This window comes from Staphylococcus coagulans (assembly GCF_002901995.1).
Lineage (GTDB): Bacteria > Bacillota > Bacilli > Staphylococcales > Staphylococcaceae > Staphylococcus > Staphylococcus coagulans.
In genome coordinates this window covers 1-57,671 of the sequence record NZ_PPQN01000016.1, presented here as the reverse complement: position 1 = coordinate 57,671, position 57,671 = coordinate 1, and the positions used below count along the sequence as shown (strand labels likewise).

Sequence of the window (57,671 nt, the reverse complement as noted above, 5' to 3'; positions counted from 1 at the left end):
GGTTCATCTTACGGACATCTTGATCCCCAATTAAAATTTTGCCACTTGTGGCCTCAATCATACGATTAATCATTCGCAATGCTGTCGTTTTTCCGCTCCCACTTGTCCCTATAAACGCTACAAATGAGCCTTCTTCAATATCAAGACTCAAATTATCCACGGCTTTCTTTCCACCTGGATAGATTTTAGTTAAATTCTGAATACGCAACATATACTTCTCTCCTCTAGATTCGATGCTTCGATGGCATACTGTAATAGGTGTCTCATTAACAGCCACATGCTGAATGATAACGATATTCCCTGTTTAACTGTTTTTACGATTTTTTCAAATTCAACTCTATTACTATTTTAACATAATTAATGAACTATTAATTGAAAAAGCATGAATAATTACACTTAGTCAATTTACGATATAAACTTATCCACTTTCTGAACTAAATAAAGTAAAATCCCTAATGTTCATTTTTTCACAAAGACTTTAAACTAGACTTATAAGATTTAAACAGAAAGGATGAATGATGATGATACAAACACAAGAAAAGGTCGCAGATATTGTAACGCAATACCCTAAAACAGCAGATGTTTTCCGTAAATATGGCATCGATTTTTGCTGTGGTGGACAAGTTTCAATCTTGGAAGCAGTTGAACAACATCCACGTATCGATGTAAACGTATTACTCAGTGAGTTAGAGCAAGCAAGTCAAATTCAAGGTGAAGGTATAGATACACGTTATTTAGATGTGCCCTCGCTGATTCAATACATCCAATCACGTTATCACGACACTTTAAGAGCAGAATTCAAACAACTCTCTCCTTATGTAACAAAGCTGGCAAAGGTACATGGTCCTCAAAACCCTCATTTAATTCAATTAAAGTCGGTCTATGATACTTTTAAAGGCGAGATGTTAGCGCATATTGAGGAAGAAGAACAAATTGCTTTTCCAAAATTAGTTGCCGCGTATCAAGGAGAACAAATTGAAGACCTCGAGGCAACAATAGATTCGCTGACAAGTGAACATCTGAATGCAGGACAATTATTACAAGAGATGCGTCAACTAACAGATGACTTTGAAATTCCAAGTTCAGCCTGTGGGACTTGGCGCTTAGTTTATCAACGTATTGAAGACTTAGAAAAAGAAACACATGCACATGTCCACTTAGAAAATCATGTGCTATTTCCTAAAGTAGAACAATTACTTTAATTTTAGGTCACCACTTCTATTTAACAATAAGATAATGAGAGGGCAGTTTGCATCAATTGATTGTCAACTGCCCTCTCATTGGTTTAATTCCATTTTATAATTGAGATATTTACACAGACCCATCCGTTTGATGTCAATCTGTTTAACTCGATGAAATATCATCTAACCATAGGGATTATTGATGATGGATCATAGAGAACTTAGCCATATTACGGGCCCATTCGGTCAAATCATCAGGCCCCCTTTTTAAAGCAGTTTCTACTGACCTCGGACCTGTCGACAAACTAAATACAGCATCGATACCATGCATTTCAACCGCTTCATATCCTTCCCCTAATACACCGGCTACCGCAATAACAGGTTTATGATATTTTTTCGCAGCTTTTGCGACGCCAATCGGTGTTTTACCATATATTGTTTGCCCATCAATAGCACCTTCTCCAGTAATGACTAAATCAGTATTTAAAGCATAATGATAAAAATGTGTCGCATCTAAAACGATATCAATCCCTCGGCGTAATTCCACATTTAAGAAAGCACATAGCCCAGCACCTAAACCACCGGCTGCACCGGCACCAGGTATGTTTTTGACCCTTTTATTGAGCATCTTTTCAATGACAGTGTTCCATTGTGTCAAAGCAGATTCTAGAATAACCTGATCTTCTGCGGTTGCCCCTTTTTGTTGGCTATATATCGCCGTTGCACCACGATAACCTAATAGTGGATTATCTACATCACATGCCACTTCAAAAAGAATATTATCAAAACGTGGATCTTGTCCTTCTCTGTCAATACGAGCAAGATGTTGCAACGCTTCACCACCAAACGGCAAATCATTTCCTTGTGCATCATATAAACGAACACCTAGTGCTTGTAACAAACCCGCACCGCCATCGTTTGTTGCACTTCCACCTATACCTAATATAATATGAGAGACACCTTGATCTAATGCATGACGTAAAAGCTCACCTGTCCCATAGGTTGTCGAGATTAAAGGATTACGCTGTGCTTTTGGAACCAGATCTAAACCAGACGCAGCTGCCATTTCTATCACTGCAGTTCGTCCTTCATCGGCAATACTATAAGTCGCTTCCACTGGACTGCCTAATGGCCCAGTGACTGTAGTTGTCACAAACTTTCCACCTAACGCATCGTGTAAGGATTGTGTTGTACCCTCGCCACCATCTGCCATTGGAATTTTTTTAAACGTGTCACGTTCTCCAGTCACTGACCGCCACCCTTTTTCTATGGCATGCGCTGCTTCCATTGCAGTCATGCTTTCTTTAAATGAATCCGGTGCAATTAAAATACGCATTTTTATCCTCTCCCGTTCACCCTCATTTGTTAGATTCATTTTACACCGTCCAAGCTTTAAAACAAAATGATGTATAACTAAAAAAGCGACCTAAATCTCTGAACATCTCTGTTAGAAATCTAAGCCACTTTTTCATCTCGTACATTTATTCATTTAAAACAGCTTGCGATGATTAAGCTACTTGTTCTGCAACATATATTTTACGCGTTAACCATTGACCTGTATTTTCATCATAATCATCACAAGTAATTAACGTCAATTGATCTTTTTTCTTTTTCATTTCGTCTAAAACTTCGACTTGCTCTGGTTTGACATCTTTAATTGAAGTGATTTTATAGCGACGCGTTTCATCTCCAATCTTAAAAGTCACTTTTGCGCCTTTTTTAGCCTTATGCAAGTTTGTGAATTGATAATTCAACGTATAATCCGTATGACCTGCAATGGAAATATTTTGCTGATCTAATGACTCATCGCCTTCTGCAAAACTTACACCTCGGTTGAGTTGCTCAGGTGTTGCTGGTCCCGGGTAAACAGGTTCTTTAATGTCTACTGATGGAATTTCAAGAACACCAACAATTTTTGATGGGTCTTTCGGAACTTGAGGTGTTTTCTTCTTTTCAGAAGCTGGTGCTTTTTTTTGCTCTGCCTGATACTGCTCAATCTTCTTTTCATTATCTTGCTTCGTAAAATAGGCATCGATTTTCGGCTTAAATACAAGATAAATACCACCGATAATCAGCGCAATACCTATCAGCGGAAATAACCATCGTGTCAATTTTTGCATCATTTAACCTCTTTTACAAATAATTTATGTCATTTTATTATATACTGTTACGCTCAAATTGAAAACAAAACAGAACAGATAAAAGAAGCGCCATAATGCTGAACATACCCTGTCACACCTATTCTTATTTAGGTTTGAGTCCATTGAATCTTAATGACAGTCTTTGCATTATCCATCCACTTGATCTTTAATTAATGGTTCATCAGGTTTCACAAAAAACCAAAGGACAATAGCAATGATTACAAGTAAGGTCATCGAACGTAATATCGTTACCCAGCCTAAATAGTCCGCTAAAAATCCTGCTAATAACGGCCCTAACATCGCGCCGATGTTGCCCCATAAGTTCATCCAACCAGAAACTGTACCAGAAAAGTTACGCCCTAAATCCGTAGCTGAAACCCAGCTCATTACCATCGATAAGCCGACCCCACTTAGACAAAGTGACATCCAAAAGATATTGCCCACAAGCGTCACAGATGAAATTGCAAAATTTAAAGAAACACCGAACACAATAAAGCCAAATATAGCAATTAAAGCACGTGCTGTAAAACGCGACTTGCCTGCGCTCAAAATTTTGTCAGAAATCGTACCACCTAGCATAATTAAAATAAACATACAGAACCAAGGAATACCTGCAATCTTACTCATCGTCATTGCGTCAATTTTAAACTGCTCAATTAAATATGTCGGTAACCAAATTAAAAATAAAGTAATGACAAATTGAACAATAAAATATTGTGCAGCAATAGCATAAAAACTAAAACGAGAAAAGAACATTCCCCATGGTGCAGATGATTTTTCCGTTTTCATAATATCGCGATTTTGTAGAATGTATTGCTTTTCTGCTTCATTTACCATTTGATGATGTTCTGGTAAATCTTTTGCGATAATGCCCCATAAAATAGCAATCACGAAGCCAATTGCGCCAAAGATGTAAAAAACAGCTTGCCAACCAAACGCATTATAGATGGTTACAGTTATAAAGGGTGCTAATACAGGTCCAAAGTATGACCCTGCTAACAACGCACTAGACGCACGCCCTTTTTCATTTTTACCAAACCAAAACGTATTGAAGACAGCGTTAGATGGAAACATTGGTGCTTCACCTACACCAAATAAAAATCGAATAAAAAATAAAAAACCATGTTGTTTGACAATGCCCGTAAAAATTGTGAAAGCACTCCACCATACAAGTGCAATCGTTAACATTTTTTTCGGCCCATATTTTTCAGCCAAAAATCCCGCTGGCACTTGCATTAACGCATAGCCAAGTGAGAAAAATGATGCAAGTAATGCAAACTGCCCTTTCGTTAAATCTAAGTCTTTCATCATAGGACCTGCAATATAAGAAATATTAGATCTGTCCATATAGGCAATGACACCGACTAGAAAGAAAATCCCTGCAAACATCCAACGTATATTTGTTTTCTTTTGACTCATAACTTTTGCCCCGCTTTCATAAAGATGCACGTCTGTCGTTTAAAATAGGTTGATATGCATCCTTCGACAAAGATGAACAGTCTTCAAAAGTAAGCACGCATCCCACTCATTCTTCCCGACATCTTTTGTCATAATATAATTGATCTATGAATGGAATGACGCTCATCGCAGATATTAATCCTTTCATATTACTATCTGAATATAGCATGTTAAGAAATCGGTTACAACATATTTTTCAGATTTTTCGATTTATTCAGAATATTATTTGTAATAAAAAAGCGCAAGTGCTCGTTGTCATAGATGTAAGACTTCAAACACTTGCTTTTTCGAAATTTAGTTTTCTTCTATTTTACGATGACGATGTCTTTGTCCATGTAAAATACTATATAATAAAATACATATCAACATTAATATACCGGTGCCTAAATACATCGTACGGTAACCGATAGATGGCACAATGATACCGATTAATGCCGGGCCAAAGCCAATACCGATATCCAATCCGATATAGAAAGTTGATGTCGCTAAGCCAACTTTATCTGGATCTGACATTTTCACTGCGACTACGTTACCTACAGCTGTCATACTTCCATATCCGATACCGACTAAAGCGCCAGAAACTAACAAACCCCATCCCGCATGCGCTGAAGCTAAAAGCAAGAGTCCTAAGCCAAAAAGTAACAAAGCAGGATACGCAATCCAGTTTTCATGATATTCATCTAAAATGTGGCCGACGATAGGTCGCGTCAAAATAGAAGTGATGGCATAACAAATAAAGTAATAACTTGCGACTTCAGTCAAATGGATTTGCTCTGCATATAATTGTAAAAATGATAAAACAGAGGCATAGCCTAAACCACAAATCAGTACAACAAATGCAATAGGAAGCGCGGGTAACGAGATGAACTGAGAAATATGGATTTTATGATGGACTTCATGTTTAGGCTCAATTTCAACTTTGACTTTCAAGAATAACGCGATGACAAATGCAGCTATCGCAATCACAAGACAAAATGTAAAAAGAACAAATGTTGGATAGAAATGCGCTAAATAGAGTCCTAAAAAGGGTCCTACTGCTGCACCTATCACTAGACTGAGACTAAACAAACTAATAGCTACACCGCGACGTTCCGGTGGTGAAATGAGCGGAACAATTGTCCCCGTTGCTGTCGTGGCAACCGCAAGCGCAAGACCATTTAAAAATCGAGTGATTAATAAAAGGGTCAAGCTCCCTTCAATAAAATAAAGACCTTGTGTCAAAATGAAAGAAATGAGACCCACGATTAATATTTTTTGTGGACCAATCTCATGAATATAGCGTCCTACGACAAACCGTCCAATGAGTGCACCTACAATGAATATCCCTGACACAAGTCCTGCCATACCTGCAGTCACATGGTATTGTTTGATCGAATACTGTGCGATTACCACAATGAGTAAATACATTGTTAAATAAACAAGAAAATTGACTACAAAATTTAATATATAATTTTTAAGAAATTGACTCCCCTTATCCGCAATCATTCAAAATCCCCCTTCTAAAATGGTAAGCTAGGCTAACTAATAACTTGACTATTATATCGTTTTCGATGAGTTAAATCAACCTCTTGAAATGACTAAAAGCCCTATCAAAGTACAAACTCAATCAATTTGTGTGCTTTCTACGACTTGTTTAATTCCTTCTCAAAAATAATAAGGCATTTAGTTTAAACACTTTTTCTTACATTCAGTTCATACATGAAGTATAGTCCTCACCTTCAAACAAGTCCGTTTAACTTCACAAAAGAATATGGTTTAATAGAATTGAAAACGCTTAAAATAAAATAATTGTGTCATTCATTAAGGATTGGGGCGATTGGACTAGGAAGCATTGATCCGGTCATGTTTTAAAAGCGATGATAAAGGACGCTTCACCTCGTCATTTTTAATCCAATGGCTTCATCCCCATGTATACATACGATGAATATTAAAGGAGTCAATACTATGTTATCTGATACAGAAAAAGAGCTAAAAAAGCAATATCTCGATTTGCTTGCTGAGAAATATGATTCTGAAGAAAAAGTAGCCACCGAGATTATCAGTCTCGAATCTATTTTAGAGCTTCCAAAAGGCACTGAGCATTTTGTCAGTGATTTACACGGTGAATTTCACGCCTTTCAACACGTATTACGAAACGGGTCTGGTAACGTACAAGCGAAGGTTCACGATATTTTTGACAATCGACTTGATCAAAAAACGATGAACGAATTGATTGCACTTGTTTATTATCCAGAAGAAAAGATAAAGCGAATTAGAGGCCAGTTTAACAGTAAAGCAGAACGTTATGAATGGTATGAAAAAACAATTCAACGCTTATTAGAAGTCATAACTTATACATCTTCAAAGTATACACGCTCTAAATTACGAAAAGCTTTGTCACCAGAGTATGTTTTTATTATTGAAGAGCTTTTATATAAAAGTAATAAATACAATAACAAAAAAGATTATTACGAAACGATTATTCGCCAAATCATTAAGTTAAACCAAGCCGAAAAGCTTATTATGAGTTTGGCCAATACCATTCAACGACTCGTGGTGGACCATTTACATGTAGTTGGTGATATTTATGACCGGGGACCTCATCCAGATAAAATCATTGATACGTTAATCGATTATCATTCCGTTGATATTCAATGGGGAAATCATGATGTTTTGTGGATGGGCGCCTATTCGGGGTCAAAAGTATGTTTAGCAAACCTTTTACGAATTTGTGCCCGTTATGATAATTTGGACATCATTGAAGATGCATATGGCATTAACTTGAGACCTTTATTGACGTTAGCTGAAAAATATTATGATGATAATCCCGCATTTCGTCCTAAAAAGCACCCTGAAAAGACACCGTCAGAATCTGAAAGACTACAAATCACTAAAATTCATCAAGCTATTACTATGATTCAATTTAAATTAGAGGCTCCAATTATTAAACGCCGTCCAGAATTCGAAATGGAGTCAAGATTACTGTTGGATCGTGTTAATTATCAAGATAGAACAGTTGAAATAGAAGGTGTCGTATACCCTGTTGAAAATACATGTTTTAGAACCGTCGATCCAAGACAACCAAGTGCACTTCTTGAGGAAGAAAAAGAAGTGATTGATAAACTGTTAATCTCTTTCCAAGAATCTGAAAAATTGCGTCGTCATATTGACTTTCTAATGAAAAAAGGTAACCTTTATTTGCGTTATAATGGCAATCTTTTAATTCACGGTTGTATTCCTATTGACGAACAAGGTGAAATGGAAGGTATGGTCATTAATGGGCAATATGAATCAGGTCGCGCATTAGTGGATGAATTTGAAAAGCATGTTCATTATGCATATGAACAAAAAGACGAACACGATGACCTTTCTACCGATTTAGTTTGGTATTTATGGACAGGTAAATATTCTTCACTTTTTGGAAAGCGTGCAATGACAACATTTGAACGTTATTTCATTCAAGATAAAAAAACGCATAAAGAAAAGAAAAACCCATATTATCATTTGCGTGAAGATGAAGCTGTCGTCAAAAAAATGTTAAAAGAGTTTGATTTAGATCCAGAGCAAGGCCGAATTATTAATGGCCATACACCTGTAAAAGAACGTGATGGTGAGACACCTATCAAGGCCAATGGTAAAATGCTCGTCATCGATGGTGGCTTTTCAAAAGCCTATCAATCAACAACAGGAATTGCTGGTTATACTTTACTCTACAATTCATTTGGCATGCAGTTGGTGGCGCATCAGCAATTCAACTCAAAAGAAAATATGTTGGAAACTGGTGAAGATGAGTTATCAATACGACGTGTCGTGGATGAAGAGTTAGAACGTAAGCTTATTCGCGATACCAACAAAGGTGTAGAATTGCAGAAAGAAATCGACATGTTGAAAGCGCTCATGAACTATCGTTACATGAAAAAATCAACACATCGTTAATTAAATATATCGACTACGCATGGCATAGACATTGATAATACAATCTTGATTTGAAATGTCTTTGATTGGTTTTCATTGTCGGCAATTTTATCAGTTATCATACAAGTATGTGGGGCGAGACATCATTATGTCTTGCCCCACTTTTATTGCAAATAAAAGTGGTAATGTTCAAAAGAAAGGTGTAAAATTTGAGAGTGCGCATTGAAGTGGTTCAAAATGAAGTATGAAAACATGATGGATATCATATCAATTACAACCTTATTACGTAGGCAAGTTCGAAGTGGGTGTCGGTCGATTGTCAGCCCAAAGTGTCTGCTACAGCATTTTTGTATAAAGACAGGATCCAGTTCTTTCCTCATTATCAAATGACTTTGACTAAACAACCAAAATGTTTCATTACTTCAAAGTGCTGTCTATATAAAACTAAAAATAATAACTATTTAATCACAGAAATTTTTCATATGATAGATTGGAAATTCAAATCATATGACTAGAGCAAAATCGAACTTTTACACTATTTTACTTTTTAAATCGTGATGTATTATAATGTTGAAAGCGTTTACTTATGAAATGCGAATTATTGGAGGGAGAAATTTTGATTGATATTCTACAAAAACTCAATGCAATATTGTGGGGGGCACCGAGTTTAATTTTATTAACAGGAACAGGGTTATTTTTAACCCTCTTACTTAAAGGGATGCAATTTACAAAATTATTGCATGCATTTAAACTGGCATTCGTTCCAAATGAAAGTGATAAAGACAATGAAGGCGATATCAGTAACTTTAAAGCTTTAATGACATCACTCGCTGGAATGATAGGGAATGGGAATATCGCCGGTGTAGCAACTGCCGTCACTTTAGGTGGTCCCGGTGCCGTATTTTGGATGTGGGTTGTGGGCTTGCTGGGCATGACAACAAAATATGCGGAAGCTTTACTCGCAATGAAATACCGCGTTCAAAATGATAAAGGGGAATTTTCAAGTGGTCCGATGTATTACATAGAAAAGGGGCTTGGTCATCGCTTTAAATTTTTAGCGGTCGCTTTCGCTATATTCGGTGCGTTTGCAGCACTGGGTATTGGTAATAGCGTGCAATCAAATACGATTGCCGACGTCATGAAAAATAGCTTTAACGTGAGTGGCTTTGTGACCGGCATTGTTTTAGTGATACTCATCTCATTAATTATTTTTGGTGGTTTAAAGCGCATTAGCAATGTGGCAGGCTTTTTTGTTCCAATGATGGCCATTTTTTATATTGGCGCAGCCATCATCATTTTAATTCTCAATTACAATCAAATATTGCCATCATTTGGTTTAATTTTTCAATATGCATTTACACCCGTCTCCGCTGCAGGTGGCTTTTCAGGTATTTTAGTCATGCAAGCCGTTCAAAATGGGGTTTCTAAAGGGATTTTCTCCAACGAAGCAGGTTTGGGTACAGTCGCTTTAATCTCAGGAAATGCTAAAGCTGAAAAACCAGCCATTCAAGCGCTAGTCGCAATGACAGGAACTTTTATTGTAACGATTGTCGTTTGTACAATGACAGCACTCGTCCTTCTCGTTACAGGATTTTGGGATCCAACAGGTGGTTTACTTTCTGGTGTGCATCATGATGCAAGTTTAGAAGCCGGTGCACTTACAAGTAAAGCTTTTGGCTCAAGTTTAGGTTCGATGGGTGAATACGTTGTATCGCTATCGGTCATCTTTTTCGGCTTTTCAACGATTATTGCTTGGTTCGTCTATGGGGCAAAATGTTTTGAATATCTGTTCGGCGTAAAATATGTCATGTTTTATGGCATCATTTATGTCATCGCAACATTCATCGGTACAGTAGCTAACTTAAGAACTGTTTGGATGTTTGCAGATACAGCGAATGCTTTAATGATGATTCCAAACTTAATTGGTATTTTATTCTTATACAAAGTGATTAAAGAAGAAACAGATCTTTACTTTAAGCCGTCTGTACGTCAATATTCATAAAATAAAACAAGAGGCTAGTATAGAAGTTCCACAATAAATAGCGCTAAGATGATTTTTTATAGAAAATTGTCTCAGCGCTATCTTTTTATGATAAAAACTTCGTATTGTATGACCTTGCTTTCCAAGGGGGCATCCTCTATACAAGCACATTCATAAAGTTAAGGTTATCAAAAATTTATGTCTCGAACTCTTCTTTTTATAGGTATATTTGCAATTGGAAATGTGTCCCTTCCATACTTTCGTTTGATCCTACTTGAGAAGGGTATGGGTACATTGAGGTGAAAAATCAATGAAACAAAAAGTTATTAATCAAATGAAACAAGTATTTGAAAAATCTCGTATCGGAGTTCTTTCTACTGCAGTTAACAATCAACCTAATAGTCGTTATATGATTTTTTATAATGACGACTTAGATTTATATACAAAAACAAGCCGTTCTTCTCAAAAAATTGAAGAATTAAAACAAAATCCAAAAGCACACGTATTACTCGGTTATGAAGAAGGATCTGGTCATCCTTATGTCGAAATCGATGGTACAATTGATATTATTACGAATTCAAAAGAAATAGATTGGTTATGGCAAGAACAAGATAAAACATTTTTTGATTCAAAAAATGATCCGGATTTAGTCGTTATCCGTGTCATCCCATCACATATCAAGTTACTAAACAGTGAGGATTTAGATACACCTTTCGAAATTGATGTCAGTGCCCTTTAATTCATTCGTGCAAATTAATGAGAGTGTGCTGATGAATCTGTCAGTTTTTGAATCATTAACCTATTCGGGAGCGGTTGAGGAAATGCTTTTATTTTCCGATTGTTCCCATTGTTATGCTTTTGTTTATATAAAATGTCTTACCCTTATATAAAGTTGTATTCCACACAAAAGGCAGTATACAGAACTGCATGGCATCACATGCTTCTGTATACTGCCTTTGTACATTACGCGCCGTTAAGCTGTAATTGATACATCTTGTAATAAATGCCTTCTTGCGCAATTAAGGATTCATGTGTTCCTCTTTCTACAATTTCCCCTTTATTTAACACTAAAATTTGATCGGCATCTTGAATCGTCGATAAACGGTGCGCGATGGCAATCGTTGTTCGTCCAGTCCGCATACGATTGAGTGACTGTTGAATCGCTTCTTCCGTTTCCGAGTCAATATTCGCCGTCGCTTCATCAAGAATAAGCACTTTAGGTTGGATAGCCATCGTTCTTGCGAAAGCAATCAATTGACGTTGACCGCTTGAGAAAGCACTCCCCTTCTCAATCACTTCGTGGGCGTACCCATTTTTCAATTGACGAATAAATTCATCTGCGTGTACAAATTGAGCTGCTGCTTCTATTTCTTCTTGTGTCATCGTCGGATGATATAACTTAATATTAGAAGCGACCGTTCCATAAAACATAAATGGATCTTGCAACACAAGTCCGATATTACGTTTTAATTGTGCCGGCGGAAAATCCTTAATAGATTGCCCGTCAATTAAAATTTCACCACGGTTAAATTCATAAAAGCGCATAAATAAATTAATGATAGAACTTTTACCGGAACCTGTATGCCCTACTAGAGCTACTGTTTGGCCAGGCTCCACTGTGAATGAAATATTTTTAAGTACATCATGTTGACCATCATAACTAAATGAAACATCTTTAAATTCAATTTTTCCTGCTTTAATTTCACCTTGACTTTGCACATTTTGTAACGGCGCTAAAGTGGGATCGTCCATCATTTTGAAAACACGACTAGCTGAAACAATGGCTTGTTGGAAAATATTTAAATTTTGACTCACTTGGTTGACAGGTTCAAAGAAACGTTGCATATATTGAATAAATGCATACACTACCCCTGCTGTGACAGTTGTTGAAAAACTTAAAATACCGAAATACGCTAATATCACAACGATTGCAAATGTTGATAACATCGTAATCGCAGGTCGTAATAATAGACCGTCTAAACGTATTGTCTTAATTGAATATTGATAATGTGATGCATTAATAGCTTCGAATTCATTTCGTAAACGTCGCTCTTGATTAAACACTTGGATGATTTTCATACCTTCTATAGATTCACCTAGTTTGGCATTTAAATCAGATAAGCGCTGACGTGTTTCATAGAAATAAATGGATGCATATTTCCGATATATTGCGAGCACAACGATTACAATCGGAATAAACAACATCGCAAAAAACGCCATTCGAATATCTAAAACAAACATCATGACAAAACTTGCGATAATCATGAAAAATGCAATTAAAAAGGAAGAGAGCACACCTGTGAACATTTCGACAATTGCCTCAGTATCATTTGTTAAACGCGAAACAATGCTCCCACTCGGCGTTTCATCAAAAAATTTCATTCCTAATTGACTGATATTATGAAAAGCATCAATACGCAGTTGTTGGATAACTTTAAATGCTAAGTATTGTAAGTAATAAATACTTAAATACGTAGTGACTGCCCCTATTAATTCGACTGCAACAAAAACGACTAACAAAATCGTAATTTCATTTCTTGGGAAATGTTGCGGTGTTAAATACTGGTCAATGAACATTTTGACAAGATAAGGAACAGACATACTTGCCATCGTTGAAAAAGTGAGCATTGCTAAAGTTAGGAAGATTAACTTTTTAAATGGAAATGTATAACGAATGAGTCGCATTAAAGTCTGAGTTTGTTCTTTCGTTGTCAATTGAGATTTGACGTCTTGCTGCATCATTTTCGCTCACCTCCATCAACTTCACTTTCTAAATCACGGGTAAGACGACTTTGCATCGCTTGTGAACGGTACGTCTCCGCATACCAACCCTCTTTTGCCATAAGCTGTTCATGTGTCCCGCGTTCAATGATAGTGCCATGTCTCATTACAATGATCATATCTGCATGCATAACCGCACTCATACGGTGCGCCGTAATAATATTCGTTTTATCTTGACGTTCTTGTTTCAAATTGTTCAGGATGGCTGTTTCAGTTTCTGCATCTACAGCGGATAAGGCATCATCTAAAATTAAAATTTGCGGATTCATCATTAATGCCCTTGCAATGGATATCCGTTGCTTTTGTCCGCCTGATAATGAAACGCCTCGCTCTCCGACAACGGTGTCATAACCTTCAGGCAAACTTAAGATGTCTTGATGAATATGACTCATCGCACTTGCATGAAAGACCCTTTCATCCGCAACATCCGGTTGACTAAATGCGATGTTACCACGAATGGTTGATGAAAATAGAAAATGTTCTTGTGGCACGTAGCCGAACTGACCTCTAAGTTTGTTAATTTCATAATCACGGATAGGTCGTCCGCCATACTGAATATCTTCGGGCTGTTTGGTATCAAACTCACGCAGTAAAAGACGTAATAATAAACTTTTACCTGAACCTGTATGTCCAACAATCCCTAACGTCATTCCTTGTTTAATTTGGAAATGAACATCTTTTAAGTCTGGTTCTGTTTCACCTTTAAATTCGAACGTATCAATATTGAAATCAATATCACCTTCAGGAACTGACGATGTTTGAGATGTCGTCACAATATCACTTTGTACACTTTCTATTTTGCGTATCCGGTCATAAGATGCTGATCCTCTTTGAACGATATTAAAGAAAAATCCAAGCGCTAATAACGGCCAAACAAGCATGCCTAAATAAGTCGTGAATGTAATGAGTTGACCAATCGTGATCGACTCATGAATCACCATCAATGCTCCAAAGACCACACTTAAAAGGTAGCTTGCACCAATTACCAATTCAATTGTAGGATCGAAAAGCGCATCAATTTTGGATACAACTAAGTTTTTAGCCACGACACGGTCACTCAATTGTCGAAAATCCGTTTCGTCCGCTTGTTCATAACCAAAAGATTTTGTCACTTTGACCCCTGCGATACTTTCTTGCGTTTTATCATTTAATTGACTAAAAGCCCCTTGTGCTTCTTTAAAACCCTTATGCAACAAGTGGCCGTAATAACTCGTCAATATCACCAATAATGGTAAAGGAATCATCATAATGAGTGTCAGTTTAGGACTAATGGTCACACACATCATTATTAAAGTGATGCCACCCGTTATGACTGCTTCAGATATCGTAAACACACCGATACCCGCAGTGTTTTGCACCGCTCGAATATCATTTGTCGCATGCGCCATTAAATCACCTGTACGGTAATTTTGGTAAAATGATGGACTCATATTCGTATATTTTTCATAAAGTTGATTTCTCAAAATTCTTCCTAGTTTTGCACTTGCGCCAAAAAATCGCGTACGCAAAAAATAACGTAACGCATAAACTGCTAAACCGACGATAAAGATAATCACAAGATACATTGTTAAATTTTGAGGTGTCAACGTGTGCTGTGCGATATGATCTATCACAAAACCTATAATTTGCGGTGGAATCAAGCTACATAAAGCTGTAATAACTAAAGCAATCAAGGCACTTATATAGCGCCATTTTTCTTGCTTGAAAAACCACCCGAGTTGCTTAAAAACTTTCATGTTGCCACCTACTCTTTCTAAGCACAGACTGTACTTTCATATTTATTTGTATAAGAACAATAGCATCGACACGTTTTTACTGTATTCTATTCAAACGATGCACGCCTCATCGTTAAAACAACATTAAATTCATTTTTCGAAACACGCACGTCTCTTCTGTTCCTTATTCTGGGGCGCGTGAGTAAGAGCTACATCAACCTGTATACAAGTGTCGCATATATAATCTGGATAGCTACTATTCTATTGTTTGTCTAAAGTTAATAGATTAAGGAATCTCTATCCCAATCTATAACGTGAATGATCAAAGCGATGGTTACGCGCTTTTAAACTATTATTGACACAAGCGCTCGACGCAATCCGCTTTAATTCTTATCTACATCCTACATGTTTTCGCCCCCTTCTAAAGCTATGCTTCGTGTTGTGATAAGTCCTTCACTCGCCGCTCAAATAAATTAGACACACTTTATTTATGCTTTTATACTTTATTGAAAAGCTCTACATTTAAAAGTGACGTCGTATCCCTTAATTTTTCTTACTTTTCTAACTTTCATATTTTTACTAAGTCCTCTTATTATAGCACGCTGCCTTTTTACACTTTCCATTTTCTGCTCATCATTCATCCTGCCTCCCCCTCCCACTACGTTTAAATGTCAAAATATTTCGATAATATTTTAAACTATTTTATCATACTTTATCTCACCCAACATAACGGCCTCGTATTTATTGCTTTATTTTTAGAAAACACAATTTGTACTGATTATTATGAATCATCCATAGGCTAGAATTTTAGTCGGGAAATAATGAGATATTTACCATTGAGACGCATAAAAGTTATCACTTTCTTTAAAAACGAATGATAAACAAAGCAAAGATAAGTTGGTTGAAAAATTGGTAACATAGCACCAAAACAGAATGGGCTACACAGCTTTATAGTTCATATGTTAAGCTAATAAAAAAAAGAGGAAATGAGGTAACAACATGACAAAATTCGATCATGTGCGTCCACCGCAACATTTTGCACGTCATCACAAAACACTCATTGTCATTAAGCGTTATGCTTTCACGTGTGATAATCGTGTTTATTTTTCTGATACACGCTATGTAGATTTAGAACAACATACATATCAACTAGAGGTTGAACTATGGTCAAAAACAGATAATCAAGGGATGGCTGTGGACTTTAAAGAAATCGATGCTGTCTATAATCACTATCTAGCGCCTAAACTTGAAGGACAGTTGATTAACGATACATTACCTGAAATGAACACCACTGTAGAAAATATTGCCCATTGGATTTGGCAACAATTCCATGCGCACCTACCAGAAGGCGTCTCATTGAATACAATTACATTATTTGAAACACCTGATCAAGGCACAAAATTAACACGAAATATTATGGCACAATAAATAGACTGAATCACGCGCGAATCTCGCCACTATCTATAAAGTATTTAAATGCAACAACACCCCCATCTTCTCATCATTTTGAAAAGCTGGGGGTGTTGACGTTCTGTATCGTTAGTTAATGTTCTATTTCGAACATTGTTTTAATGGTTTCGAATAATTCTTCTTCGGTCATCACAATATGGTCAGGGTTGTATTGTTGATGCGTCATAGGACGATTTCGACGATTAAACCAAATACTATGCCAACCTGCATCAATGGCACCGATGACATCATTGTCAAAATGGTCTCCGATATAATAAATTTCATGTGGATCAACCTCTAACTCCTGCTCGACAACTTTAAAAATCCCCAGTTCCGGTTTCGATAGACCGAATTCTGCAGAAATAAATTGATGTGACTCAGGAATAAAAGCATCTAGGTTTAATGCTTCTATTTTACGACGTTGACGATCAGATTCACCATTTGTCAAAATACCTAATTCAACTTGTTGAGACGTTAAAAAGTTGAGGATTTGTGCCATCGTCTCTGATAAGTTGATATGTTGTTGTGCGGCTTCATAATCCTGTTGAAACGCAATAGCCATGTGCTCTGGTAAATCAATATCAAAATCATGTACTGCTTGTGTGATGCGCGCAATATGCATCGCTTTCAGTGATAATTCACCGAGTTGCGTCGCTTCAAATAATGCATCACTATAAATTCTAAAGTGGCGATACAATGTCTCTGCACCAATATCGCTATCTGCAAAATGACGATGATATGCAAATTCAAAAGCTTCCAATTGATTGTACAGCGTGTCATCTAAATCAAATAATATGACCTTCATCATCCAATACACCCCCTATAATCGTAGCAATTCAATCAGTATATCTTTGTGAGATTATTATATAATTTCCACATCGTCATGAACAGTTTTTCAAACCGTTTAACCCTTTTATTTGTTCAATAAAATGATTAAACAACAGGATTATGTTTCTTACGAATCAAGAGCCGCTTTAATTGTTTTTAAATACACTTTTGTCTTGTCGATTCCCTCTTCTTTAAAGCGTCTCACAATTTCACTACCGATAATAACACCATCTGCCACTTCTATAATTTCACGCACGTGTTCAGGTGTTCGTATTCCAAAACCGGCAAACACAGGAACTTTACTCTGTGCTTTAACATCTAAAATATTGTTTTTGAGTTCAGGATGAAAATGACCATTTTGCCCTGTCACTTGATTCATTGTAATTGTATAGATAAATCCTTCCGCAGACGCTGCGATCCGTTTACGTCGTGAAGCTGCGGCTGTCATCGCAATTAAGGAAATGAATTGTAACTGACGCTCTGGATGACGCGCTTTGAGTTGTTCTACATATTCAAAAGGCAAATCTGGAATAATAAGACCTTTCACACCTGCTGCTTCGGCATCTTTTATAAAAGCCGCTTCACCATACGTTTCGATGGTGTGATAATATGTCATTAAAATGGTGCGTGTCTGTAATTCATGCTGTACCGCTTTTAATTGGCTTAAAATTTTCTGTGCTGTCATACCCGCTTTAATAGCAGCTTGGCCTGCTTCCATAATGACAGGACCATCAGCGACAGGATCAGAAAATGGAATACCTATTTCAACATAATCAGCGCCTATTTCATCTAAAGCTTTAAGTTCGTCAATAAACTGAGGGCCACCCATGATATAAGCGACAAATTGCTTCGTAGTCATTATTAACGCTCCCTTTCTTCAAGATAATTTTTGATTGTTTCCATATCTTTGTCACCTCGACCTGAAATTGTAACTACAAGGACTTCTTCTTTATCCATTTTAGGGGCAAGTTTTTCTACATAGCTTAATGCATGTGCACTTTCAATTGCTGGAATAATCCCTTCAGCTTGCGTGAAACGAACTAATGCGTCCATAGCTTCTCTGTCATCTGCCGTCACATAGTCAACACGACCGATATCGTGATAATAACTGTGCTCAGGTCCGACACCAGGATAATCTAACCCCGCTGAGATCGAGTGCGCTAATTTAATTTGATGTTGTTCATCTTGAATAAGATACATTTTTGTGCCATGCAACACACCTTTACTTCCTTTATTGATGGCTAGCGCATGACGATCTGTATCCACGCCTTCTCCAGCAGCCTCTACACCATACAGCTTAACCGCTTCATCATTAATGAAAGGATAGAAAGTCCCTATCGCATTAGAACCGCCACCGACACAAGCTACAATCGCATCAGGTAATCGTTGTTCTTTTTCATGAAGTTGCGCTTTAATTTCATCACCAATCACACGTTGAAAATCTCGTACCATTGTTGGAAATGGGTCTGGACCAAGCGCCGAACCTAATAGATAATGTGTATCCTCAACATGCGCCACCCAATATTGTAATGCTTTATTGACAGCATCCGATAACGTCCCTTGCCCATCTGTCACAGGCACAACTTTAGCCCCTAATAATTCCATACGAAATACATTTAACTGTTGTCGACGGATATCCTCTTCTCCCATAAAAACAACCAGTTCCATATCAAATAATGCTGCAACGGTTGCACTGGCTACACCATGTTGTCCTGCACCTGTCTCAGCTACTAATTTCTTTTTGCCCATTCTTTTCGCTATAAGCGCTTGTCCAAGTGCGTTATTAATTTTATGTGCGCCCGTATGATTTAAATCTTCACGCTTAAGATAAATTTTAGCGCCACCGAGTTGTTCAGTATAAGATGCCGCAAAAGTTAATGGCGATTCACGCCCTACATAATGTTTTAAATAGTCATGATACATGGCTTGAAATGCGTCATCTTGCTTCGCCTCTAAGTAGGCTTTCTTGAGTTCATCTATTGCTGGCATCAGTGTTTCTGGTACGTACTTGCCACCATATTCTCCAAAGAATCCATTTTCATCTACTTCTAATTGAATATGTTTCATCTTATTGCTCCTTTCATAATTGCACACATCTGTTTCATTTTGATTGGATCTTTAATGCCTTTGTCTCTTTCGATACCACTCGCAATATCGATTCCGTGAATGTGTTTATGTGTTTTTAATAATTGTGCTAAATTTTGTGTATTCAATCCTCCAGCAATCATGTACTTTGTTTCGGGCAAGTCATTTAAATATGACCAATCAAACACTTCCCCTGTTCCACCAAAATGTTGTGATGGCGTATCAATCAAAATTTTGTCAACAGCATCACGATACGACATTATATGAGAACGCAATATGTCGTCAGCAGGAAGCGCTTTGAACACTTGTATATGTGGATAGTACGCTTTAAATATACGTAAAGTCTCCACAGATTCATCTCCATGAAATTGAAGGGTGTTAATATTCGTCTGTTCAACGATATTTTGCAAAGTTTGCATTGAAGCATTTACAGTAACAGCCACGCGGTCAATGTCATCGGGCACTTGCTTTGAAAGGCTGTGCAATGTTTCTAGATTAACGTACCGTGCACTTTTAGGATAAGTAATAAAACCGATTGCAGATACATCACATTGAATCGCAGCTTCAATATCTTGTTGTCTCGTAAAACCACAATATTTTAAATACATATTAGACACCCTTTGTTAATTTAAAAGCTTGAATTTGTTTTTGAGGTGCTTTGGCTTTCATTAATGATTCCCCCACTAAAATGCCTGCAATACCTGTGGAAGTTAGTTGAGCGATATCTGCAGGGGTCTTAATACCACTTTCCGAAATATAATGCACACCCGGTTGCTTACACGTGAGTATTTGAGACGTGTGTGCAACGTCAGTCTTAAAGTGGCGCAAATCTCTGTTGTTAACACCTATCAGTTCTGGATTGAGGTGATGTGCACGTTCAAGCTCTTTATGGTCGTGTACTTCGACTAATACTTCTAAGCCTAATTCAGTAGCGTAATTGTATAATTGTTGGAGTCGTACATCTGTTAAAACATGGACAATTAATAAAATAATCGAGGACCCTGCTTTATGTGCAAGGTCTATTTGGCGTTCATCGACGATAAAATCTTTACAAAGTACAGGTAAGTTTGTTTGCTGGGTTAAATCTATCAACCGCTCGTAACTGCCGCCAAAATACCTGTCATCTGTTAAAACAGAAATGGCTGAAGCCCCTCCTTCTGTATAAAGTTGCAATTGTTCTGTTAAATCACGTTCAGGAATGTCTGACACTGTCGGACTTTTTGACTTAATTTCTGCAATGACACCTATTTTTGAATCACCCGCTAGCAATTGCGTAAGACGAGGCTTGTGCGCCACATTGATGGCATCTATCTGAGCTATTTTCTGTTCATAATACCCCTCTGCTAGTAATGCTTTTTTATATGTGGTGATTTCGTCTAAGATACTCATACGATGACACCTCTCGCTTGTTCGTATTGTTGATAGGCTGCACCTGAATCAATACATTCAGCCGCATAGATAATGCCGTCTTGAATAGATGCTGTTTTTTCAGCAGTATAGAAAGCGATACCCGCGTTCAATAACACCACATCTCTCCGACAAGAGCGATCTTTCCCTTTTAAAATATCTAAACTGATTTGCTTATTTTGTTCAGGCGTTCCTCCTTTTAAAGCATCATCAGGCGCGTATTGTAATCCGTAATCCGCGGCATTAACGGTATAGACTTCAATCCCTGTATTTTGGTTCATTTCTACAATTTGATTATCTCCAGATAACGTTGCCTCATCCATGCCATTTGCGCCATGCATCACAATCGCTCTCTTACGTCCTAATTTTTGAAGCACCTCTGCAATTTTCACCATTCTTGATGGATCAAATACCCCCATTGCTTGGTAATCTAAGGCATAAGGATTAATGATAGGGCCTATCAAATTCAGAATCGTCGGCCGCCCTAATTTTTTACGCACAGGTTGCATATTCTTCATTAATGGATAAGCTTCTGTCGCATTGACAAATGCTAAACGAGATGCCGCCAATTGTTGTGAAACTTGTTGAACTGGCGTTGTTGGGATTCCCATTGCTTGTAAAATATCCATGCCACCAGACTGCGAAGTCACGCTTTTATTTCCGTGTTTGACGACATGAATGTCGCCACTTGCAGCAACAAATGAAACAGTCGTAGAAATATTAAAACTATTCGATCCATCTCCCCCTGTTCCACAGACACACATACTTCCTGCATATTGAGGTTGTTCTTCATACATGGTCTGAATCAAACGTGCACATAATGCATATAGCTCGTCTGTTGTTTCACCTTTCATCGTATATGCAACAAGCAATCCTACCTTATCTTCTATCGGTGTTGTTTCAGAGATTAAAGTATTGACGAATAATGCCATATCATCTGCATCTAACGTTTCAAAATTCATTATTTTATTGAGCAATGCCATGTGACTTCACACCTTTCTTTACGATGAATAAAAAATTCTCAACCACTTTCGCCACATCTTTACTTGCAAAAGACTCTGGATGATATTGAAGACCAAAGTGTGGCCGACATCGGTGTTCAAATGATTGAATACTATCTCGCGTATGTCCTGTAATCAATAACGAAGCGGGTAATGTGGCTTCTTCACAAATCAGTGAATGGTAGCGCATAATGTCAGAATGTTCTGAAATCCCGTTGTATAAAGCGCTCGGTGCATCAAAAGATAACTGATCAATTTTACCGTGCATAACTTTCTGTGCGACGTTCACATCCCCACCGTAATAACAGTAAAGTGCTTGCGCTCCAAGGCAAATCCCTAAGATAGGTATATGTTCGAACGATTGAATAATCCGATGCAAATCATCGCTATCGTTTGGATGGCCTGGCCCAGGTGAGATGACGACTGCATCTGGATTCAAATCAAAGAGTGATGCATCATCAGGATAAAGGACGCGCACATCATCAAATGGACGCAACATATCCACTAGGTTGTACGTGAAGGAATCATAATTATCGATGACTAATATCATAGTGTGACCTCCAATAAACTTTTCACTTTGAGTTTCGTTTCTTCTAATTCTTTCTCAGGCACAGAGTCATAGACAACACCGCAACCCGCTTCGACATGGACATCGTTATCATCAATGACCATCGTTCGAATGGCTAGGGCTAAATCCAACGTATGGTCACAATTGATATAGCCTACACCCCCGCTGTAAACGCCTCTTTTATAGGGGTGATTCTCATAAATACGTTGAATCGCACGTAATTTCGGCGCACCCGAAACTGTTCCTGTAGGTAAAAGACTCGCGATCATATCAAGAGGAGAGCGCTTGGCATCAATTTCACCTACGACCTCTGTCACAATATGCATGACATGTTCATAGCGTTCTATCGTCATTAACTTCGGTATCTCTAATGAGTTAGGTTTGGCAATTCGCAAAATATCATTACGTCCCAAGTCAACCAACATACGATGCTCGCTTAATTCTTTTTCATCTTCCAACAAAATTTGCGCAAGTTTAAAATCTTCTTCCTCTGTCGCACCTCTTTTAATTGTGCCCGCGATTGGGTTTGTCATGACTTTGCCATCTTTCACTTTAACGAAGCTTTCTGGCGAACTCCCGATTAAAATGGGTCCCCCCATATTTAAGTAAAACAGATAAGGACTTGGATTTTTGCGCTTTAATTTTTGATAAAGCCGATACGTTAATTGATGTAAATGATGACCAAAGCCATGAGCATATTTGTAAACTCGAGAAGGAACGACTTGAAACATATCCCCTTCTTGAATTAATTTTTTAAACTGCGTAATTTGATTGATAAAAGTCGCTTCATCAATATTGGTTTCAATTTTCCGTTGTGGCAAGTTGTATTCTATTTCCTCTTCAAACAGTTGAATGTGGCTAAATACATCAATCATCGCATCCAAGCGTTGTGCCATCTCTTGTTCAGAGGCGCCTGAAAAAAGATTCGTCACAATCACATAAATCTGCTCTTTATAATGATCAAAGACATAGACCGATTCAATCATGTAAAAATGGACGTCTTCTGTTTCTCCCTGAACCGGATATTGTTGAAGTATGGGAAATGCATGTCGCACTAAATCAAAACTGCAGTAACCCATGAACCCTGAAATAAAAGGAAGTTGTTGTAATGCTTCGTACTTAATATCTGATTGGTGTGCGCCTATAAAAGCTTTTAATTTTTCAAACGGAGCGTCCGTTTCATATTTTGAATATTGAGGCGTCGAAATATTTAAACCCGCTTCAGTCAATGTCACTTCACCATACGTATCAAACGCAACAACTGAATAACGTCCTTTGGTTTGAGATGTTGTGGCACTTTCTAATACAATTTTGTGTTCTTTATGTCGTGCTAGTGTTTCTGGATTTATTGGTGCATCTAAAATGCGATAACGGATTTTCATCGGTCTCCCCCTTAATTTTTAAAATAAAAAAACGCGTGTGTCTCCTTAAAAAAGGACGCTCACACGCGGTACCACCTTTGTTAACAGATATACTTCTGTTCACTCAAAATCTTATAAAATTAGCTGCTTCCAGTAAAACCCAATTCATTTGAAGTCGGTATAGACTTTCATCAACCGTCTATTTTCTGATGCTACCGATGATTCAAACTACTACATCTTACCTCACTATTTAACTATATCTCACTAAAAAATAAAAAACACCACGGTTTCCCATCCTCTATAAGGACGCGTTACCGTGGTGCCACCTTAGTTAATATGACTGTTGTGCCATATTCGCTTTTAAAATCATGATTCAATTATTACGTTAATGCGTGATTGCCCAATTCATTTTTACGCCGTGCTAACTTTCATCAACCGTTAGCTTTCTGCATGCTACAAACGATAAAAACTACTTTCAATCTAACGTATATTAAGTTAAGGCTTACTATAACACCATTCAGAATTCCATGTCAATAACTGACTTTGAAAATCATCAGGATATTGCTATTTTTAGTATTGGTTTTGCCTATTTATTTTGATTTGCAAAGGCTTTTGAAATGATGTTCAATTTTTCTGGCGCGTCCATCACATCCATGTGGACCTCTACAAAATGCATTGTATTTGGGTTTTGTTCAATCGCATCCATTGTTTCTTTTAAGGATTTTGTTGACTTCACATCATAGGTTGGAATATCTTGGCCTCCAAATACGGCTGGTAACATTTTGTAATCCCACATTTGAATATCATTATAATGTGCTTTTTCACCATGAATTTTTCTTTCAACAGTATAACCATCGTTATTGATGACAAAAATAATCGGATTCATTTTTTCTCGAATCATTGTTGAAATTTCTTGTACTGTTAATTGTAAAGAACCATCGCCAATAAGTAAGATGTTACGACGTTCTGGTGCAGCTAAAGTCGTTCCTAAAGTGGATGGCAATGTGTAACCAATTGAACCCCATAAAGGTTGACCAATAAACGTTGTTGAACCTTCAATACCTAGACTATATGAACCAAAGAATGATGTACCTTGTTCAGCTAAAACAACGTCACCTTTTTTAAGAAAATCTTGCATTAATTTAAAGTAATTTTCTTGTGTCAACGGCTCTTCATTTAAGTCCACATTTTCAGCTTGTGGCCATACAAATTGTGGGAACTGACCTTCATAGTGATAATCGATTTGTCCAAGTGCTTCCACAATCTCAGGAAGTGCTGGCGAAGTCGATTCAAATTCTCCAATACGAACTTGACGATGATTTAAAATCATCACAATGTCATCTTTAAATTCTTGAGAAAAGCCTGCAGTAGCTGAGTCTGTTAATTTTGCCCCTAAAGTAATGACAACATCGCTACCATTTACATAATCACGAATCGCTTCATCTGCAATACTGCCATCAAAGATCCCCATATATTGTGGGCTTTCTTCGTTAAAAGCGCCTTTTCCAAGTGATAACTGTGCAACAGGTAAGTTTAAACGTTCAGCTAATTGTTGAACTTGAGCTTGTAAGCCAAAGCTATTGATTTGATGTCCTACAATTAAAGTCGGTTGTTTCGCATTTTGAAGTGCTTCAGTTACTTTTTCGATGATACTTGATAAGTCCTCTGACGCTTTTACTTCTGGATATTCAATTTGATCTGGTACTTCAATTTCTTTCATCGCTGTATCAATAGGTAAATGAACATGTACAGGGCGTTTTTCTTCTATTGCGACTTGGATGATTCGAGGCACTTCTGTTAGAGCATTATCTGTTGTTAAATAAGTTTGTGCTTCAGTGATATGTGCAAACATTTTACGATATGCATCAAAGATACCTGTTCCTAATGAATGATGGACATATTTTTTAGCTTTCTCAACGACTGTTGTAGGGCCACCTGTAATTGCAATCACCGGTACATTTTCAGCGTAAGATCCTGCAATACCATTCGTTGCACTTAATTCTCCTACTCCAAATGTTGTCACCATTGCCGCTAATCCATTGATACGTGCATAGCCATCTGCTGCATAACTCGCGTTTAATTCATTTGTATTCCCTACCCATTGTAAGGTTTCATGTGACTCAATATCGTCTAAAAAGGCAAGGTTAAAATCTCCAGGTACACCAAAGATTTTATCAACACCGTGTTTTGCAATTTCGTCAAATAAAAATTGTCCTACTCTTTTTTTCATTTTCATCCCGTCCTTGATTTATATTTTTCTTTACAATTAGAATTCTACATGGCACTTTTAAATAAGTCAATGATATTGACCTAATAATACTGAATCTTCTATTGAAATAATATAAAGGCCGTTCTATACTTGATTCAAAGTTATTTGATTGCGCTCTTTAGTACATTATTGAGTTCAAATTGTTTTCAATTCATAATAATTGGGCTAAAAAATAGGCACGTATTTATCACCCATTGATTGTGTTTTCGTGCATTAATGTATGACTCAACAGTTTGAGAAAGGAAGGTCTATTGTGTCTAAAATTAAAGGTCTCTTGCTTACATTGAGTATTGCGATAGTTGCAACATTGCTCGGTCATTTCTTTCCTATTATAGGAAGTGCCATATTCGCAATGCTTATCGGTATGGTCCTAAATAACTGTATCCAATTACCACAAACGTTAAAACCAGGTATTCAATTCAGCAGTAAAAAAATATTACATTACAGCATTATCGTACTCGGTTTCACACTTAGCTTTCAGTCGATTGGTTCCATTGGACTTAAATCTTTGCCTATCCTTATCGTGACACTTCTCGTCGCACTCGTAATTGTTACTGTATGCGTCAAACTATTAAAAATTGATACCCATACAGGCATACTCATAGGTGTCGGCACATCTATTTGTGGTGGTTCTGCAATCGCAGCAACGAGTCCAATCATTAAAGCCAAAGATGAAATCATTGCTTTTAGTTTATCAACTGTGTTCTTGTTCAACTTAGTTGCAGTGATTATCTTCCCACCAATCGGTCATTTTTTACATATGAGACAAGAGGCTTTTGGCTTTTTCAGTGGTACAGCGATTAACGATACGTCTAGTGTTGTCGCTGCGAGTGCCCTTTACGGATCAAAAGCGCTTGAAGTTGCGACGATTGTTAAACTGACACGAACACTCTTTATTATTCCAATTACAATTATTCTTGCCCTATGGGTTACACAACGACAAGAAGCTCAAAAACAAGGGGAACGTCCTACCATTATTCGTGCCGTCCCAGGATTTATTATTTGGTTTATTGTAGCCTCACTCATCAGTACGCTGTTTAACTTTTCACATGAGGTCATTCAAATTTTTAAAACGATTGCACTCTTTCTTATCACTATAGCTTTAGCGGGCGTCGGATTATCTGTGAAATTCAGTCAATTTAAAAAGGCAGGACTGAGACCTATATTGCTCGGTCTATTAACTTGGGCTGCTTTAATTGTGACAAGCCTTATTGTCTTGGGCTTAATAGGAATGCTATAAAAATGAACAAGCAAGGGGAACAGAAATCAATCGGATTTCGCTTTTTAAGTCTGCCCTTTGCTTGTTTTTTCATGTCTTTATCCTCTATTCGTTTTTTCTGTTGACTATTGTTAAGATGAAGATTAAATCACAATTTGTCAGTTTCAATTCACAGTACAAAACCTTGTACAAATGTAAAATCAATAGTATTTATAAATTCAAAAAGATATTCAATATAATTTGCATAAGAAGATAAATGTGCTTTATGATATAAGAATAGGTAAAATGTACAATCAAGGAAACTTATTCACACTCAAATATGGACTCATACTTTTATGTTTTGAATATTAATCTAAACTTTAAATTATTTAACAATTTTAACAAAATTATGTTTTAAGCATAGACGTAACGGAAATGTAATAATATGAAACGCGAACGAAACATTGTTTTAAATAAAAATCTTTATAAATAGAATCAAGTTGTTTTCTAGTGTGTCACCACAACAAATGCTATGATAGTTTCATTGATGGGTTTTGATTGTTGATGAAAACAATTTGTTTCAAACAATGGTGTATCGATTCATATATTGAAAATGAATTAGGGATGATGAGAAAAATTTTTAAACAAGAGCGGTTACGTTAAATCGTGTTATTCTCTTCCCTATCATAAAATTTCGAGCATAGTCATGCTAAAAATACACTCCGTTGACATAAAGTCTGCTGTATTTTTATCTCTTTTATAAAGGAGGATGCTTTCACATCCTACTGGCGAAATACATAACAATAGGAGCTGGAATTAATGATTAAACAACATTGGGCTCAAAAAGTCGTAAAAAAAGCATCATCAATTATTAAGTCAGATGTACTAATCCTGAATAGAAGCGGTTACGTTATCGCAACATCAAATTCAGATAAAATAGGCGTTTTTTACCCTGCTGCCCGCCATTCTATTCAACGAAATCTCCCTATCGATATTGAAAAAGAGGATATGAAATTTTGGAAGGTTAAACAGACTGGTGTCATTATTCCGATTACACATAGTGGGAAAACGTACGGCGCACTTTTTGTAGTAGGAGAGCCAGATGAAATTAGAATTTATTCACATTTATTAAAATTAAATGCAGAGTTCATCGTCGAACAAGAATTCGAACGTTCCACGCGCTTTGAAGAAACATTATCTCGAACACAGATGCTTGCACATATATTATTTAATCCACAGCGGCAAATCCAAGCCTATAACCGTAAAAATGTCATTGAAAAGTTAGGTTTAAACGAAGACTTTACCGTCGCACTCATCTCGATTAATAGTACAAGTAAAACCAAAATCACGACTTTACGCCGCGCTTTAGAAGACTGGAAATTACCAAGCGACGATATTATTGAAGTTTCTCCTTCTGAATATGTGTTCATACTCAAGTCCAATGACAATCGTGGTCAAACACAATCTGAAATAAAAGCCTCCATTGAGAGTGATATGCGAGATGACATCTTTTCCCGCACATTAATTACACTTGGCTCCATTACTAATGGGTTACAAGGACTCATACAATCTTATAATGAGGCGACGTCACTTAAAGTGCTGATGCACGATTTAAAAATTCAAGAAGGCTTGCATACGTATAAAAGCCATGAACTAGCGACAATTTGTAATAACATTAAAAAATTCACGCCATCGAATGAAATGTCACTTGTATCTAACTACAAAAAGTTATTAGATTTTGGAGAAGATAAATATCTCAATGAAACGATTGAGGCCTACTTTAGAAATCACGGTAAACTCGTCAAAACGGCAAATGACTTGTTTATTCACCGCAATACACTGAACTATCGCATTAAAAAAATCCATGAAATTACAGGATGGGACCCCAATACGATAGACGGGATTGTATTGTTACGAATCGCACAAATCTTATATGAGAGTGCACAATGCTAATACAAATTTTAAAAAAATAAATCATGAGGCCGAATCCAACTTCCAAATAGGGTTTCGACCTCATAATTTTTTTATTTCATATACGCTATTCAAAGTGCCTCCAGACTATGCATGTCGTCATTTATTAGATATAATGCGAGTGTTAGGAGCGATTTTAATGAATAAAATTAAGCAATGGATTAATTCTTTTTTTGAAATGGTCGGCCCAAAGGTGATGAAAATTATTTTTGTCACAGTTTTTATCCTTGCCATTCTTTTTATTGGTATGGCAACAGTCATACCTGAACTAAACCATAAAACTTATCAAGGCATCGTCGTTGAAAAATATAAAGAAAACCATGGTCTAACGACTGGTACAAGTCGTTTTATCGTTTTAAAACATGGCAAAGAGACGATTAAAATTCAAAATGATGATATATTGTTGCATGGTAAATTTAACAGCCAAAGCATTCAAGAAGATATTATAGAAGGTAAAAAAGCTGAAATTAAAACAATAGGCTTTAATTTCCCTCGTATTGGTTTTTATCCTAATCTATACCAAATCAAGCAATAAAAAATAAAACAGCTTATCGTCATCTCCAACATATTGGAAAATAGCGATAAGCTGTTTTTTTAACGTTCGTAAGTATCAATCCATTGCTGAACAGCCGGTGCAATCCGGTCTAAGTCGTCTATATGCACCCAATCAATGTCTGTAATTTCTGCATTGATTGCAACGCGAGACCAATCAATAGCATGATTCACTTTAAATCCATTCAATTCAGTTTGCTCATCATGTTGCGGATAAGCTTGTCCTACAACGGTTCCGATATAGATGATATTTTCAGGTTTAATCTCTAACTGTAATTCCTCTTTCACTTCTCTAATTAATGCCGTTTCCATCGTTTCACCCGGTTCAATTTTGCCACCTGGGAAGTACATTTTATCTCTATGTCTCACTTGAACCAAGCGTAAGTGATCTGCCTTTCTATCTACTAAACAAACACACCTAATCATGCTTGCCACTTCCCTTTTCCAATCGTTTTTAAAGAATAGGACATCTTTGCACACATATTCTCATCTTATAACGAATGGCATCATGACGCAATTTGAACATCCATTAGAAACGATGTGTGAGCGTTAACTTACTGCTTGTTGATACGTTGCGATGCGGTTTGAATAAACCTTGCCAATTCTTAATGCAGCTTGACGGCCTCCCATTATATTTCGCGCAAAGGGACCTAATTGTAAATCTGCTAACATTCCTGAGACATATAAATGGGGCAACCATTCTAGCTCATCTGAAATACGAGGATAACCCGACACTAATTGCGCTTCTGGTAAAGCCAATATGTCTCGAAGTAAAGGCTGTGTCATTAAATCTGGCACAAAACCTGTCGCTAAATAAATGCCATCATAACGCATTTTTAAGTCGCCCGCGATAATCATATGATCTTGGACGTAATCAATGGCTGTATGATGAACAATCAATCGGCCTTGTTTTTCATATTTTTTTAAAGTCATGCACATATCTTTAGGCATCGAACCTTTATGACGTTCTTGGCGATTAACAAGCGCACGTTCAGAAAGTGGTTCTTCTTGAAAATGTTTCATATTTTTCGGACCTAACCAACCCGGATCTGCATCAAAATCATGGATTTCATAATCTTTCTTCATCCACAAATGAATTGTCTTATCTTGATTTTCTTTAATCAATTTGATGGCTAAATGCCCAGCTGATATCCCACTACCGACCACATGTGAAACTTCAGCGATGGGCTCTAATTGTTCACTATGAATATGTTGAACATCAGGTTGATGTTGAAATATTTGAGGTATGAATGGCGTATGATGTGTTCCCATCGCTAAAATTAATTGCTGCGCTTTAATTTTTTGTCCATTCTCTAATTCAATTTCCCATGACGTATCACATTGACAAAGGTGTCGCGCCTTTTGACATATGTGACATGTTTCTAATTCATATGCATCTATCCAATAACGCGTATGATCAAAAAACATATCCAAACGTGGCCGTTGGTATTGTCCAATCATCGCCTGAACATAGCCTTCTTTTTTTGCAAATTTTTTCAAATCAAACGGCTCGGGATGACAATGATGCACTAATGGCGATCTTAAATAAGGCATTCCTATCCGCCCTGTTTGCATTTCAAATTGTCCTAACAATCGCTCATGCGGATCAATCATTTTCAATTGTTCTTTCGGTAGCCCCATGCTTCTTAATTGTAACGCAATCGTTGTCGCTTGTACGCCACCCCCGATAATAACCCATTCGTATGTCATCTTTTTCACCTATCTTAAATAGTAATAATTACGATTTATGATAAATGAAATTCGTTCTCAAATCAACTATTTATTCATGCGAATAGCACTTTTAATTCATTTTTTAGAACATCTAACAATGGGTACCTCACAAACTGCAAAGGAAATCCAGCACAAAAAACCAGAAATCGAAATAAGCTCGACTTCTGGCTTTTATATAGAAAGATGTGTGTACGTGTAAACCGATTAATTGATCGGCGCGCCTCCAGTTACACCATAAACTTGTCCTGTAATATAGCTTGCATTGTCTGAAGCAAGTAACACATAAACATCTGCTAGTTCAACAGGTTGACCTGCACGTTGGAGTGGTTGATTTTGACCAAATTTTGGAAGACTCTCTTGTGGTTGGCCTCCGCTTACTTGAAGTGGTGTCCAAATAGGGCCTGGGGCAACCGCATTAACTCGAATACCTTTAGGTCCTAATTGTGCGGCTAAACTTTTCGTCATTGAAATGTTAGAAGCTTTTGTCATCGCATAATCCACTAAATGTGCGCTCGGTTTTACGCCTTGGATAGATGCAGTTACGATGATGCTCGCACCAGGTTCAAAATATTGTAATGCTTCTTGAATTGAATAAATATTTGAGAAAACATTGACTTCAAATGTATCTGTTAATTGATCTGCAGCTAAGTTTTCAATTTCATATTCATATTGTTGCATACCTGCATTTAATACAAGGATATCGAGTCCATTTAATTGACTGTGAGCATCCTTAACCATTTGTTTTGCATATTTAGCATCGCGTAAATCACCAGGCAGCAATACCGCTTTTTGACCTGCTTTTTCAATCACTGCTTTGACTTCTTCAGCATCGTCTTGTTCATCTGGATGATAAGCAATCGCAACATCCGCACCTTCTTTGGCATATGCAATCGCAGCAGCACGACCAATACCTGAGTCGCCACCTGTTACTAATGCTTTTTTACCTTTTAATTTATTGGCACCTTCATATGTTTCTTCTCCACAGTCTGGGACAGGCGTCATTTGTTTTTGAATCCCAGGATATTTTTGAGGTTGTTCTTCAAAATCACCATTAAAAAATTGTTTCAACGGATTATTATTAGACATGATAAAACCCCTTTCAATAGTATATGAATTCTATTCCCTTTTTATGTGTTTAAAAACATACCTATCTACATTTTTGCATTATCATCTATATATAGTTTCATTTATTAAATAGTTAACAAATAAACACAAGTCTTAAAAACAAAATTTCATTGTCGAATAAATATCTTATTTTTTAGAAAATTTTAACATCTACGAACTATTTATCTACACTTAGGCAAAATTTGTATTTTAAACTTATAATTTTATTAAACTTTTGTTGTATTAAAAATTAATGGAGTTGATAAAATGTATAAAATTTCAAAATTAGTATTATCTAGTTCTTTATGCTTAAGTCTTTTACCTATCTCTGACACTGCTCACGCTGAATCGAAAGCTGACATCCCTCTTAAACATAACTTTAAACAACCTGTTCATAGTCAATCTGAAGCACACGAAGTGCTTAAAGAATTACCTAGCGACATTAAAAAGAACTATGAAGATTACGAAGTCGTTAAAACAGAAAAAGACAAACTTGGTTTTACACATTACACGTTACAACCCGTTGTTGATGGTGCATTTGCGACAGATAAAGAGGTCAAAGTACACGTGAATAAAGATAATAAAGTTGTCCTTGTCAATGGTGAAGTCAAAGCTAAAAAAGTTAAACCGACAAATGAAGTTGGAATTTCAAAGGATAAAGCCATCAACCGTGCGTTTCAAAGTATTGATGTCAGGTCATCAGAAGCTAAAAATATTGATGATCACGTCGTTAAAGAAAACAAAGTAGAAATCGATGGTGAAAAGAATAAATTCGTTTATAACATTGAATTAGTTATGACAAAACCAGATGTTGCCCATTGGGATATTAAAGTCGATGCAGAAACTGGAGAAATTATTGAAAAAACGAATTTAATTAAGCATGCCGCTGCAAAAGGAACTGGCCGTGGGGTACTAGGTGATACTAAAGAAATCAATATTAACAGTATTGGAAATGGTTATAGTTTAGAAGACGTCACAACACCCGCTGTTATGTCTGCTTATACAGTTAATGAAGCAACAGGCTCCGCTCAATTAATTACAGATAGAGATACAAACTTTACAGATAAATATCAAAGCGCAGGTGTAGATGCAAACTACTATGCGAAACAAGTTTACGATTATTACAAAACTAAATTTGGTCGTTCTTCGTATGACGATAAAGATAGTCCAATTGTATCTATTACACATGTCAACCGTTTTAATGGACAAGACAACCGTAACAATGCCGCTTGGATTGGCGATAAAATGATTTATGGTGATGGCGATGGTGTAACTTTCACAAACTTATCTGCTGCGAATGATATCGTTGCACACGAAATTACGCACGGTGTGACACAAAGTACAGCAAACCTTGTATACCGCAACCAACCAGGTGCACTTAATGAAAGTTTCTCTGACGTATTCGCTTATTTTGTAGATTCAGAAGATTTCTTAATTGGGGAAGATGCATACACGCCAGGACGTGATGGCGATGCTTTACGTAGTATGTCTTCACCAGAACAATATGGACAACCTTCTCATATGAGTCAATATGTCCATACTTCAAGTGATAATGGTGGCGTTCACACAAATTCAGGTATTCCGAACAAAGCAGCTTACAATACGATTCAACGTATCGGTAAAGACCGTTCAGAACAAATTTATTACAGAGCCTTATCTCAATATTTAACTTCAACTTCTAATTTCAATGATGCAAAAGCGTCTCTATATCAATCTGCTTTAGATTTATATGGACAAAATGTAGCGAGTCAAGTCGCTCAAGCTTGGGAAGATGTTGGCGTATAAAAAAGATTTCATCTCCTTGTAATTGCATTGCCATAACATATAAAAACGCTTATTTTTCAAAATATAGATAAAAATTGATGTTGTTCAATAAACCCCTCAATACATTGAACTGAATCAGCAATAAAGGAGCGGAACAGTCGTTATTTTGCCCCTGTTCCGCTCCTTATTTGAAATTAAGGACGCAAATACCTTTTGTTATCTTCCTATTTGAATCACATCTTTTCTTGTGTTTGCGATCCAATCTTTCACATATAAAAAATTCTGCCAATCCGCTTCACTATAGAATAAAATTTCATTCTTTTCTAATACCTTTTGTACCGCTTCTCTAAATGACCGACTCATATAATAAAACGCACCTGGATAAAAGCGGTCATAAAAATTGAAATCACATTGTGCAACTAACGCTTCTGCCGAAACTGGAATATCCCGTACTAATTTTTCAGCTTTTTCACGACCTCCATGCTTTAAAATATAGAGTGCGATAAAATCTAAACGCGCATCTGATCCCCACACGATTTGCGTCGGTTGAAGATCTCGCGAATGTATTCTCAAACCCAGATGATTGCGCTCATTTTCAATTTCTACTAATAATCTCTGTAATGAACTGACATGTGGTTCTGACAGTTTAACCGAGCTAATCGCACTTTCTAATATATTAGACCAATGACGACAAGCTATTTTTGTATGACCGACAACAGTTAAACCTAGAGAATGTGGCAAATTAATCATACCCGCTATCGCTTGCTCTGCTTCTATTTTAGTCATATTAAAAGTTAATGGATTAAGTTGTAAACCCGTAATCATATAGGTCGTATTAAAATAATCCTTGTATAAAATACTACCAATCATATAATAATCGGACGTGATTTTTGGAAAATGAGTTGCCATCACATTCGTTTTAACGATTCTACTATTCCAGCGATCAAACATTTCATACATCCGTATTGATTCTTGACCGAAGTCTAACGACACTTTATTCACTTCGCCTGGTGTTAAAGCTAAAGCTGACAAATTAGACAAATCACCATTAAAATTCAAAGTCTTAATATCTTGTCTCATCATCTTGTTAATATTCCAAAATAGCATGCCTACTTTACAAATCAACTGCGCACCGGTACGCGCCTCTATTTGTTTTTTGGTTTTATTCGATACTTTTAATGCCAATTCAATGGTGTCATAATATTGTCCACACAAAGCAGCAAGGGCTTCAGCTACTATATCATCACGCACATCAATTGCATCTGACATTTCAAAACGTATGCAACCTTCATGTAAACCATCATTATAATCAGCTTGTATCCAGCCACTTTGATTTTGTATCGTCTCGAAAGTGATTTTCACCTGAGATACTCCCTTCATTTATCTTTACTTTCATCATACCGTAATGATATTAAAGGAATGTAAAGATGAAAGGAATATGAAAAGTGAACGAAGCTTGTATAGCACATGTCAATCAACATTCCGCTTTCTAGAATTCATTAATATGGTAAGTAGACTATTGTTTGGAATGCGTTTTAAAGCAACGTCGTGTCATTAAGCTCAATCCCACAAAGCCCAATAATAAACCTTTCCACTGTATATTTTCAGATTGACCTGTGGCAGGCAATTGTGATGTAGTGAATAATTTTTTGTTTTCATCACTGACATTCACATGATTGACCAATACTGTGTTACGAGCTAATGTTAAATGCGCCTTTGTCATTTCTAGTGATTTATAACCATGAGGATTATTCTTCTTAGCCTTCATAATTTGGACTTTATCATCGATATTCTGCTTATCATATTGGTTATGGTTATCAATTTCTTCTACCATAGGTCCATCTTGTGATTCAGGCTTTCCTAATGCTTTTAAATGTTCTTCAATTTCCCGATTACCAGATACTCTATCGCTCTCCAATGTTATTTTTGCTTCAGTTTGACTATCGTTTTCTACTGGTGGCGTCTTTTCTAATTCTTCTATATGTCCAATAGCATTTTCCTCTTGTGGTGGATTGATGATTTCTAAGTCTTCTTCCTCTGATGGAGGTGCTGCTTCTATTGAAGTTGATTCCTCTGGTACATTGTCCTCCTCTATGACTACAACATTGTCGTCAGTCTTAGGTCGTTCTTCTACTTCAACTGGTTCCTCTTTCTTCTCTATGGCATTTTCCACTTCTGGAGTTTCCACACTGTCTGAAGCTTCTTCTACTGCTGACGTATCTTCTTCTATAACACTTGGTTCTTCTGGTGTTTCCACTTCTTCTGTTGGTTCTACTTTATCTTCGCCTTTAGGTTCTTCTACTATTTCTGGTGCGTCTACAGTACCTGAGGATAATTCTGTTTCCACTGGCACTTCTTTCTCTGGTGTTTCATCTGCTTCAGTTGGCTCAGCGTTACCTTCAGTCTTTGGTGGCTCCACTACTGCTGATGCTTCAGGTGCCTTCTCACTCGTAGATGAATTTTCCTCTTTCGATACATCTACATTTTCTGCAGGTTCTACTACTGCTGGTGTCTCCTCTTCTTTAACAGTTGATTTCTCTGGCGTTTCCACTTCTTCTGTCGGTTCTACTTTATCTTCAGCTTTTGATTCTTCTTCCATTTTAGGTGTTTCCTCTGTTCCTGTAGCCTCGACATTATTTTCAGTCTTTGGTTGTTCCATTACTTCTGCTGTTTCTACAGAGTCAGACGGTGTTTCTGATGTATTTGTATGCGCTAAAGTTTCACTGTCTTTAACAGGTTCTATCGGCTCAGGTGCTTTTGGTATCGGTTGAACTTTAACAAATACGAGCGGTGAAACATTTGCGCTTTCATCGACAGCTTTGACTGAAACGTTGTCATCAGCTTGAATCGTTGCGATGACAGGATCATTAATTTCCCATGTTCCATCTTGAAGGACCTGTGCTTCTAGAGTTGTTTTTTCATTAATCGTTACAATGATTTTACTTTTCGGCTCTGCTTTCCCTGTCAATACCAATGTTCCTTGTTGTAATAAATCGACTGTAGGTGTTTGAGGTGGTGTCGTATCTACAACTTGTCCTATGCCCGGTTGAGATCGATTGCCAGAGCGATCTATTTCTATAACTGATACTTTGGATCCTGCACGCAATTCAGTATGAAATGGTACACCGATCATCCAAGTTAAATTTCGTCCCACTTTCGTTTTGATGATTTCATTGTTCGGTAATGTCACTTCTATCGTGTCTTTATACTTTTCACCATGCCCCCAAATAATATGTTTGCCCGCTTCAGTGACTGTAACTTTTGGTTGAATAGGTGGTGTATTGTCAATAGGTGTCACGTAGTTGATAGCTGATCGATTGCCTACATCATCTATCGCTTGGACAAAAATTGTATCATCTGCAATTTGAGGTGTACTTGGCGGTATTTCAATGGACCATTTACCTTCTACAGTATTCGTTTGTAAAGTTTTCTTGTTCGGTAATGTCACCAATATGGTCGTATGCAGCGCTGATGTACCAGTCATTGTTGACGTATTTTCTACAAAATCATCCACTTGTGGTGGTGGCGGTGCAATGGTATCCATGACTTTAGCGTAAAGTGGCGGAGAAGGAAATTTCCCAGGCAATGTAGCAACAATTGCCAATTGATCATTGACTTGTAATGCTTCTCGTTCAGGAATTGCAGTTTCCCAATAACCATATTCATCTGCTTGAACTTTTGTCATAACACCTGATGGATACGTCACAGTGACCCATGCATTTTCAGATGCATCTCCCGTAATAAAATCTTTATCCCGTTCAGTTGAAGACACCGTTGGTCGCTCAGTATGATTTGTGACCATTTCTTGTAAATAAGGTTGTAATTGTTGCATCAATTTCTCTTTTTCAATGACATCCATATGTTGAACGCCTTGAACAATACGATATAGTGGGATGCGATAATCTCGATTTGGCTCCGCTTTCAATCGCTGAATCAGCTGTGTCACATCTTCTTGCATTTGCTCAGCATATCTTTTTTCTGCTGCTTCGGTAGTTTCTCCCTCCGCTATAAAGCCTTTGTCAGTTAATGTGTAAGTGACTGTTTCCTTTTCAGGTTGCGGCAATTTTAATTGCGTATGATTTTCGATACGCCAAACTTGTCGACGTGATTGGGGTTCACGATGTTTAACCGTAATTGTGTCACCGTCTTTCAAATCAAATGTAGCAACTTTGCCTTCAGCTGTCTCATTGCCTATTAATGATTGGTCTAATAAAATCTTTCCATTTTGATTTTTTATCGTAATATGCGCATATTCATCTGTAAAATAAAAATGCGGTTGTACATTGTTTTGACGATAGATCACTTTTTGATGCTCAGGTTGATATTCAATATTCACAAACTCTCGATTAGAAATCCCCTGTAATACAATGCGTTCAGTCATTGCCGTTTGCCTATGTTGGATGGCAGGATATGTCACTGTGGCTACGTTTTCCCCTTTTTCTTTCACTATCAAATACGCATGCTCTGGCAACGCTACGTCTTTTGATAACGGCGCTACAATTTTATATATCCCTGCACGAATTTGTTCAAATTGTGCTTTTCCATTTACAATTGTCGCTTCAGCTACTTGTGTCGTTCCATCTATTAACTTAATCGTACTGCCATCAGGTAAAATCTGCCCTTGCTGATCCACTGTCACCGTTGCATTTGCTTTGATAGAACTCTCTTTTAAATCCGAACTACGTACAAGTTCATAGGCAGTCGCCAAGCCTAACTGCTTCACATATTTTTGACGCTCAGTTTCATTATCAATTAATAACGCTAACGGATAAATGTAACTATTAGGATATGCATTTACAGTATCTTTTAAACTTGTTGGTATATCGATATGATATAAATCAAAGTACGCCAAGCCGTTGTACCCACGATTCGCAAGCCAGTACGTATTGATCCAGCGCGGAACATCTTTTGTTACTGGCCCTTGTGAGGCTTCTTCCCGTATAGATTGAAGCATCTGAGTCAAACCCTCAATTCCCGTCAAACGAACCATCCGAGTCATAAAATCCAATCGATCACGTAAACCAATATTGGCATACGAAAATTGTTTCGAATCCTTTAATATTTGATCATGAATGCGCTGTTGAAAAGCTTGCTGACGGTTCTCATATAACCAACCATTTTTAATGCTTTGAACTTTTGTTTGATACTCATTCGCAAAAATATTGTTCCATACTTCTAGTAATTCCATTCGACTATCGCCGACCATCCAACCATCATACCCGTGCCCCACTTCATGTAAAGCCAGCCATCCTGGTTGTAAATAGCCATGTAATGATGCGCTGTTAGAGCCCATATGATCCCATGTCCAATAAGCTAAACCATAACCATTTTTATCTGCCATCGTAAAATATTTCATTTCCACATTATAATTTGGTGATTGCGGGTCCTCATTTAACCCTGCCCATTGACTATATTTCGAAATGACATCATCATAATAGGCAATCATTTCATCTAAATTTTTAAAAGCGGAACCTTGACTCTGTTTCATTTCACTGATGCGTTGACGATCTTCTTTTGGAATCAAAAATGAGATATGTTCACCTTCTACAAATGCATAGCTCGCATCTTGCTTTTCCCATTGCGCTTCAAAATCATTTTGACTTTGTCCACGTCGATAAGTAGGCAAAGCGCGTCCTAAATTGTTTTGAATATAGAAATCAACGAGCGGCTGATGATTGAGGCCTCTAGGTAAATTGACAAAGGCCGCACTGTCGATCGCTGCTTCAACACTGACCCATTCTCCAGTTTTAGGGATAACTTTACTTTTATTTTGCTGGCTATCATCCGTCATCAAACTTACGTGAAGCTCATCGTTATTTTGCGGATGAACTTGACGGATATATAATTTTGTATGTGCAGGTACAATCACACCTAAACTTTCACGTCCTTGTCCAATGCCTCTTCCCATCCCTAATGTTTGTGCATTTTTAGGATGGTTCATGACTGGGATACTTTTTTCATAAACTTTCTCTGGAATCTTTTCTACTGTTTTTGGCTGAGCTTGTGCTTGAGGTGCTGGTGCGTGTATGTCTGCTTCATTTGCTTCTAGTACAGATGAATCCGCTGCACGAAAAGTGGTTTCATCCGTTTGTTGACCTATCTCTGCATCTTGCTTATCAGATTGTAGTGTCTTTGTCGTTGTGTCTCGTGTATCTATATCCGCATTTGTAGGTTGTCCCGCTTGCTTATGGTTGATGACTTTCTCTTTATTAACAGCACTTTCTACATGCGTCGCCGTTGGCACGTCTACTGGCTCTTCAGACTTGAGCGCTGTATGTTCCCCGGCTTGAGGTGCTTCTTTTCTCTCTCCTGTGTTTACATTGCTATGTGTTATAGATGACCCTGATTCAAGGGAAGCAGGTAATTCGGCGGCTTGTGCTGTATGCCCTATATTGATATAAATAAATGAAGCAAACATGACAGAGACGATACCCACTTTAAACTTACGTATACCAAATTGTTGCTGTACTTGCTTTTCTGATTTTAAATGATATTTTCTATTCAATATCGATTCACATCCCTATATCTTTGTTGATATAAATTAAATTTATCTTAATATATATTATCAAAACATTTTTAGTTTTGGAAGGTGTACTGTGGTTATCATTCAAGCAAGTATTTTATTCTTAGAAATAAGGCTGTATCAAAATAGGGTTATAATGCGTAATTATTGTATATCATTTGCATCGTTTAAATGCTTTTTAATAAAATGTTGAATATCATGCTAAAGTCGTAAACAGGGTTATTGCTGAGGCCGCATGTCAATCATCAGCATCATCCTGTATGATGAAAGTATCACACGACAAGAAGGAGGAAAATCATGCGCGTCATTATTCGAGCAACAGTCGCAATTGCAGCCATCCTTGTTGCTGCACATTTCCTAAATCACGAAAATCTCTCTACTATTGATAACTACAAAAATGAATTGGCCCAAAGCCAACCTGTTCAAGAAATATTAAATAGTGGTCCTGTACAAAAAGTTCAAAACTTTGACTTTGAGGAATTCTTACCTTCAGATTTCTTTTAAACCTTTAAAAATCACGTCCAATAGATGCTGCGAAAAAGAGGCCGAGCCATTAATCTCAAAATAAATAGCGCTAAGATGATTGATAATAAAAATCGTCTTAGCGCTTTCTTTTTTATGATACAACTTTGTATGATATGATTTCGTTCACGCGTGTAATAACCACTATTAATGTTAATAAAATGGTCTTTAATTTATAACGATAATAGATGGTTGATATGATAAGTGATGCTCCCTTGATGTCGATCATGCGTGTGATTCAAGACACGTAAAAAGTCTAAATGCCCTACTTCAGGATAAACAATCGATTTAACTTTTGCACCTAATGCATCAAATTTTTCGTAGGTTGTTTGCGAGTCTTTGTTCGGGAAAATCACATCATCTTCACCTAACAAAAACAGTACTTCTGGCATGTTTTGAATAAGGTCAATATCATCTAAATAATCCGCACGCAACGTATACAACAAATCTGTCATCATCGTATCAACTGGTGCAAGATATTGGGTGAAATTAAACACTTCATTATGTTTTTTCGAAACACCTTGCTTCAAGATAAATTCAGGAATACTTTTGACCATTTTATCTTGCTCACCCGGCTTGATATCTTTAACGAGTTCACTCAGTAACTTAGAAAAACGTAACTCTTTGTAATCAATTTTAGCTGCACTATTTAAATAAATTAAATGCTTGATGGGTAACGTATTATAGCCTGCTAACTTTGTCGCAATTAATCCACCCATTGAATAACCGATAATGGACATTTGCTCAATGTGGCCTGCTTCTACAATATCAACAAGTGCTTCGTTCATCCGTATTGCATATTCTGAGAGATCATACTGACCTCGCTCTAGTCCCGTACTTTCTCCACGTCCAGGTGCGTTAATAAAAATGAGCTGCGCATTTTGAAGATATTCTGCAAATAGTGTCATGATTTTGTAATTCATAATCGCACCATGAAGTAAAACGACCGCATGGGTTGCATTCGGGTCACCCATCGTTACAATTTCAAGTTGTGCTTGATGTGCATTTTCTAACACTTTAATATCCGTTTTGTAATTTTCCAATGACATAAAAATTCCTCTATCTAAGGTCTATTGTTTTATTGATAAATATATTATAGTAGAAAAAAGTTTTGGTCAAAAGACTTAGGACGGATTTTAATATTGCTGAACGCCCCAAAGTTTTTCTTCGCATTTTTGAATAATATATTTTAAAACTTCAATTCGTGCTGTTTTCTTATGATCTGCAGCAACAACATACCACGGTGCAGCTTCAGTATTTGTTTTTTCAATCATATCGTGACTTGCTTCCACATATTCGGCCCATTTATCTCGATTGCGCCAATCTTCATCTGTGATTTTCCATTGCTTATCAACATCTTCTTCGCGCGCTTTAAAACGTTTCAATTGTTCATCTTTATCTAATGACAAGAAAAACTTCAATATGATTGCACCGTCATTGACCCACATTTTTTCAAACGCATTAATTTCATCATAAGCACGCATCCATTCTTGTTCAGATGCAAAACCTTCAACACGTTCAACAAGAACGCGACCATACCAACTGCGATCAAAAATACCGATATGCCCACTTTTAGGCATGATTTTCGCAAATCGCCATAAATAATGATGATTGAGTTCGACATCTGTCGGTGCACTAATGGCATTAACTTCATAACCTGTTGGATCCAAATAGGTTCTCACGCGTTTTATATTTCCGCCTTTTCCGGCAGCATCCATTCCTTCATAAACCAGGATTAATGGGATTTTTCTTTCATATAATGCAAACTGCAGTTCACGCATTCTTAATTGAAGTGCTTCAATTTTATCTTGATAGGCTTCTTTTGACACTTTGTTTTTAGGTTTGCCAAATAAATGCGAGTGAAAAGAAGGCGAAAAATGACCGTCTTTCTTATCTTCACGCTTCTGATGCTTGTCTACAGCCTTAGATAAGCGTTCATGCAAATGCTCATACATTGTTATAATCGCATCTTCTCTATTGCTATAATCAATTTCTTTCCACGTTTGATCTAACATCGGTTTTAATGTCTCTAAATAAACGTCTGGTGAAACAATTTGCTCATACTCTTGTGCTTTCCATCGTGTTAAAGGATTCGATTTCATATGCGCAATATGCTTTTGTCGCTTTTCTTCATTAATATGAATAAAAAATTTAATAATTTCGTGATGGTCGTCTTGTAACATGCATTCAAAGCCTTGAATTTCACTTTTAAGGATTTTTTCATCTTTGTAAAGCGGATATTTAATTTGATGAATTTTATAATCCACAAAATGTGAATACCAACTTCTAAAATAGATATTGATATGACCTTTCTCGGGCAATGTTTCCCAAAATCGCTGTAAGAAAGGATATCTCAAGTCATATTCAGAAGGGGTTTTTGTCGCAATAAATTTTGTATATTTAGCATCTAAGTTGAGTAGTAAGTCGTTCGTTAAGCGTGTTTTTCCTGATGCAGCTACACCTTCAAAAACAATCATTATCGGGATGCCAAGCTCGTGGGTTTGTCGTGTGAGTTCCGCAATTTTTAGTCGTAGGGTTTCAAGTTTTTTCATTATTTCACCTCGTCCACTTCTATTAATATATAAGAATATTTTAACTGAATCATAGATTTTTTTCGCCCTTTCTTCAAAAAAATTTAGCTTTACAATTCAAATTTCCTCAATTTCAACCCCCTCTTTTCATTACAGTTTTAATTCATATTGTAATATTTGTAATAAAAGGACGGTTTCAACAATTTTTAAATCCATCGCTAAAAGCCTTTCATATCAGTGTTTTATAACGTATTAAACCATTCAGGGTACGACGTTTTATATGACAGTTAGATTACAAAAAGAGAAAATGAAAACTGATTGTAATGTTTTGTTATTTACACGTAATTTACAAATAAGTGTTTCGTTGGTAGAGTGTGGTTGTTGAAAATTTTAGTAAGCTTTTGAAAATGAAAATCTGAAAAATAATTTTTACTGGAGGACTTATTTTATTATGAAGAAAACATTACTTGCATCTTCTTTAGCATTAGCATTAGGAACTACAGGTGTTGCTTTACATTCAGCAGACGCGAATGCCGCAGAAGAAAATATTAATAAAGTAGAATTAGCTCAATTAGCATTAAACAACGATCAATCATTAAATGAACACGCAATTGAAGATGGTGCGTACGACTACCACTTCACTGTAAATGGCGTAAACTTCCACTTCTGGTCTGACGGTGTGACATTCGGATGGTCATACGGTTACGGTTCAGGTCAAGAAATGGCACAATCATCAGTAGCACAACCAACTCAAATGGCTGACTACAGTGCACAAGCTTCAGCACACCACGGAAATAATGAAGCTTCAAATGTACAACAATCAAATTACTCAGCACCAGCGAAACAATCAGCACCTTCATACCAAACTTCATCAACTTCATCAAACAGTGCTGGTTCTGTAACATTATCAAACGGCAACACTGCTGGTAGCCACGGTTCAAGAGCAGCACAAATTTTAGCACAACGTACTGGTGTTTCTGCTTCAACTTGGGAACACATCATCGCTCGTGAATCTAATGGTCAATTAAACGCACGTAACGCTTCAGGTGCGTCAGGTTTATTCCAAACTATGCCAGGTTGGGGACCAACAAATACTTTCGATCAACAAGTGGACGCTGCTACAAAAGCATACAAAGCACAAGGCTTAAGTGCTTGGGGAATGTAATTTAACCCAATATATTATAAAAAAGGATTCCAAAATTGGAATCCTTTTTTATGTTTAATGTTATTTTTCAATCGAGTGACACTATCCCTACTATTTTAAAGCTTTATTTATAACTCTAATTCCTATTCCCTCTCACCCCCATTTTCATTTACAAAGAATGTGCCAACTTGTTGAAGTTCATATAACCTTTTTAGTACGTGTCACTGAACTCAATTTTTTATGCTTTATGTGAAATTCATACTGCTTCTAACTTCAATTTCAATAACCTCTCTCTTTTCGTTGTATAAAAAATGATTATATTTTTTGTTTTAAGTAGCAGGTTAAAAGAAATAAGAAGCTATTTTGGCAGTATTTGATCCCATTTATCACTTTTCGATTTTTGATTAAAGTCAAAATTTTCCATTGTTCCGTTTTATAAAATATGAATTACACACTAATGTAAAATAAGACGTCATTTTATCTTTTGTTTCATTTATGTTACATTCACACTTAAAATTGTTTACAATGGTTTATTCCATCATATGAGTGTGCTATGATGCTTTCAGTAACAAAACGAATTCAGAGAGGAAGACTTTTTAATTATGAAAAAATTAACTACTGCTACGATCGCTACCTTGAGCTTAGTTGGAGTTGGCTACATGGCTTCTAATGACGCCCAAGCAGCAGAACTTAATGAAGCATCGCACTACACGACAACATATTCAGAAGCAACTCAAGACTTCGTAACAACAGACGTAAATGGTAACAAACACCATACATTAGACGGAAACTGGGATCCATCAATGTTTAACAACCAAGATTATGTTTTTTATACAGAAAATGGTGATGGAACAGTTGATTATTACTACTACCAAACTAACAACCAAAACTACACTTATCACTATGACTACACTTCAGTTGAAACACCTATAGTCAATACAAATAATAATACAAATACAAACTATCAATACAGTGCATACAATGCACAATCAACATCAAACGTAACAGTACCTACTACAACAACAAGCCAAGTTAACTACCAAACACAACAAACAGCAACAACAATGGCTACTGAAGCACCTACTTATAATCAAGGTACATTAACTACAAGTGGACGTTCTATCGCAACAACTGCATCTGGCTCAAACTTATATACTTCTGGTCAATGTACTTACTATGCATTTGAACGTGCAGGCGGTAAAATTGGTTCAACTTGGGGCAATGCGAATAACTGGGCAAACGCAGCGCGTTCAGCTGGATACACAGTAAACAACAAACCAACTGCAGGTGCAATCATGCAAACGTCTGCTGGGGCATATGGACACGTTGCTTACGTTGAAAGTGTCGGTTCAAATGGTTCAGTAACAGTGTCTGAAATGAACTATGGCCACGGTGCTGGCGTTGTCACTTCACGTACGATCTCTGCAAGCCAAGCTGCAGGTTATAACTTTATTCACTAATCGCTAGTTAATATATAATAGATCGGGACATCAATACTAAAATAAGAAGCGCTAAGATGATTCTTAACAGAAAATCGTCTTAGCGCTTCTTTTTATAATAAAACTGCTATGATATGACTTCGTTTCCTCTTCAATTAAGCCAAATTGAGTTGAGATTTTAGCCCCTAAGCAAGCTGTTCATGCTTTCGTGCACAAAGCTATGATATATGAATCATTTCCTTCCATATAATTAGCTACGTGCTATTTTGAAACAAAATCATTGTGCTGAATACATATGCCTTATAAAATAATATTACTTATTGATATAAGGAGGATATATGAAACGTTCCTTATTTTTTATACTTTTTTGTATGACCACGCTAGGGGTGGCTTTTACTGCGCTTCGGAATGACCACACGCTCAAGTCACAGCTCACACATTGGTATACGGCTCAATATGAAAAGTATGTACATCCCGATCGAAAAACACATGGATTTGGAAAGTATAACCATGGTTTATCATTTAATGGTGATTCACGTCATTATGGTATCGATTACGCATTACCTGAAAACACGAAAATTCTTGCACCAACACACGGTACTGTGACACGTACATTTAAAAATAAATTAGGTGGCAATGTTTTAGAGATTCGCGAAGCTAACGGCACACATTATCAATGGTTTATGCATTTAAACCGATATAAAGTTAAAGTGGGTGATACTGTCTCTCCTGGAGAAGTCATCGCACAATCTGGTAATACGGGGGAACAAACAACAGGCCCTCACCTCCATTTCCAACGTATGAAAGGCGGTATTGGTAATCGTTTTGCCGAAGATCCTGAACCTTTTATTAATCAATTGCCACATCAACAACGTAGCCTTTATCGCATTGAATAAGGACATATTGAGAAATCAATGCACCGTTCGATTTCTTAATATGTCCTTTCGACATAGCGTTTTATTTATACCAACGTTTCATATACGTTGTATGCATGCTTATTAATGACATCAGGTTATTCTTCCAAATAGGGATGATGCGTTGTATTTTGATTGCTCACATCATCTTGTTGAATATTGAGATGAATACGTTGCATTTTGCGTTCAACATTTGCAATTTCAAGCGCACATTCTTTCAATGTATGACGATAAACGTCTGTATTGCCATTTGTATTTTTATAATGCAATTTATGTTCTAAACTTGCCCACATATCCATCCCGATTGTACGTAATTGGATTTCAACGGGTGTCTCAACAGTCCCATCTGTCAAAAATATAGGGACTGAAACAACAATGTGTAAACTTTTATAGCCGTTTTGCTTAGGCACTTCGATGTAATCTTTACGCTTCAACAATTTAATGTCTGCTTGTTTTAACAATAGTTGCTCCACAGTATAAATGTCATCGATATAATTACAGACGACTCGAATTCCTGCAATATCCATAATATGTGTTTGTGCAGCTTTCGCGGTAATTTCGATGCCTTTTCTTTTAAGTTTTTGGAGTAAACTTGGTATCTTTTTCACTCGTCGCTCCATATGATGAATTGGATTATGTGCATTTTTGACTTGGAAATCCTCGTCTAGTATCCTCAATTTTGTGCTAATCTCTTCTAAAGCTGCACGATACGAATGTTCGAGTGCTACAAATGCGATAATTTCCTCAGGTTGGTCCAAATGCTTTAAATCCTCAACTCGATAGCTTGCAAATTCATGCTTCAAACTTTGAACATTGATTGGCGCGTTTTTTTCTACAAACATGTTCTCACCCCATATTGATTGGATACGCGTTTTATCATTTTTTGTCTTTACTCCCATGTCATCGATGTTCTCACTACTTACCACTTTACTACTTATGATTGTATTATCAAATTTTTAGCTAAAAATTGCAAAAAAAGTGATAGCAACAGATGCAAATCTGGTCTATCACCATCAATTTGTTCATCAGTCACTATCACTTTAATTATGTGGCAAATGATCTCATTTAAGAAAATGAAAGTTACGTTCATTTTAGCCTTGGGGATGGAGAACATATTCGCAATGAAGCCACTCTTTACACAGCGAATAGCAATGTCTCTTTAGGTTTAACGATATTGAACGATTCTGTCTACATCTAAACGTGCACTTGGACGACCTTCTTGCGCTGCTTTACCAATTGCTACGATCATAACAGGTACATAACGTTGAGGATCTAATCCTAAACCTTCAGCAATTTTTTCTCTTTCAAAGCCACCAATTGGGTTCGTATCATAACCATGTTCACGTGCAACTAACATTAACTGCATCGCAGCTAAACTGCTGTCCACTTTAACGATGTCATTCATTGATTGTTGATCAAGACCTTCATACATACCTACAAAACGTTTAACAAGGTCAACTTTAACATCTTCTGGCATAAAGCCTTGTTCAACTGCAGAACCATAGATTTCTTCTGCATATTCATAATTTAACATATCACCGAAAATAACAATCATCGCTGCAGATGAATCGTTTTGACGTGTATTAAATTGAACAAGTGGACGTAATGTATCTTTACCTTCTTCTGTATCAACTACTACAAAGCGCCATGGTTGCATGTTAATTGATGAAGGTGCTAACGTCGCTTTTCTAATCATCTCATTCATTTCTGAACGTGGAATTTTAACAGATTCGTCAAATAATTTTACCGAACGTCTTCCTGTCATTATTTCCTCAAAGTTTTGATTAAGTGCCATAAGTATCACCTTTCTTTTATTTTTATAATAATCCATTTAATCAAGTGCTATTTGATTATATTTTATACCTTCTTTTGAATCAAGAGAAAAGTGTTATAATAGAAATAATCACTTCTATATACTGGGGGTCTGAAAATGACAAATCAAGATAAAAATTTAAATAAAGAATTATGCTTTTTATTTTATGTCGCTTCCAAAGAAGTCATTAAAAAGTATAGCACGCATTTAAAAAATTATAATCTCACATATACAGGTTATATTACATTGATTTCAATAGAAGATGATGAAGTGATCAATATTAAACGTTTAGGTGACCGAATTTATTTAAATTCAGGTACACTCACACCACTTATTAAAAAGTTGGTTGCGCAAGGATTTGTTGAAAAAATTAGAAACCCTGAAGACGAACGTAACCTTAATATTTCATTGACCGATGAAGGGCGTCAACTGAAGCAACAATTAAGAAACGTCACTGTTGATGCCTGTGCTTCACTTAAATTTGAAGGCAATGATTTGGCAGATATGGTTGGTATTTTACAACGTTTTCTAGATAATAACTTTCCTTCAAATCCAACCGCACTGTAAAACACCAAAATAGGTCGTTGATACACTTCAACTCACCTTGTCACGTTGACTAGGTGAGTTTTTCTTTTTAGCAACTTAGAGTTTCTTCTCTATTTAAAGCTATTCCAATACTTATAAAATAAATATGAAACGCCAACATGCAATGGCGCCTGTGTTAAACGATAAATCGGCCAAGGTAATCTCGGCACAAAATCATGCAAAGCGATTAAGCAAGTCGTTGTTGCCCCTTCTAAACGTCTAAACTCTAACCTTGGGATCCGACCGCTTCTTTTAACAAGCAATCCCCCTGTAATATTGAGTACCACGCTTTTAACAGGATCACTTGTGGTGTCGTGATACATTTGAATAAGGGGTAACTTGAATGGCATTAAAATAATTGTAAAACGTGTTCCATCATAGACACCATTAATCAATCGGCCATTCAATGTCTTAAGAAAGCGACCATACATAGACGTAACACCATCCATGGACACATTTTCAGGAATTTCAAGGGCCTGTATAGAACGTACAGTTTGTGTTTCTTTACTCAGTTGGTAAAGTGCACGTTTTCCCCATTTTAAATGTCTCACTTTTATTTTTTGATGAATCACATCAATATTAAAAGCTGCCAATGTTTGTTCAAGTATAGGATTGAGTTGTGCTTGAATTGCTAAACATTTTTGGACGCCCGCTTGATGCATAGCGGTTGCTAAATTATCATAGATGAGTCGTTCCAAATTGATAACCCGTCCTTGTGTCAAGGCGTTGTTAGAATAATGTGGGTCTCCAATGATAACGACAAAAGCAATATCTTCTAGCGCCTTTCCAACAGCTGCTTTGTTAAATAAATCAATATGGCGTGTTCGCCCATTCGTCGTTTGTGCCATAGTAGGTGACACTTGTACATAAACTTTATGACCTTGCTCCCGCATCATATTTACATATTCATGGGTGTAAGGTTGACCGTCTGTGATGACTAAAGTATTGACCATCCTACTCACTCTTTCGTTTTTTCAATTTAAACGTATTATACCAATTTTTTAATCGATAATGAATCGAATAAGCGCCATAGCGATACTTGATCTCCATATTACTTATCATCAACGTGTTCTACTATGGTAACTTACTTCTTACAAACTAACCTTTCGACGCTCTGTATAGAGATAGGGTTGGAACCGTATCGCTCCAACCCTATCTATAACATAGAATCACTAAAAGCTTAGAATCTTATTTTAAGTTAAGCCCTTTTTCCAATTCATCAATTTGTTTAATTGTCGTAGTCGTTGAACCAGATGCAAAATACCATAATTTTGGATCTACTTCGACAACTTTTTTATCTTTGATTGCTTTTACGTTTTTAAGCACATCATTGCTAAGCACCTGTTTAGCTGAAGATTGTTCACCTATCGCTTGACCACGATCCATCGCAAAAATAATACCAGGATTTTTCTCACTGACATATTCGTTTGTCACATTCTGACCATGTCTACTACTCTTAATATTGTGATCAGCAGGTTTAAATCCTAATGTATCATAAACTAAATTACCAAAACGGTCACCAGCGCCAAATGTTGATAATTCACCTTCATTAACAAGTAAATACATTGCTTTTTCATCAATGTCTTTCGTTTTTGCTTTCATTTCATCAATCTTTTGTTCTAAATCTTTAACAAGTTGATTCGCTTTATCTGATTGACCATAAATCTTACCTAAATTTTCAGTGTTTGTTTTCATAGAAGATACATAATTTTTATCATTAGCACCCATATAAATTAATTTTGCATTAGGGGCTGCTTTTTTTAATTCATCAATATTTTTCTGTGACGCTGTTCTTGGTGATAAATAAATAACATCTGGTTTTGCTTTTGCGACAACATCAAAATTAATTTCTTTCAAACTTCCTGTATTCGCATAGCGGTCATCTTTAAACTCATCTAAGAAATCTGGAAGTGATGCATTGCCTTCACCTTTTGGTAACGCGACAATCTTATCTTCTAATCCAAGGGCTTTCATCGTATCGACCGTACCATAATCAAAAACGACTGCTTTTTCAGGATCTTTATCTAATTTCACTGTATCTTGATATGATTTGTCTTCGCTGCCATCTTTAGCTTCCCCTCTTAAAGTGAAATCATTTTTAATTTCAACCGCTTTTTTGCTATCTGTTTCTTTCGTTTCTTCTTTTTTATCATTGTTTTGATTACCACATGCGACTAAAATCACCATGAGTGTCATCATTAATAATAGACCTAGTTTTTTCATTGTTTTCCTCCACATACTTAAGCTATTTAATCGTGTTGCTTTTAATGATATACATCATTATTCATCAAAATAAATACAAATCTGTTGACCACGAATTTCTTCTATTTTGACATCCATTTCATAAAGTTCTTTTAATACAGCTGTATGAATGACTTCGCGTTTAGGTGCTGCTTTGACCAATTTCCCCCCCTTCAGAGCGACAATACGATCTGAATATACAGAAGCAAAATTAATATCATGTAATACAACCACAATGGTCTTATTGTGAAAAGCAGCCAGTTCACGTAACGTCTGCATAATTTGGACAGAATGCTTCATATCCAAATTATTTAAAGGCTCATCTAATAAAATGTAATCCGTATCTTGCGCAATCGTCATCGCAATATAAGCACGTTGACGCTGACCTCCGGATAACGTTTTAAGATAACGATGTCGAATTTCTTCCAACTTTAATAATGAGAGTGCTTCATTAACTTTTTCTTTATCCTCTTTCTTTAAATAGCCCTTCGAATAAGGAAAGCGACCAAAATTAACGAGCTGTTCAACGGTAATATTTAACTCCGTATGATTGGTTTGTTTCAGGATGGATAAACGTTGCGCAAGTGTCTGACTTTGATACGTTTCAATTGCTTGTCCCTCGATTTCAATAGATCCAGAATCAAATGAACTCAAACGACTCATTGCTGAAAGTAATGTACTCTTTCCAGCCCCGTTCGGACCAATCAAAGATGTTAATTTTCCTTTTTCAATATCAACATCAATATCTTTGAGTATCTCTTTACCATCGATAGATTGGTTTAATCCTCGAATACAAATCATGCCGCTGTCCTCCTTCTCATTAATAAGTAAATAAAGTAAATACCACCAATTAAATTAATCAGTATACTCACTTGTGTTGTTGCTTCGAATAAGTGTTCCACAATCCACTGTGCTAAAAATAAACTGATCCAACTGATACAAATTGTTGCAGGTAATATATAGCGATGCTCAAATGTTTTCATTAACTCATGGGCTAAGTTAATTGTTAAAAGACCTAAAAAGGTAATCGGCCCCACTAAAGCTGTTGCAATAGCGACTAATAGTGCGACAAGAATTAACAGTAAGCGTGTGACCACATTGTAATTCACACCTAAATTAATCGCTTGGGCTCTCCCTAATAAGAGAACGTCTAAATAAGGAATAATTGCCACTGTAATACCAAGCAATACAAGTAACACAACCGCACAAATCATTACAAGCGGTGTTTGAGATGCATCAAAATTTGCAAACATAGCACTTTGCACGGCTAAGAAATCTTCTGGGTTAATTAAGAGCTCAAGAAAACCGGTGATACTTCTAAAAAATGTCCCTAGAATAACACCAATCAGTAAAATAAAATAGACAGAAAACTGACCGAATTTGAAAATGACTTCAAATAAAAGCAATGCAAATATGACCATAGCAATAAGCGATATTGAAAAATTTAAATAAAAAGAATGAACTAAGACTGAATTCACCCCAAATACAAATAATATCAATACTTTACTAAACAAGTAGACAGCATCTAATCCCATAATGGACGGGGTTAATAGTCGATTGACGGTAATCGACTGAAAAACAACTGTCGATGCGGATATCGCAGCGCCAACTAATAAAATTAAGAAAAACTTTCTAAGTCGACTTGAAATTTGGTATGCAAATATTTCGAAATCAATTCCGATCAATAAATACATCAAAGCTGTAATCACTGTACCTATCATTAGAAAGATAAGTGTTCTCAAAGGTTTATTGTTCATAATGTCGACGTCCTTTCATTAACATCACAATAAAAACAAATGTGCCAAAAATACCAATCGTTAATCCAATATTGATTTCGTATGGATAAACGATAAGACGCCCAAAAATGTCAGAAATCATCACAAAAATCGCGCCAAGAAGCGCTGTTTGTGGCAACGCATTTTTTAAATGATCACCTTTAAAAATTGAAACAATATTCGGTACAATTAACCCTAAGAAAGGTAACGTCCCAACAGTAACTACAACAAGCGCAGTCATCGTGGCAGTAATAAACAAGCCTATATTCATAATCCATTCATAATTTAAGCCAAGATTTTTACTGAAATCACGTCCCATTCCAGCAATCGTAAATTGATTTGCAAAAATATATGTAACAATGAGTAGCGGTATACTCAAATACAAAACTTCATAGCGCCCGCTCGTAATTATCGCGAAATTACCATTTAGCCAATTGCCAATACTCTGAACAGCGTTTGTTCTTAGTGCAATAAAGGTCGCAAAACTAGAGACAATCCCACCAAGCATGATGCCGATGAGCGGTACAAAGATCACATCTTTGAACTTAATCCGTTGCACAATTTGAACAAACATAAATGTTCCAAATAAGCTGCATAAAACGGCGAAAACCAATTTTAAAAGGATATGTTGTTTTGGGAAAAAGATAAGTGATATTAAAATGCCTAATTTTGCCCATTCCATCGTCCCTGCAGTCGTTGGACTCACAAATTTGTTTTGCATCATTTGTTGCATAATAAGGCCAGCAAGTGCTAGAGCACTCCCAGAAATTAATATACTTACTGTTCTTGGTATTCGACTTGCCCATAAAATATTCAGTTGATGCGCATTAAATTGAAATAGCTCAGTGATAGGGACACGACTCACACCTATAAATAAAGAGCAGACAGTGAGCACACTTAGGATCAAGAACAACACATAAACATTCATTATCACGCGCATTATTCTGGCTCCTTAAAAAGCAAAATATTGATAATGATTTTCATTATCATTAAAATTTTAGCATTAAGCCAACTTTTACACAATATTAAATTTAAATTTTCAATTAAGCTTAAATCCAGTTCTCATTTAAAAATAATTGTTAAATGCTTATCAACGTTCATCACAATGTGAACATCAAAATAAAAAAGCCACATCATTTCGCGCACACTGCATTTAAGAATACAGTTTTATTGCAAATGATGTGGAAATTGAAATCTGCATATGATAATTGTCAGCAGTGAACATAGAAACGCGGTTTGACTGCGTGATGCAATGTCCATCTTAAAATACAGCTCAAAAGAACTCCAAATGTTTGAGCAACCTACTCAAAACGTCATTGTCAGTTGTCATGATGATACATCCTTAATGCGAGTCTACATCAAGCTATAAATAAACATTAACATAATTGTCAGCGTTGTAATAACGGCTGTAATCACCGCCCAATTATTCGGACTGATTTTACCAGGTTTTGCTGTACGTTTAAACGCACGAATGGTAATGACCCAAGCTATCACCGTTAAAATCGATAAAATCACTATAAAGAACATGGTGTTCACTTCCTGCACCTCCAATGTCATCTCGTGAATAATATTATATTATCATATTTATCAATATAAAATTAAAAAAATCGTCATGGCGTGTAGGGGTAGCCATGACGATTCTTTATTCATTAATAGAACAACATCAATAAGATTGGAAGCATAACGGAACTTAAAACGGCAGATAAAATCATGCCGATTGAGCTAAATGCGCCTGACTCTAAGTCCATCTCTAAAGCACGTGCAGTACCAAATGCATGAGAAGCATTACCAAATGTCATCCCACGTGCGATAGAAGTTTGAAAATTCGTCATGCGCACAAGTGTTGCACCTATCATACTTCCGACGAGACCAGTAGCAATAATAAACATAATTGTCACTGTATCTTCGCCGCCGAGCTGATGTGACACTTGCACTCCGACCGCGGCTGTAATCGACCGAGGTAACAAAGTCACGATATCTTCGCGACCGTAACCGAGTAACTTTAAAGTAAAATAAATTAGGGAAAAGTTTAAAGTGACCGCAGTTAACACACTCACGAAGATTGTTTTGAAGTATTTTAAAATCTTGTGACGATTTAAGTACAATGGAAAAGCCAAACAAACGACGGTAGATCCGAGTAATTGATTAATCCATTGTCCCCCAACCATATAACTGTGATAATCGAGACGAAATAAGAGTAATATAATAATGACACTTATAGATGTGATTAAAACAGGGTTAAGAATAGGAAATTTAAACTTTGTATATAATTTTCTAGACAGTATATACATCACGACTGTCAACGCAATCATTGCAACGCCCTGTAAAAACATCATGATTGCTCATGCCCTTTGCGAAATACACGTCCTGTTGTCATTTTTTCAGCAACTAAACCTGAACTATAAGCGACAAGTACAGTCCCAAAAACAACAAGCGAGAAAAAGACAACGAAGTTTAAATTTAATTCAGAAACCACATCCATCACGCCTATCACAGAAGGAATGAAGAAAAACACCATCGTAGCGAGTAGAAAATTTGCGCCCTCTTTAATCCATTCTACTTTCACGATTTTGAACTGCAGTAAAATAAAAAATAGGATTAATCCAACAATACTTCCTGCAAGTGGGATGTGAAATAATTGTTGAATCCCGTTACCTAATAATGTAATGCCGTATATGATGAGTAATTGTGATAACACTTTAAAACACTTTTTCAACTTAATCATTTCATCCACCCTTCTCTTCATTCGAATGATTCTATTGTAAAGGGTGATGATACATAAGAAAAATATTGGTTTTTCATATCAATCATTACTTTTGTCTATGATAACGCTATCTCCTTGTTGTGCCAATGGCAGATGGATATTTAGGTAGTCCAAAAAAGTTTTTGTAGCATGGTTAAGATGCACATCTTTTTTCCATATCACACCCATCTCCCAATCTAACGTGACATCACTCAGTTGTAAGACTCTGATTTCTGGATTTTGAGCAATGATACGCACGATGTTCTCAGGCAAAATACTAATCCCCATCTTGGCAGTGATTAAATGCTCAATAAAACGCCATTGCGAAATTTTAGAAACAATATGCGGAACAAACCCCGCTTGGCGTGTTACCGCAATGATTTTATCATTCAAATAAAAATCCTCGTTAAACATCACAAAATCTTCGTCTTTTAAATCAGAAATTGTCACACTTTGTTGGTGTGCTAACGGATGGAGATGATGCATCACCACTTCAAAGCGCTCTGAATAGAGTGGGAATGAATCGAATTCTTGGTTATTTACTGGTAATGACGTTAACCCTAAATGGATATCATTGTTTCTCACTTGAGCTTCAATCGTTTTCCCGCCGTTCTCATTCAGATTAAAAACGACATCCGGATACTTTTGATGAAATTCTCCCAACACTTGTCCAAATCTTTCCATATCCATAATGGCAGATAATCCAATGGAAACATAACCTTTCTCTATTCCGAGTAAACTACTGATTTCAAAAGGTAAGCTATCATATAAATTTAATATTTCACACGCTTTATTAAAGAAAACTTCACCCACATCCGTTAAGTTCAGTTGCCGCTTCGAACGATCAAATAATGGCTCTCCTAATTCTAATTCTAGCTCTTTGATTGCCTTACTAATTGTTGGCTGTGCAATATACAATGTTTCCGCTGCACGTGTCATCCCTTCTTGACGTACAACTTCTACAAAGTATTTCATTTGTTTGATATCCAAACGATAACCCTC

Annotated in this window: 49 protein-coding genes (1 of these 49 running past the window's edge); 14 read left to right on the top strand and 35 right to left on the bottom strand. The window is 36.6% G+C overall.

Annotation, left to right across the window (positions count from 1 at the left end; all coding sequences use genetic code 11):
* Positions 1-211, bottom strand: partial view of a betaine/proline/choline family ABC transporter ATP-binding protein gene (locus tag CD118_RS04670; protein WP_050329997.1) — the beginning only. The gene continues 956 nt to the left of window position 1, outside the view; 211 of the gene's 1,167 nt are visible here — the first part of the coding sequence; its start codon is at positions 209-211; the stop codon falls past the left edge of the window.
* A 310-nt stretch (positions 212-521) separates the two neighbouring features.
* On the opposite strand from CD118_RS04670, the gene scdA reads away from it, so the two are divergent.
* The gene (gene scdA / locus CD118_RS04665; RefSeq protein ID WP_060829431.1) at positions 522-1,202 is read left to right on the top strand and encodes an iron-sulfur cluster repair di-iron protein ScdA; all 681 of its coding nucleotides are present in this window, start codon (positions 522-524) and stop codon (positions 1,200-1,202) included.
* A 175-nt stretch (positions 1,203-1,377) separates the two neighbouring features.
* Here scdA and CD118_RS04660 read toward each other — a convergent pair whose 3' ends face one another.
* From CD118_RS04660 to CD118_RS04645, 4 genes are all read right to left on the bottom strand, one after another.
* Complete coding sequence (locus tag CD118_RS04660; protein WP_103356333.1) at positions 1,378-2,517, bottom strand: glycerate kinase family protein; 1,140 nt, start codon at positions 2,515-2,517, stop codon at positions 1,378-1,380.
* A gap of 172 nt (positions 2,518-2,689) precedes the next feature.
* Positions 2,690-3,301 carry a class A sortase SrtA gene (gene srtA, locus CD118_RS04655; RefSeq protein ID WP_050345203.1) on the bottom strand — a complete coding sequence of 204 codons (612 nt, stop codon included), beginning with the start codon at positions 3,299-3,301 and terminating at the stop codon, positions 2,690-2,692.
* A 168-nt stretch (positions 3,302-3,469) separates the two neighbouring features.
* The gene (locus CD118_RS04650) at positions 3,470-4,741 is read right to left on the bottom strand and encodes a pyruvate MFS transporter (protein ID WP_103356332.1); all 1,272 of its coding nucleotides are present in this window, start codon (positions 4,739-4,741) and stop codon (positions 3,470-3,472) included.
* A gap of 333 nt (positions 4,742-5,074) precedes the next feature.
* Positions 5,075-6,265 carry an MFS transporter gene (locus tag CD118_RS04645; RefSeq protein ID WP_060829427.1) on the bottom strand — a complete coding sequence of 397 codons (1,191 nt, stop codon included), beginning with the start codon at positions 6,263-6,265 and terminating at the stop codon, positions 5,075-5,077.
* Between the two features lie 459 nt (positions 6,266-6,724).
* On the opposite strand from CD118_RS04645, the gene CD118_RS04640 reads away from it, so the two are divergent.
* The 3 genes from CD118_RS04640 (at position 6,725) to CD118_RS04630 (ending at position 11,394) form a co-directional block, all read left to right on the top strand.
* On the top strand, positions 6,725-8,695 hold the full coding sequence (locus tag CD118_RS04640; RefSeq protein ID WP_050329988.1) for a fructose-bisphosphatase class III: 1,971 nt from the start codon (positions 6,725-6,727) through the stop codon (positions 8,693-8,695).
* 595 nt (positions 8,696-9,290) lie between these two features.
* On the top strand, positions 9,291-10,676 hold the full coding sequence (locus tag CD118_RS04635) for an alanine/glycine:cation symporter family protein (protein ID WP_103356331.1): 1,386 nt from the start codon (positions 9,291-9,293) through the stop codon (positions 10,674-10,676).
* A gap of 289 nt (positions 10,677-10,965) precedes the next feature.
* Complete coding sequence (locus CD118_RS04630; RefSeq protein WP_050345201.1) at positions 10,966-11,394, top strand: pyridoxamine 5'-phosphate oxidase family protein; 429 nt, start codon at positions 10,966-10,968, stop codon at positions 11,392-11,394.
* Between the two features lie 224 nt (positions 11,395-11,618).
* Here the strand turns inward: CD118_RS04630 and CD118_RS04625 are convergent, their stop codons facing one another.
* The 3 genes from CD118_RS04625 to CD118_RS11970 form a co-directional block, all read right to left on the bottom strand.
* Positions 11,619-13,397, bottom strand: coding sequence for an ABC transporter ATP-binding protein (locus tag CD118_RS04625; protein WP_206167712.1), 1,779 nt, complete (start codon positions 13,395-13,397; stop codon positions 11,619-11,621).
* Positions 13,394-15,172 carry an ABC transporter transmembrane domain-containing protein gene (locus tag CD118_RS04620; RefSeq protein WP_060829424.1) on the bottom strand — a complete coding sequence of 593 codons (1,779 nt, stop codon included), beginning with the start codon at positions 15,170-15,172 and terminating at the stop codon, positions 13,394-13,396. The genes CD118_RS04625 and CD118_RS04620 overlap by 4 nt, the downstream gene beginning before the upstream one ends.
* Before the next feature lie 482 nt (positions 15,173-15,654).
* A complete protein-coding gene (locus tag CD118_RS11970; RefSeq protein ID WP_169925587.1) occupies positions 15,655-15,792 on the bottom strand; it encodes a hypothetical protein in 138 nt (45 codons plus the stop codon).
* A gap of 358 nt (positions 15,793-16,150) precedes the next feature.
* Between CD118_RS11970 and CD118_RS04615 the strand changes: the two genes are divergently transcribed.
* Entirely contained in the window at positions 16,151-16,579 is a 429-nt protein-coding gene (locus CD118_RS04615) for a 6-pyruvoyl trahydropterin synthase family protein (RefSeq protein WP_103356330.1), read from the top strand.
* A 115-nt stretch (positions 16,580-16,694) separates the two neighbouring features.
* On the opposite strand, the gene CD118_RS04610 is transcribed toward CD118_RS04615, so the two are convergent.
* The 9 genes from CD118_RS04610 to CD118_RS04570 form a co-directional block, all read right to left on the bottom strand.
* Positions 16,695-17,408, bottom strand: coding sequence for an HAD family hydrolase (locus CD118_RS04610; RefSeq protein ID WP_103356329.1), 714 nt, complete (start codon positions 17,406-17,408; stop codon positions 16,695-16,697).
* Positions 17,409-17,555: 147 nt separating this feature from the next.
* Positions 17,556-18,287, bottom strand: coding sequence for a tryptophan synthase subunit alpha (trpA, locus tag CD118_RS04605; RefSeq protein WP_050329980.1), 732 nt, complete (start codon positions 18,285-18,287; stop codon positions 17,556-17,558).
* Positions 18,288-18,289: 2 nt separating this feature from the next.
* Positions 18,290-19,495, bottom strand: coding sequence for a tryptophan synthase subunit beta (gene trpB / locus CD118_RS04600; protein WP_103356328.1), 1,206 nt, complete (start codon positions 19,493-19,495; stop codon positions 18,290-18,292).
* Positions 19,492-20,121, bottom strand: a complete 630-nt coding sequence (gene trpF, locus CD118_RS04595) for a phosphoribosylanthranilate isomerase (protein WP_103356327.1) — start codon at positions 20,119-20,121, stop codon at positions 19,492-19,494. The genes trpB and trpF overlap by 4 nt, the downstream gene beginning before the upstream one ends.
* Position 20,122: 1 nt before the next feature.
* A complete protein-coding gene (trpC, locus tag CD118_RS04590) occupies positions 20,123-20,902 on the bottom strand; it encodes an indole-3-glycerol phosphate synthase TrpC (protein ID WP_103356326.1) in 780 nt (259 codons plus the stop codon).
* Positions 20,899-21,903 carry an anthranilate phosphoribosyltransferase gene (trpD, locus tag CD118_RS04585; RefSeq protein ID WP_103356325.1) on the bottom strand — a complete coding sequence of 335 codons (1,005 nt, stop codon included), beginning with the start codon at positions 21,901-21,903 and terminating at the stop codon, positions 20,899-20,901. The genes trpC and trpD overlap by 4 nt, the downstream gene beginning before the upstream one ends.
* Entirely contained in the window at positions 21,887-22,471 is a 585-nt protein-coding gene (locus CD118_RS04580) for an anthranilate synthase component II (RefSeq protein WP_103356324.1), read from the bottom strand. Before CD118_RS04580 ends, trpD begins: the two co-directional genes overlap by 17 nt.
* Positions 22,468-23,871, bottom strand: coding sequence for an anthranilate synthase component I (locus CD118_RS04575; protein WP_103356323.1), 1,404 nt, complete (start codon positions 23,869-23,871; stop codon positions 22,468-22,470). Before CD118_RS04575 ends, CD118_RS04580 begins: the two co-directional genes overlap by 4 nt.
* 565 nt (positions 23,872-24,436) lie before the next feature.
* Positions 24,437-26,080, bottom strand: coding sequence for an alpha-keto acid decarboxylase family protein (locus CD118_RS04570; protein WP_103356322.1), 1,644 nt, complete (start codon positions 26,078-26,080; stop codon positions 24,437-24,439).
* A gap of 292 nt (positions 26,081-26,372) precedes the next feature.
* Between CD118_RS04570 and CD118_RS04565 the strand changes: the two genes are divergently transcribed.
* The 3 genes from CD118_RS04565 to CD118_RS04555 all read left to right on the top strand — a co-directional run bounded on the left by CD118_RS04565 (position 26,373) and on the right by CD118_RS04555 (position 29,823).
* Positions 26,373-27,359: a YeiH family protein gene (locus tag CD118_RS04565; protein ID WP_103356321.1), complete on the top strand. Its 987-nt coding sequence runs from the start codon at positions 26,373-26,375 to the stop codon at positions 27,357-27,359.
* A 777-nt stretch (positions 27,360-28,136) separates the two neighbouring features.
* The gene (locus CD118_RS04560; RefSeq protein WP_103356320.1) at positions 28,137-29,270 is read left to right on the top strand and encodes a sugar diacid recognition domain-containing protein; all 1,134 of its coding nucleotides are present in this window, start codon (positions 28,137-28,139) and stop codon (positions 29,268-29,270) included.
* A gap of 157 nt (positions 29,271-29,427) precedes the next feature.
* Positions 29,428-29,823, top strand: coding sequence for a hypothetical protein (locus CD118_RS04555; RefSeq protein WP_060829414.1), 396 nt, complete (start codon positions 29,428-29,430; stop codon positions 29,821-29,823).
* 59 nt (positions 29,824-29,882) lie between these two features.
* Here CD118_RS04555 and CD118_RS04550 read toward each other — a convergent pair whose 3' ends face one another.
* The 3 genes from CD118_RS04550 to CD118_RS04540 form a co-directional block, all read right to left on the bottom strand.
* The gene (locus CD118_RS04550) at positions 29,883-30,266 is read right to left on the bottom strand and encodes an NUDIX hydrolase (protein WP_060829413.1); all 384 of its coding nucleotides are present in this window, start codon (positions 30,264-30,266) and stop codon (positions 29,883-29,885) included.
* Between the two features lie 123 nt (positions 30,267-30,389).
* Positions 30,390-31,550 carry an FAD/NAD(P)-binding protein gene (locus tag CD118_RS04545; RefSeq protein ID WP_050345189.1) on the bottom strand — a complete coding sequence of 387 codons (1,161 nt, stop codon included), beginning with the start codon at positions 31,548-31,550 and terminating at the stop codon, positions 30,390-30,392.
* Between the two features lie 225 nt (positions 31,551-31,775).
* Entirely contained in the window at positions 31,776-32,657 is an 882-nt protein-coding gene (locus tag CD118_RS04540; protein ID WP_050329961.1) for an SDR family oxidoreductase, read from the bottom strand.
* 285 nt (positions 32,658-32,942) lie between these two features.
* Here CD118_RS04540 and CD118_RS04535 point away from each other — a divergent pair, with 285 nt between their 5' ends.
* Positions 32,943-34,460 carry a M4 family metallopeptidase gene (locus CD118_RS04535; protein WP_103356319.1) on the top strand — a complete coding sequence of 506 codons (1,518 nt, stop codon included), beginning with the start codon at positions 32,943-32,945 and terminating at the stop codon, positions 34,458-34,460.
* A gap of 195 nt (positions 34,461-34,655) precedes the next feature.
* Here CD118_RS04535 and CD118_RS04530 read toward each other — a convergent pair whose 3' ends face one another.
* Together CD118_RS04530 and CD118_RS04525 are read right to left on the bottom strand one after the other, a co-directional pair.
* A complete protein-coding gene (locus tag CD118_RS04530) occupies positions 34,656-35,801 on the bottom strand; it encodes a hypothetical protein (RefSeq protein WP_103356318.1) in 1,146 nt (381 codons plus the stop codon).
* A 154-nt stretch (positions 35,802-35,955) separates the two neighbouring features.
* Positions 35,956-40,944, bottom strand: a complete 4,989-nt coding sequence (locus CD118_RS04525) for an Ig-like domain-containing protein (RefSeq protein WP_103356317.1) — start codon at positions 40,942-40,944, stop codon at positions 35,956-35,958.
* 315 nt (positions 40,945-41,259) lie between these two features.
* Here CD118_RS04525 and CD118_RS04520 point away from each other — a divergent pair, with 315 nt between their 5' ends.
* Positions 41,260-41,466 (top strand): hypothetical protein, encoded by a 207-nt coding sequence (locus CD118_RS04520; protein ID WP_050329956.1) that lies wholly within the window; start codon positions 41,260-41,262, stop codon positions 41,464-41,466.
* 191 nt (positions 41,467-41,657) lie between these two features.
* On the opposite strand, the gene CD118_RS04515 is transcribed toward CD118_RS04520, so the two are convergent.
* Complete coding sequence (locus CD118_RS04515) at positions 41,658-42,533, bottom strand: alpha/beta hydrolase (RefSeq protein ID WP_050345184.1); 876 nt, start codon at positions 42,531-42,533, stop codon at positions 41,658-41,660.
* Between the two features lie 87 nt (positions 42,534-42,620).
* A complete protein-coding gene (locus CD118_RS04510; protein ID WP_169925588.1) occupies positions 42,621-44,039 on the bottom strand; it encodes a phosphate--AMP phosphotransferase in 1,419 nt (472 codons plus the stop codon).
* A 427-nt stretch (positions 44,040-44,466) separates the two neighbouring features.
* Here CD118_RS04510 and CD118_RS04505 point away from each other — a divergent pair, with 427 nt between their 5' ends.
* The 3 genes from CD118_RS04505 (at position 44,467) to CD118_RS04495 (ending at position 47,494) form a co-directional block, all read left to right on the top strand.
* A complete protein-coding gene (locus CD118_RS04505) occupies positions 44,467-45,180 on the top strand; it encodes a lysozyme family protein (protein ID WP_103356315.1) in 714 nt (237 codons plus the stop codon).
* 638 nt (positions 45,181-45,818) lie between these two features.
* A complete protein-coding gene (locus CD118_RS04500) occupies positions 45,819-46,619 on the top strand; it encodes a CHAP domain-containing protein (RefSeq protein WP_425353201.1) in 801 nt (266 codons plus the stop codon).
* Positions 46,620-46,936: 317 nt separating this feature from the next.
* Positions 46,937-47,494 (top strand): M23 family metallopeptidase, encoded by a 558-nt coding sequence (locus CD118_RS04495; protein WP_060829406.1) that lies wholly within the window; start codon positions 46,937-46,939, stop codon positions 47,492-47,494.
* A 116-nt stretch (positions 47,495-47,610) separates the two neighbouring features.
* Here CD118_RS04495 and CD118_RS04490 read toward each other — a convergent pair whose 3' ends face one another.
* Complete coding sequence (locus CD118_RS04490) at positions 47,611-48,354, bottom strand: GTP pyrophosphokinase (RefSeq protein WP_103356313.1); 744 nt, start codon at positions 48,352-48,354, stop codon at positions 47,611-47,613.
* Between the two features lie 323 nt (positions 48,355-48,677).
* On the bottom strand, positions 48,678-49,307 hold the full coding sequence (locus CD118_RS04485; protein WP_016426117.1) for a nitroreductase family protein: 630 nt from the start codon (positions 49,305-49,307) through the stop codon (positions 48,678-48,680).
* 135 nt (positions 49,308-49,442) lie between these two features.
* On the opposite strand from CD118_RS04485, the gene CD118_RS04480 reads away from it, so the two are divergent.
* A complete protein-coding gene (locus CD118_RS04480) occupies positions 49,443-49,892 on the top strand; it encodes a MarR family winged helix-turn-helix transcriptional regulator (RefSeq protein WP_060829405.1) in 450 nt (149 codons plus the stop codon).
* Between the two features lie 89 nt (positions 49,893-49,981).
* On the opposite strand, the gene CD118_RS04475 is transcribed toward CD118_RS04480, so the two are convergent.
* The 9 genes from CD118_RS04475 to cidR form a co-directional block, all read right to left on the bottom strand.
* Positions 49,982-50,863, bottom strand: coding sequence for a hypothetical protein (locus CD118_RS04475; protein WP_171839457.1), 882 nt, complete (start codon positions 50,861-50,863; stop codon positions 49,982-49,984).
* Positions 50,864-51,098: 235 nt separating this feature from the next.
* A complete protein-coding gene (locus CD118_RS04470; protein ID WP_060829404.1) occupies positions 51,099-52,133 on the bottom strand; it encodes a ferrated catecholamine ABC transporter substrate-binding lipoprotein SstD in 1,035 nt (344 codons plus the stop codon).
* A 57-nt stretch (positions 52,134-52,190) separates the two neighbouring features.
* Entirely contained in the window at positions 52,191-52,952 is a 762-nt protein-coding gene (locus CD118_RS04465) for an iron ABC transporter ATP-binding protein (RefSeq protein ID WP_060829403.1), read from the bottom strand.
* Positions 52,949-53,908, bottom strand: a complete 960-nt coding sequence (locus CD118_RS04460; protein ID WP_050345177.1) for an iron chelate uptake ABC transporter family permease subunit — start codon at positions 53,906-53,908, stop codon at positions 52,949-52,951. The genes CD118_RS04465 and CD118_RS04460 overlap by 4 nt, the downstream gene beginning before the upstream one ends.
* The gene (locus tag CD118_RS04455; RefSeq protein WP_050329942.1) at positions 53,898-54,866 is read right to left on the bottom strand and encodes an ABC transporter permease; all 969 of its coding nucleotides are present in this window, start codon (positions 54,864-54,866) and stop codon (positions 53,898-53,900) included. The genes CD118_RS04460 and CD118_RS04455 overlap by 11 nt, the downstream gene beginning before the upstream one ends.
* Before the next feature lie 413 nt (positions 54,867-55,279).
* Positions 55,280-55,453, bottom strand: coding sequence for a hypothetical protein (locus CD118_RS11965; protein ID WP_016426109.1), 174 nt, complete (start codon positions 55,451-55,453; stop codon positions 55,280-55,282).
* Positions 55,454-55,575: 122 nt separating this feature from the next.
* Complete coding sequence (locus tag CD118_RS04450) at positions 55,576-56,262, bottom strand: LrgB family protein (RefSeq protein WP_060829401.1); 687 nt, start codon at positions 56,260-56,262, stop codon at positions 55,576-55,578.
* Entirely contained in the window at positions 56,259-56,651 is a 393-nt protein-coding gene (locus CD118_RS04445; protein WP_103356312.1) for a CidA/LrgA family protein, read from the bottom strand. The genes CD118_RS04450 and CD118_RS04445 overlap by 4 nt, the downstream gene beginning before the upstream one ends.
* 78 nt (positions 56,652-56,729) lie before the next feature.
* Entirely contained in the window at positions 56,730-57,659 is a 930-nt protein-coding gene (gene cidR, locus CD118_RS04440) for a cidABC operon transcriptional activator CidR (RefSeq protein ID WP_060829400.1), read from the bottom strand.
* Between the last annotated feature and the right edge of the window lie 12 nt (positions 57,660-57,671).

Bases quoted from the DNA above. Each gene is read 5' to 3' on its own strand.
- scdA (WP_060829431.1), top strand. From the start codon at position 522: ATGATACAAACACAAGAAAAGGTCGCAGATATTGTAACGCAATACCCT.
- CD118_RS04660 (WP_103356333.1), bottom strand. From the start codon at position 2,517: ATGCGTATTTTAATTGCACCGGATTCATTTAAAGAAAGCATGACTGCA.
- srtA (WP_050345203.1), bottom strand. From the start codon at position 3,301: ATGCAAAAATTGACACGATGGTTATTTCCGCTGATAGGTATTGCGCTG.
- CD118_RS04650 (WP_103356332.1), bottom strand. From the start codon at position 4,741: ATGAGTCAAAAGAAAACAAATATACGTTGGATGTTTGCAGGGATTTTC.
- CD118_RS04645 (WP_060829427.1), bottom strand. From the start codon at position 6,265: ATGATTGCGGATAAGGGGAGTCAATTTCTTAAAAATTATATATTAAAT.
- CD118_RS04640 (WP_050329988.1), top strand. From the start codon at position 6,725: ATGTTATCTGATACAGAAAAAGAGCTAAAAAAGCAATATCTCGATTTG.
- CD118_RS04630 (WP_050345201.1), top strand. From the start codon at position 10,966: ATGAAACAAAAAGTTATTAATCAAATGAAACAAGTATTTGAAAAATCT.
- CD118_RS04625 (WP_206167712.1), bottom strand. From the start codon at position 13,397: ATGATGCAGCAAGACGTCAAATCTCAATTGACAACGAAAGAACAAACT.
- CD118_RS04620 (WP_060829424.1), bottom strand. From the start codon at position 15,172: ATGAAAGTTTTTAAGCAACTCGGGTGGTTTTTCAAGCAAGAAAAATGG.
- CD118_RS11970 (WP_169925587.1), bottom strand. From the start codon at position 15,792: ATGAATGATGAGCAGAAAATGGAAAGTGTAAAAAGGCAGCGTGCTATA.
- CD118_RS04615 (WP_103356330.1), top strand. From the start codon at position 16,151: ATGACAAAATTCGATCATGTGCGTCCACCGCAACATTTTGCACGTCAT.
- CD118_RS04610 (WP_103356329.1), bottom strand. From the start codon at position 17,408: ATGATGAAGGTCATATTATTTGATTTAGATGACACGCTGTACAATCAA.
- trpA (WP_050329980.1), bottom strand. From the start codon at position 18,287: ATGACTACGAAGCAATTTGTCGCTTATATCATGGGTGGCCCTCAGTTT.
- trpB (WP_103356328.1), bottom strand. From the start codon at position 19,495: ATGAAACATATTCAATTAGAAGTAGATGAAAATGGATTCTTTGGAGAA.
- trpF (WP_103356327.1), bottom strand. From the start codon at position 20,121: ATGTATTTAAAATATTGTGGTTTTACGAGACAACAAGATATTGAAGCT.
- trpC (WP_103356326.1), bottom strand. From the start codon at position 20,902: ATGAGTATCTTAGACGAAATCACCACATATAAAAAAGCATTACTAGCA.
- trpD (WP_103356325.1), bottom strand. From the start codon at position 21,903: ATGGCATTGCTCAATAAAATAATGAATTTTGAAACGTTAGATGCAGAT.
- CD118_RS04580 (WP_103356324.1), bottom strand. From the start codon at position 22,471: ATGATATTAGTCATCGATAATTATGATTCCTTCACGTACAACCTAGTG.
- CD118_RS04575 (WP_103356323.1), bottom strand. From the start codon at position 23,871: ATGAAAATCCGTTATCGCATTTTAGATGCACCAATAAATCCAGAAACA.
- CD118_RS04570 (WP_103356322.1), bottom strand. From the start codon at position 26,080: ATGAAAAAAAGAGTAGGACAATTTTTATTTGACGAAATTGCAAAACAC.
- CD118_RS04560 (WP_103356320.1), top strand. From the start codon at position 28,137: ATGATTAAACAACATTGGGCTCAAAAAGTCGTAAAAAAAGCATCATCA.
- CD118_RS04555 (WP_060829414.1), top strand. From the start codon at position 29,428: ATGAATAAAATTAAGCAATGGATTAATTCTTTTTTTGAAATGGTCGGC.
- CD118_RS04550 (WP_060829413.1), bottom strand. From the start codon at position 30,266: ATGATTAGGTGTGTTTGTTTAGTAGATAGAAAGGCAGATCACTTACGC.
- CD118_RS04545 (WP_050345189.1), bottom strand. From the start codon at position 31,550: ATGACATACGAATGGGTTATTATCGGGGGTGGCGTACAAGCGACAACG.
- CD118_RS04540 (WP_050329961.1), bottom strand. From the start codon at position 32,657: ATGTCTAATAATAATCCGTTGAAACAATTTTTTAATGGTGATTTTGAA.
- CD118_RS04535 (WP_103356319.1), top strand. From the start codon at position 32,943: ATGTATAAAATTTCAAAATTAGTATTATCTAGTTCTTTATGCTTAAGT.
- CD118_RS04520 (WP_050329956.1), top strand. From the start codon at position 41,260: ATGCGCGTCATTATTCGAGCAACAGTCGCAATTGCAGCCATCCTTGTT.
- CD118_RS04515 (WP_050345184.1), bottom strand. From the start codon at position 42,533: ATGTCATTGGAAAATTACAAAACGGATATTAAAGTGTTAGAAAATGCA.
- CD118_RS04505 (WP_103356315.1), top strand. From the start codon at position 44,467: ATGAAGAAAACATTACTTGCATCTTCTTTAGCATTAGCATTAGGAACT.
- CD118_RS04500 (WP_425353201.1), top strand. From the start codon at position 45,819: ATGGCTTCTAATGACGCCCAAGCAGCAGAACTTAATGAAGCATCGCAC.
- CD118_RS04495 (WP_060829406.1), top strand. From the start codon at position 46,937: ATGAAACGTTCCTTATTTTTTATACTTTTTTGTATGACCACGCTAGGG.
- CD118_RS04490 (WP_103356313.1), bottom strand. From the start codon at position 48,354: ATGTTTGTAGAAAAAAACGCGCCAATCAATGTTCAAAGTTTGAAGCAT.
- CD118_RS04485 (WP_016426117.1), bottom strand. From the start codon at position 49,307: ATGGCACTTAATCAAAACTTTGAGGAAATAATGACAGGAAGACGTTCG.
- CD118_RS04480 (WP_060829405.1), top strand. From the start codon at position 49,443: ATGACAAATCAAGATAAAAATTTAAATAAAGAATTATGCTTTTTATTT.
- CD118_RS04475 (WP_171839457.1), bottom strand. From the start codon at position 50,863: ATGGTCAATACTTTAGTCATCACAGACGGTCAACCTTACACCCATGAA.
- CD118_RS04470 (WP_060829404.1), bottom strand. From the start codon at position 52,133: ATGAAAAAACTAGGTCTATTATTAATGATGACACTCATGGTGATTTTA.
- CD118_RS04465 (WP_060829403.1), bottom strand. From the start codon at position 52,952: ATGATTTGTATTCGAGGATTAAACCAATCTATCGATGGTAAAGAGATA.
- CD118_RS04460 (WP_050345177.1), bottom strand. From the start codon at position 53,908: ATGAACAATAAACCTTTGAGAACACTTATCTTTCTAATGATAGGTACA.
- CD118_RS04455 (WP_050329942.1), bottom strand. From the start codon at position 54,866: ATGCGCGTGATAATGAATGTTTATGTGTTGTTCTTGATCCTAAGTGTG.
- CD118_RS11965 (WP_016426109.1), bottom strand. From the start codon at position 55,453: ATGTTCTTTATAGTGATTTTATCGATTTTAACGGTGATAGCTTGGGTC.
- CD118_RS04450 (WP_060829401.1), bottom strand. From the start codon at position 56,262: ATGATGTTTTTACAGGGCGTTGCAATGATTGCGTTGACAGTCGTGATG.
- CD118_RS04445 (WP_103356312.1), bottom strand. From the start codon at position 56,651: ATGATTAAGTTGAAAAAGTGTTTTAAAGTGTTATCACAATTACTCATC.